The organism is Bacteroides sp. ET225 (assembly GCF_024733745.1).
In the GTDB taxonomy this organism is placed as follows: domain Bacteria; phylum Bacteroidota; class Bacteroidia; order Bacteroidales; family Bacteroidaceae; genus Phocaeicola; species Phocaeicola excrementipullorum.
Genome location: NZ_JANRHN010000031.1, coordinates 1 through 40,575, shown reverse-complemented (window position 1 = coordinate 40,575; position 40,575 = coordinate 1). Strand labels below are relative to the sequence as shown.

The window sequence follows — 40,575 nt, the reverse complement described above, 5'->3', positions numbered from 1 at the left end:
CGGCACATTCTGTTGTTTGTGGGCCGGTGTGGATGTCCGCATGGCGGGGCAGGCCGGAGATGTTCGCCTCTGTCATGTTTAAATTAGTTTAATGCCTTGAAAAAACATGCCTCACAATGCCGGTTTTTCTGTAATTTCGCGCGGGATTTAAATTGTAACAGCAATGGACGTTAAAAGAAGAAGCAGGGCAGAATGGGCGCGCCGTTATGCCAGTTTTGTAGTCATTCTTTTTGTAATCGCTTTGGGGACTTCGTTATCTATCCGTGCAAACCTCGGCTCGTCGCCGATTTCCGCTCCTCCCTATATCTTGTCGCTTATCCCCGGCATGGGGTTTACGATGGGGCAGCTGACCATCTTCATGCATGTGTTCTTTATTCTCCTTCAGCTGCTCTTTCTGCGCGGGAACTTCGAGAAAAGGCAGTATGCTCAGATATTGGTATCTTTTCTTTTCGGCTTTTATACCGATCTGACCATGTGGCTCACCAGTCCCCTGCAGGTTCCGTTTGACATGAATCCGGCGGCAGGCTATCCGCTCCGGTTTGTCGAACTGCTTGCCGGAGGAAGCATACTGGCATTCGGCATCGCCTGCGAGGTGCGCTGCGATTCGCTGATGCTTGCCGGCGAGGGGCTTCCGCTCGCCATCTCTAAATGCTTGAAAAAAGATTTCGGCAAAGTGAAGATCTGTTCAGACACGGGCCTTGTTTGCATCGGCACTGTTTTCATGTTTATTTATTTCGGCGGATGGAACTGGCAAATGGTCGGTGTAGGTACGCTGGTTTCCATGTTTTATGTCGGCTTTATGGTCCGTGTGTTCTCTCCTCATGTATTGTGGCTCGACAGGATATTCATTCCGAAGGCAAGCCGCTTGCCTGCTGCCGGGAGCGTTGCCGGAAGCGTGTGGGGAGAAAGCCGCATCATCACCATTGCCCGCATGTATGGAAGCGGAGGAAATGCTGTTGGCGAGGAGGTTGCCCGCAGGTTGGGATGCCCTTGCTACAGCCGTCAGATCATTGACCAGACCGCACGGCAGATGGGATATACGCCGGAGTTTGTGGAAAAGAACGAACAGAACATTTCTACGGGCAGGCTTTGGGAGCTGATCTTTTCAGATAGCGGCATTCCGGCTTCCATGAATCCGTCTAAGGACGATGCGATTTATGTCAGCCAAAGCCGTACCATACGCGAACTGGCTCATAAAGGCACTTGCGTGATTATAGGCAGGTTGGGCAATTGGATTCTTCGTGACAATCCTCATGTGCTCCGTGTGTTCATCATGTCGGGGACGGATTTTTCCGCTGCCCAAATAGCCGGGAAGTTTCATGTTTCAGATGAAGAGGCAAGAAGGAAGATCGAGCGTGTGAATACCGGACGCGCCAACCATTATTGGCGGTATACCGGAAAGCAATGGGCCGACATAAGCGGCTACGATCTGGTTATCAATACGGAGCGTGTTGGCATTGACGGAGCGGTGGATATGATCATGCGGGCGGCTAAAAGCATGAAGTGAGCGGAACTTCAGTCGGCGTTGAACCGGATTCCGACTCCAAGCATCAGGCTGTTTGGCTCTTTGAACTTATAGAGCTGGTAGCCTACATGGAGGAAGAAGTTTTTCGTGATGTCTGTTTTCAGTGCAAGTATCTGATAGAACGCATCCAGATCCTTTCCTTTGCCGATGAAGTTCCGGCCTATGCCGAGGTTGATGGAAAAAATGGGCATGATGAATTCTGCCCTGGCAGAGAGCCCTGCCGAGAATTGTTCGATGAACGGAGGCCGGTAGAACTTCAGTTCGCTGGGGTCTGAAGGAACTGATTTGTTTGCGATGTGGTTGATGATGTTTGCACTTTCATCATACTGCATGTCGAGCGAAAGTCCGGCACGGAAATATTTGGTGAAGTTGTACAGGGGATTAACGTTTATTCCGGCCACGGCGAAAGATCCCGGCACCAGCATCGGGTTCAGGCCCTCCGGATAGATTCCTTTTCTTTTCGTCGATCCGTAGACAATCAGATCGTAGCTGACATGGGGAGCGGGCTTTTCTTTCGTTTTCCGGCATGTGGCAGGAGAGTCGGTTTGGGCTGGTCCGAAGAACCTGGTGATGCCGATGCTTCCGTTGAGCGTGTTTACGCCCGAATTCGGATAGTTGGTGTTTCCGTTTGAATAGTGTGCGGCTCCGATTCCGGCTTTCAGGCTTGTCCGGGAGTTGATCTGCCAGTTCAGCAGGATGTTTATGGCCATGTAGGCGTTGATTTTTGAGCCGACGACTATGTTCCACGGATTGGTTTGCGCATCGTATTTTTTCCAGCCGAAAGACGCTCCGAAGTTCCATTCATAGTCCAGTGACAGATTGGGAGCCAGCGAAACGATCCTTGAAGTCTGGAACACATAGACGGCCAGCGGATTTCCTATCTCCGCGGTGTTGAAGAACGTGTTGTATCCGACACCTATTCCTTGTACGGCGTGCGGATATTGCTGGCCGAAGTAGGTGTCCGGCCCGAATTTGAAGCCATATTTCAGATGTCCCGACAATGCGTTTCTGTTAGGGTTTCTTTCTCCGTCAAATCCTTTGAAGAACGGATTTGTGGGGAATATATATGCCGGCCTCGCATCAAACTCGATGGAATGGATGATTCTCTCCGGGATGCTGTCGTGGCTCTTTGCGTAAGCCTGGACGGTGAGAAAGGCAAGAAGGGAAACGGCGGAAATCGTTCTGAGGCAGAAAGACAGGAGATGCCGGGAGCTTGCTGGCGAGCGTTGCATTTTGTTATAGGTTTATAGGGTAATATGCCATCTGGACGCAGGGAGAGTGGGGACGCTTTTTCTCTGCAAATCTTTATCAAATTGCGTCCAATGGCGAATGTTTCATTACCAATGGGTATCGTTCCGGATGCTTCAGACTATCAATTTCGAGGTCAATGTCCAGTTCAGGCCATTCGATTGCATTCGGACCGGCCATGCGCACGTTGAGCGCGCTGCTTATGCGGGCGTCGCGTAGCCAGGGAACTCGGTTGTACGACACAAAATAATCTTGTTCTAAAACGGAAAGCATCATTCCTTGTGCGTTAATCATCAAGACGCTTACCGATGTGGGCTGCAAATTGCTGTTTGAAGTCATCTCCATATTTTTCTACTAATTGCGTTATCTTTTTCAGCTCCTTGTTGTTGAAGCCATAATTGCTGGCAAGTTCCATCTCCGGTTCCAGCCAGAATTTTGCTTCACATTCGGCTTTGACAACGTGGATATGCTTTCGCTCTTCTTCATTAGAGTATATTTTGAATGTTATATCCATCTTCTTGTCTGAACTTGGGACTCATACCGAAATGTTTTTGCTTTTTGCGAAGATAAGGAAAAACAAAGAGATAAGCAAGAAAACTTTTCCCAAGAAAGTGTCCGGAACATTTGCGCTTTCGACGGATTTTGCGTTTGTCCAAGTTTTATCAGGCACTTTTCCTATATTTTCCGTACCTTTGCGCCGATAAAAGAAAACGGTATATGTGGTTATTGTTGGCATTCTGCTCGGCGGCATTGCTGGGCTTTTATGATGTATTCAAGAAAAAGTCGCTGGCAGGCAATGCGGTTCTTCCGGTATTGGGACTGAATACGCTTTTCTCAAGCTTGATTTTTCTGCCTTTCATTCTTCTCTCTCATTTCAGTCCCGGCTGGCTGGAAGGCTCTCTGTTTTATGTCCCCGATGCAGGCTGGGAGGTGCATAAGTACATTCTCATAAAATCATTTATTGTCCTTTCGTCGTGGACATTCGGCTATTTCGGCATGAAGCATCTTCCGCTCACTATCGTCGGGCCGATCAATGCCACCCGTCCGGTCATGACGCTGGTGGGTGCCCTGTTGATATTCGGCGAGCAGCTGAATGTGTATCAGTGGATAGGCGTGCTGATGGCCATCGTTTCGTTCTTCATGCTGAGCCGTTCGGGGAAAAAGGAAGGCATCGACTTTGAGCATAACAAGTGGATTTGGTTTGTGGTGCTTGCCGCTCTCCTTGGAGCCGTAAGCGGCCTGTACGACAAATACCTGATGGGACGGTTCAACAACATGGTGGTGCAGGCATGGTATAACATCTACCAGCTTTTCTTGATGGGGGGTGTGCTGATGTTCCTCTGGTGGCCGCGCCGAAAGTCGGGCACTCCTTTCCATTGGGACTGGTGCATCATTCTGATTTCGGTGTTTCTTTCAGCCGCCGACTTCGTTTATTTCTACGCTCTGAGCATGGACGGTTCCATGATTTCCATCGTGTCGATGGTGCGCCGGGGAAGCGTGGTGGTGTCGTTCCTTTTCGGTGCGATGGTGTTCCATGAAAAGAACCTCAAGAGCAAGGCGGTCGATCTGGTGCTTGTGCTTGTCGGCATGTTCTTCCTCTATTTGGGGAGCGTGCTGGGATGATTGGAATTATGTATAATTGTTTTTAAAAGATAATTCGTATTTTTGTTGTGGAACTTAGGGTAGTGACTCTTATTCCGGTAACATAGAATTTTAGAAAGAAACGTTATGCTTATCTTGTGATTGGGAACCTAGGAAATTCGCAATTGTACACAAGGATAGCATAGTGGTTCTCACGCTATAGCGTGGGCTGCTATTACCATATCCGTGTACAAGGTTTTCCTAGGACCTCCAATCAGAATGTGGTAGCATTGCAGTTCCACGCTTGAACCAAACTATATTATATATCCTTTTGATTTTCAGCTTTGAATTATAGGAATTACTGTAATCTGATACCACAAAGTTCCCTGAATGTATAGATACGGTATGTTTTATAGAATGAATAATCGAGCTTTTATGTAAAGGCAAGTTAGTAGTTGGCGAAAAGCGTTATGAACGCTTTGTGGAAGATTTTGTAAACTGCCACTGATACATCAACTGTGAGCGGACGGTCTGCAAGAACTGCCATGAGATGAACCTTCTTATTGTTAAAGGATTGCTGACCGACTATAAGAATCTTGTAAAGCAGTTTTTTTGGTCTGAAATATTCTCATTTGAGGACAGCATGAGGCTCAAAAAGATGTATGACATTTCAAGTCCGTTGCTGCTTTCTTGCAAGAATGGCCTTGATTCCCATTTCCGTGCACCTCTCTCTTTGGACTGTAGTTTTACTGATGGACAGTTGGCCGGTATTACGGCTTGTGCCGAGGCATATCATCTGTTTTGTGTACCATCTCTTAAAATTGAGGATATGGAAGCACTCTTTGCGTGCAAGGATGGCTTCTGTATACGGGTGAACAATGTACGCCATGTGACTGTCATGTTTGATGCCCTTCTTGAAAATCGGTTCATTCAGTACCACTGGCAGTCCGTACTTGAAAAAGGAAAGTTCCTTTTATGCAAAAATGGCAAATACTTTGTCTCTGCTTCCAATCTTTCTACAGCTTTGTCTGCGGCAAGACGCAATCCTGATTCCGTATTCTATGGAATACAGAAAGCAATAAAGGAATTGGAACAGTAAAACTGCTCATGCTTGAAAAAGGTCGTCCATAGTAACTTCGCTATGGACGATGCTTTTATGTTTTCCGCCCACGACACCATAAGTTGTTACAAAAGTGATCACAAGCGATTTCTTGTTTTTTGTCGCCATCCGAAACAGTCCCATCCGCTCCCTCAGCTTCATCTCATAGCTATCGGTGATGCCATATTGGTCCGTGCTGAATTTCATTTCGCATAGGTGGATAATCCTGTCTGCCCGCTCGATTATCATGTCAATCTGAAAACCGGGTATCCCTTTTTCAGTGTCGGCTTTGCTCCGCCATGTGGATATGGAGGTTCCCACTCCTGCTATTCCGAGTGCGCTTTTTATCTGTTTATGATGACCCAGGCACACCAGTTCAAAACTCAGTCCCATCCATGCGGATACACTGCGTGCCCCCATGTTGTTACTCCACCATCTGTCATCCTTGGTGTTGTTGGATTCAATGAACTTGTAATAGAACAGCGTGTAGAAATCCGTAAGCCTGAATATGTTGTTACGGACTTTACTTCCATATTGTGACAGCCGTGTGATGAAGTCACAACGCTCCAGATTCTTCAGTATCTTGCTGAGGAATGCTCCTTCCAGGCCGGTGGCCTTGACTATATCTTCCCTTGTCATCCCCGACTTGTTCTCTGACAACAGCCTGACTACTGATATATAAGTATCGGCATTTGTAAAAAGGGCATTGTAAAGTTCATCGAACTCCATTTTCAACTGTGCTCCCTCGGAGAAGAACAGCCTGTCTATATTCTGCGCAAGGCTGTCTGCCGTATTCAGAAGACTCAGATAGAAAGGCACGCCTCCGAATATCATATAGCATTGCAATATCTGGTACCTGTCCCATTGGCAGTTCCTCTGCCGCAGATATTCTTCCGTCTCGTGAAGGTTGAACGGGGACAGGTGCAGGTTGCAGGTGATCCTCGCATGAAGACCGCCTTGATTCCCCTCTATCTTGTCCGCCATCCATGATGTTGCCGAACCTGTAGCGATAAGCACGATGTCTGTGCGCCTGTTGCACCAGCCGTTCCAGAAATTCTCCAATGCGCTGACAAAGTTTGACCGCTGTGTATCCATCCATGGCATTTCATCGATGAAAACCACCTTTTTTCTGTCAGAAGGCAATGTCTCAAGATAATCTTCAAGTGCATTGAAGGCATCATACCATGTTTCCGCCTTCGGCTGGCGTTTTTTGGATTGCCGCTGGAGTGCACGCATGAAGTTCTGTATCTGGACTGTCGCAGGGGTCTTGTGCTCTCCTACAAATGTAAAATCGTATTTATACTTGAAGAATTTGTCTATAAGATATGTCTTGCCTATACGGCGACGACCACTTATGATGACAAGTTCCGAACGGTCTGAATCCAGACACCTCTGCAATTCTTCACATTCTCTTTTCCGTGAAATCAATTTGTCCTGCATGATGCTTCAATTTTCGGCAAAGGTACTAAATCCGCCTGTGTCAGCCAAACTTTCAAGGCATAAGCTTATACTTTATCCGTTAAAATAATCAAGATAAAGTATAAACTCATACTACTTGCCCGTTTCCGAGATGCTACTTTATCTGGATTTTACTATCAAATAAAGTATAAACTCACGGATCGGTCAAATAAGGAAATTATGACATGACCTTTCTTTCCTATTGGCTATACATCATGTTCAGCTTGCTGAATTGTGTGGCACCCCCTCAAAAGCGGCAGCTTTTTGGGGTATTAGGCTCTTATATCTGATATTAATTGTATTTACTTTATAATCAATGATATAAATGTATTTTACAAAGCGTTAAGAAACAAAATAGTACTAAGAAACTGTTTTGAATTTCTCCAAAAAGTTTTTCTTGGCTTGATGTATTCGTTTTCGTGTGTGCTTTGGGCTATTTTTTGGTCTTTTCCGCTTCTGTTCTTCGTCAGATAGCCCGCTATCTTCCTCATCACACAAACGGAAATGCCTCAAAAACTCATCCCAAATCAGCACACGATAAATTCAAAACAGTTTCTAAATATCCTTCAACACAAAGGTGTAGCTTTGACGCAGAGGAAGGCCCAGCTTTTTCACAATACCAAGGACTTTTTTCACGATCTTCTTATGCAACTTTGCATCCGTGGGGTAAGTGACATTCTTTTCCTGAACTGTAGAATCAATGAAGACCGTATCATGATGATGGTCTTCATCATCCTCGTTATTCACACGGATGCTTTCCTGAAAAATAAGTTCAATCCCCTCTTCACCGATACGCTTGCGGAAATGAACCAGTTCTGAAGAGGCACATGGAGCAGACGGAGTGAACTCCTGCATCCCACAAAAATACTGATAATAAGCGTTTTCACTCCATTGTTCTACCAATGACTCATCTGACAGATTACGAAGGTGTTTCAGAATGAGCAAACCACACATTAAACGGATTGGCTTACCGAGACGACCGTTGTCCTGACAATACAAAGGCTGAAAAGCCGTTTCAAATTTTTCCCAAGCTATTTTGTCAGCCAACTGGTAAAGTGGGTGCGATTGGTTCAGCATGTCAGATAGGTTGCTGAATAAAGAAGGGCTATTATGCGTATTTTTAATCATAAATTCTGCAAGTTTCTTAACCTAAAGATAAGAAAACTTGCAGAATTATCAAATACTTTTATTGATTAAATAACTGAATAACAGTAAATAAAAATATTCTTAAGGGACGACTAAATAAATGTTCATAGTCAAAGAATACCGTTCCTTCTTCTGTCTGAGCCGGCCTTATCTTTGGCATAAGGGGTGAAGCTTACAGTTTTGCTGCATCCATAGGTTTGGTCTTTATAACGTTATAAAGCGAAGATACGTTTTTATCTTCACTCCGCAAAGGTTGTGCCGCCTGTTTTTGCTTTCTTGCCGTTCACTTGCGCATATACCGCTTCATCCCCTCGGTAGAGTAAGTCTGCAATTTCCCTTCATCATCCGTATAGATGAAATATGCATCAAGTTCCGGATGCGCGTTGCAGATGACTTTGGCCGAGTCCAGACCGAGCACCATGAAGGCGGTGGCGTATGCGTCCGCTTTGGCGCAATTGTCGGCGATGACCGTGGATGAAAGAATGTTGTGCTGAACAGGGTAGCCCGTGCGAGGGTCGATGGTATGAGCGTATTTTTTGCCGTCCTTGTAGTAAAAGTTCCGGTAGTTGCCCGAAGTTGCCATGCCTGCATCGGTGATTTCAAGTATGGTCTGCAATTCCTGGTTTACGGCCAGCGAATCATCCACCGGACGGTTGATGCCGATTTTCCACTTTTCCATCTTCGGATTTTCTCCTTTGGTCACTACCTCTCCGCCTATTTCCACCATGAAGTTTCTTATCCCTTTGCTTGCCAGCAGGCGGGCCACGCAGTCTACTCCGTATCCTTTGGCTATCGAACTGCAATCGAGCATGATGCGGGGATCTGTTTTTTCGAATGTTCCGTTATCATTCAGACGTATTTTCTTGTAGCCCACAATTTCGCGGATGCTGTCTATCTTTGCAGAGTCGGGAAAAGCCTGTGTCTTGAATCCGAATCCCCAGGCGTTGACCAAAGGAGCTACGGTGATATCGTACGCTCCCTGCGTTTCTTCCGATATCCCCTTTGCCATCTTATATATATAGGCAAGCATCGAGTCGGCCCGAAGGTCGGTGTTGTTGTTGATGTGTGTGATGACCGACTGCTTGTTGAACGGAGAAAGCGAGTTGTCTACCTTCTTCAGTTCGGCTTCGATTTCGGGCTTCAGATTCTCTTTCGACTGGTAGGTGATTTTATACACCGTTCCGAAGACGAATCCTTCATCCGTCTGATACGGAGCCTGTTTTCTGAGTATGAGTACTGTTCCAATTATCAGTATTGCGAGAAACGGCAGCTGCCATTTAAGATTTCTTTGATTCATGAGCGATTATTGTATGAAAAGATGTTCGACCAATATTTTTGTTCCGATTCCGATAAGCACGATTCCGCCGAATATCTCCACCCGGCAGTGGAAGCGTCGGCCGCAGAATACGCCGATGAGGCATCCGATGATGGAAAGCAAGAAAGATGCAGCACCTATTGCTGCGAGCGGAAGCGTCAAAGAGCCGAGCGAATTGTAGCCGGTGAAGGCAAACGAAATTCCTACGGCCAAGGCGTCGATGCTTGTAGCCACCGCCAGAGCCAGAATGACTTTCAGTCTGGTCGGGTTGAAGCTCCGTTCTTCCTCCTTCTTGAAATGTTCGCGGATCATGCGGATTCCCAGGAAGCACAGAAGACCGAAAGCTATCCAATGGTCGTAGTCTTCGATGAGGTGGCTGAACCGGCTGGCACCCAGCCAGCCAAGGAACGGCATGATGGCCTGAAACAGTCCGAAGAAGAATCCCATTTTCAAAAAAATATTCCAGCGGACGCGCTGGAGAATAATCCCGCTGGTGACCGATACCGTAAAGCAGTCGATAGCCAGACTGACCGCCAGGAGGATAATAGCCAGTAAACCCATATCTGTTTAAAAAGGTAAGTTATATATCAAGTTATACATCAGATTGAAGCTGCTTCCTGCGTTTTTCCCGAAGCCGGGCACATACCATGGTATGGAGTTTTCGTGTCCTTTTACGCTCAGCCGCATCTTGTATCTTACGCTCCATCCCATGCAGAAGCCTTTGTAGATTTTCACTTTCAGTCCGAATACGCCTTCAACCCAGCTTGCGTTGCTTTTCAGTCCGCTGTAAGCATACGGAACCACGTTTACTTCGCCATAATTGGGGTCCGTCATGTCCGGTCCGCTTACGTCGTATGTAAAGGAACTCATGCCGTAGCGGAGTCCGGTATAGATGTATCCGGGCAGATGCGTTTTCTTATGGAATATGTTGTAGTCGGCTCCAATGCGGAAATAGGGCGCGGAAGTCTTGTAGTGCAGATCGTTTCCGTCGTTGATGGCGTCCGCCTTTCCGTATCCGATTTCCACTACAGGCAGGAAGCGGTTTTTCAGGTTAGCCCGCAGCGCGATTTCCGAATTGAGAATGTCGCTTCCCAGCAGGTAGCTTCCCAGTCCGGCGATTTCCCATTCAAGCGACAGTCCCTGGTAGAGAGGAACATGCTCTTCCGCCGCTTTTTTTTCTTCCGCCTTTTTCTGTGCAGGGACAGCCTTGTGCACTTGTTGGCTCCATCCCGAAGCCAGACAAAGCAGCCAGCTACTCGCCAGTATCAGTAACCGTAAAGTATATTTTGAAGTTTTCTTTTTCATTGTTGTCTATATTCGGGTTGGTAATGACGAGTGAGTCGAGCATGCGTGATGTCGATTCGGCGCTTGTCACTTCGTAGAACATCATGGTTCCGCAGTCGAGATTCATGAAGTAGGGAATGTTCCGGTGGTTGATTGTGATCACGTCCCTCGAGCGTCTGTTGTAGGAAAGGATGAAGCGCGTCTGCGTTCCGTAGCTGAGCGGAACGTTCAGTTCGCTCACTTCCGTTTCGCGGTTGATGAGCGTGTCGTTGATGGTGGAGTCGCCCGAATCAATCTGTCCGATCACGGTAAGCGTGTCCGTGTATGATACAGACCTCCCGTACTGGTCGACAAAAGAGAAGTGTGCGAATGCCAGTGCGTTGGGCGGACAGTTTTCCACTTCGCATGCCGGGAAGAAGAAGGCCGACAGGATCATGACACAGAGTATGACTGATAGTTTCTTCATGCCGTTAGATTTCTTTCTCTATTTGGTAGTTGTTTCTTTCTTGAGAGTTGCGCGCCACGAGCTCGCCGATGAATCCCGCCAGAAAGAGCTGGGTTCCCATGATCATGGTTGTCAGCGCCAGATAGAAATAGGGGTTTTCCGTCACCAGCGTATAGGGATTTCCATGATACATGTCATACAGTTTGTTCGCCCCTACTACGATGACGGCTATAAATCCGAGCACGAACATGATGGATCCCAGAAAGCCGAAGATGTGCATCGGCTTTACGCCGAATGTAGACAGAAACCACAGGGTGATCAAGTCGAGGTATCCGTTTACGAAGCGGTTCAGCCCGAACTTCGTCTTTCCGTACTTGCGTGCCTGATGGTGTACCACCTTTTCGCCGATGCGGGTAAAGCCGGCGTTTTTTGCCAGGTAGGGAATGTAGCGGTGCATTTCTCCGTATACTTCTATGTTTTTTACCACCTCTTTTCTGTATGCCTTCAGTCCGCAGTTGAAGTCATGAAGATTATGGATTCCCGATACGGCTCTGGCCGTGGCGTTGAACAGCTTGGTCGGGATTGTCTTCGACAGCGGGTCATAGCGTTTCTGCTTCCATCCGGAAACCAGGTCGTATCCGTCTTTGGTTATCATGCGGTAAAGTTCCGGAATTTCGTCCGGACTGTCTTGCAGGTCAGCGTCCATGGTGATGACCACATCTCCCTCAGCCCTTTCGAATCCGCAGAACAGGGCGGGCGACTTTCCATAGTTCCGGCGGAACTTTATGCCTTTGACATTTCCATGCTGGCGGCTCAAGTCTTCTATTATGCGCCATGAACCATCGGTGCTTCCGTCGTTGACAAAGATCACTTCATACGTGAAGTTGTTGGCTTTCATTACTCTTTCAATCCATGCGTACAGTTCCGGCAGGGATTCTTCCTCGTTATATAGGGGTACAATGATTGATATGTCCATAATCTTACTATTTCTGTTTTCTTTTATATCTCATGGCAAACAGCGCTGTCGGGAGCGACAGGAACAGTCCGCAGAAGAAGTTTTGGGAGAGAAGCTGGAAAGTCATCTCCAGCGGAGAAAGCGATGAAATGACGGTCAGCGCGCCGTCTACCTGTTCGATTGTCGCTTTCAGTTCTTCGGATGCCGTTTCCTTCAGTGCATTCAGCTGCGCGGTATATTCTGTGATGAGGTATCCCCCGTCGATGTAGCGGAAATAGATGTAATGGGCCGCTGCGGTGAGCAGGGAGGCGAAAAGATACATTGACACGGAAAACAGGAATGCTCTTCCGAAAGGCAGGTAGCCTTCGCAATAGACTTCTCTGTAGCGTCGTGTATAAATCAGTCCCAGAAAGGGGACGAAGCATGTCATCACGAAGAACAGCAGCTGGAGTATGGGGACTGAGAAGCCCGCAGGCAAGAATATGAACTTGAAAATCCAGAAAAGCCCCATATAGGTGCCGAAACGCATTGCGTATTCTTGTAATGTTATCGGTCGTTCGGTGGTCATGTACTTATTATTAAATAACGCCTACAAAAGTACGGTTTTTCAGTTTTCCTTGCTATATAAAAACATGAAAAATCGCTCTCTTTCGTAAAAAAACGGCGTTTCCGGCAAGGTTGGAGGCGTCGGAAACCTGAATTTGCAAAGGCCCGATCTCCATCTCCAGCCTAGAGATACATATCTTCAGCCTGGAGATAAAGAATGTTCCGGGCCGTTTTTGTGCTTTTCTTCGCTTTTTTTCATGAAATGTATTGCATGTTCAAAAAATATGTCTACCTTTGCACCCGCAACCAGATAGGGCGTATGCCTGATTCTGACTGCTAAACACGGGTAAGTCCCATACGGCCAGCTCCCTTCGAATCCTCCAGGGCTTGATCGCAGCAAAGGTAGTTGGTTGTAGCGGCGCGATATGGCAAGCTTACCCACCCGCCTCTTTAGCTCAGTTGGCCAGAGCACGTGATTTGTAATCTCGGGGTCGTTGGTTCGAATCCGACAAGAGGCTCAAGTTAACAGACATATGGTTTTTGCCTCTTTAGCTCAGTTGGCCAGAGCACGTGATTTGTAATCTCGGGGTCGTTGGTTCGAATCCGACAAGAGGCTCGAAAGAGGCGGGTTGTCATGATCCGCCTCTTTTGTGCGTTGTCCCTCGCCCGGGGAGAAAATAAAAAAAACCACCGGTGTTGTTGCGGTGGCTTGTGTACATAATGAAGTTTAGTCAAGTTTGAGAATATGCAGATTCTCTCTGTTATTTTCATTAATAACAATTGCGGGGGCCGGATTGTTTAAATAGTTGTTTCCTTTTTTTTAGTTTGTCGTATGTCTTCGTTCGTTTTTCCCGTTTTTTCCGTAATTTTGCAGCCGAATCAAACAACAAATTAATTTTTTAAGAATAAAAGAATGGGTGGTTTTTTCGGTACAGTCTCTAAGGCTGAATGCGTTACCGACTTGTTTTACGGTACGGACTATAATTCACATTTGGGAACCAAGCGGGCCGGTATGGCAACTTATGCTGAAGGCGAAGGGTTCATGCGTTCGATCCATAACCTGGAAAGTTCATATTTCCGCACGAAGTTTGAAGGCGAGCTTCCGGGATTCCGCGGCAAGGCGGGGATAGGGATAATCAGCGACACTGATCCGCAGCCAATTATGATCAATTCTCATCTGGGAAAATTTGCCATCGTAACTGTGGCGAAGATAAACAACATGGAGGAGCTGGTGGCTGAGATGCTTCAGAACAACATGCACTTTTCTGAAATGAGCATGAGCAAGACAAACCAGACTGAGCTTGTGGCTCTGCTGATTGTGCAAGGCAAGGATTTTGTTGACGGCATTGAAAATGTGTTCAAGAAGATAAAGGGATCTTGCTCGATGCTGATCCTCACCGAAGACGGAATTATCGTGGCCCGCGACAAATGGGGACGCACGCCTATTGTAATCGGAAAGAAAGAAGGCGCATACGCTGCTACAAGCGAGTCGAGCAGTTTCCCTAACCTGGATTATGAGATAGACCGGTATGTAGGGCCTGGAGAAATTATCCGCATGCGTGCCGACGGGCTGGAGCAGATGCGCAAGCCGAACGAGCAGATGCAGGTTTGTTCGTTCCTGTGGGTGTATTATGGATTCCCCGTATCGTGCTATGAGGGCCGGAATGTAGAGGAAGTGCGCTTTACCAGCGGCTACAAGATGGGAAAGACCGACACGTCGGAAGTAGACTGTGTGTGCGGAATCCCGGATTCGGGCGTTGGCATGGCTTTGGGATATGCCGAAGGAAAAGGCGTGCCTTACCATCGCGCGATTGCCAAATATACGCCAACCTGGCCGCGCAGCTTTACGCCGAGCAATCAGAGCATGCGCTCGCTGGTGGCAAAGATGAAGCTGATACCGAACCGCTCGATGCTTCAAGGCAAGCGGATGCTGTTTTGCGACGATTCGATTGTGCGGGGCACCCAGTTGCGCGACAATGTGAAGATTCTATATGAGTATGGAGCAAAGGAAGTGCACATGCGCATTGCGTGTCCGCCCCTGATTTACGGCTGTCCTTTTATCGGCTTCACTTCGTCGAAGAGCGACATGGAACTGATAACCCGCCGCATCATCAAAGAGATTGAAGGGGACGAGAATGCGAAACTGGACAAATATGCTACGACGGATTCTCCGGAGTATAATGCGCTGGTTGAGCGTATACGTGCCCGTTTCGGCCTGACTTCCCTGCGGTTCAATACGCTGGAAACTCTGATTGAAGCGATCGGACTGCCGAAATGCAAGGTCTGCACCCATTGTTTTGACGGGTCAAGCTGCTTCTGACAGCAGCGCGGGCTTCTTCCGGAAAAGTGTGTTGCGATAAGGGCAATGCGAATATAAAGAAGCGGCGGCACGGAGAAAATACGGATTCCACTTTTGTGAAAACCGGTTTCTCCGTGCCGTTTTGTTCAGGATTTTTCCTGGCATGTGCCAGACTTGCAGGCTTGAGGGGAGGCTTCAGAATGCTTCTGTCATGTTGAAGTAGAACAAGTTCTGTCTGTTTGTGAAGTCCCTTCCCAGATCGAGGCGCACGTTCATCCGCGGCTGCACCTCTATGCGCAGTCCGAGGCCGGCATTGGGAAGCACTCCTTCAACCTTGCCCGGATTGGGACCCATGAATCCGCATCCTCCCCACGCCACGAATCCGAGGCGGTTTAGCACTTTCTTTATCCAGTTGCTTTTGTCGGTATTGAACATGTGCCGGTATTCCACGATGGCCAGATGGGATGACTTGTCGCGGTATTGTCCCTGGTAATATCCGCGCAAGTCGAAAGGAGTTCCCGTAAGCACATATTTGTTGAGGGGGATGTCTTTGTCTTTACCGAAAGTATGCTTGCTTTGCACGGTCCATGCCAGCACCCTCCGTTTCCCTACATTGAGGTATTGGCGGTAGTCCAGCTCTATGCGGTAGAAGTTGGTGTTGCTTCCGAGGAACTTTTCATACAAAAGCCCTGATACGTTCAGGTAGATTCCTTTGTATGGGTTGGCTGGCACGTCGCGCGTGTCGTACGTGGCGAGAAAGCCGACGCCTGAACTGAAATTCTTGTATCCTTCATCTGTGCCTCCCGCTCTGACGTAGTCGGGCTGGTCAATCATGTGTTTGGCAGGATCGGTGATGTGGTCATAGGTGATGTCTACTTGAGGACCGGCAAAGAAGTTGCTCTCTCCGATTCTGAACAGAAACCAAGGGTTTATCTGTATTCCGCTGTACCTGTACTGGCTGGTTGTGTCGCTTCTTACGTAATTCTTGTTCGTGTCATAGCCGACTCCGTAAAAGTTTTCTTGCGTGTTTTTGTAAGAGAACTGTCCGAAAATGCGGAATTTGTCGTTCTTGAAGAACAGCTGGGGCTTGACAAATACATTCAGCCCTCCGTTGAACATGAATGCCAGTGCTGCCGGTACGACAGAACGGCGCATGGCAGTGTCTTTCGGATTGATGCGGAATGTCATCAGCGCGCTTCCGCCCACCAGAACACCGAAGTCGGGCGTGTAGCTCGGTCCTCCCAAAATGTTATAGTGGAAATTCCTGTTTGCGATTTTTTGTCTGCGCAGTTCTTTGGCTGCCTGTTTTCGTGCATGCCGGATGCTGTCGTTGTATGCAGTTGTCTGTTCCGTCAAGTTCTCTTTTGCGGCTGTAGGCTCTTGGGCAGTAACGCGGAAAACGACGAGTTGCAGGATTGTTATGCACAAAAGTATTTCTTTTCTCATTCGGATCGGTTCGTTTGATTGGAAAAGCGGTTTTCTTAACCTTGGCAAAAATACAAAACTTTATTCATATAACGTTTGTTTAGCGGCAACTGTTTTCGGGCTTTATTATTATAAAGAATCGAAAAAAGAGCAATCTTTTTGGTCATTCGAGGGTTATTGATTATTTTTACCATTGATTTAAAGAGTGATTTTATGACAATTATAGAACGATTTTTGAAGTATGTTTCATTCGATACGCAGTCGGATGAATCTGCCGGCGTGACTCCGAGCACTGAAAAGCAGATGGTGTTTGCAAGATACTTGAAGACAGAACTCGAGGAACTGGGATTGAAGGATATATCTTTGGATGAAAACGGATATTTGTTCGCGACTTTGCCTTCAAATGTTTCCCGTCCGATTCCTGTGATCGGATTTATCGCCCATATGGATACAAGTCCGGACATGAGCGGCGAGAACGTGAAGCCGAGGATAGTGGAAAAGTATGACGGAACAGATATCCTGCTTTCGGCCGATGACCACATCGTGCTTTCGCCGAAAAGTTTTCCGGAACTGCTTGACCATGTGGGCGAAGACCTGATAGTGACCGACGGCCATACATTGCTGGGAGCTGATGACAAAGCCGGCATTGCAGAGATTGTAGGAGCGGTGGACTATTTATTGGAACATCCAGAAATAGAACACGGAGATATCCGCATAGGATTTAACCCGGACGAAGAGATCGGACTGGGAGCGCATAAGTTTGATGTCGAGAAGTTCGGTGCCAAGTGGGCTTACACGATGGACGGAGGAGAAGTGGGCGAACTCGAGTTTGAAAACTTTAACGCAGCTTCTGCAACGGTCAGCGTGAAGGGACTGAATGTGCATCCGGGCTATGCAAAGAATAAAATGATCAATTCTTTGCTTGTTGCCAATGAATTTGTGTCGATGCTTCCGTCTGGTGAAACTCCTGCAAAAACAGAGGGATATGAAGGATTTTTCCATCTGGTAGGAATGGAGGGAGAGGTTGAGCATACTTCTGTCAGCTATATTATCCGCGACCACGACCGTGAAAAGTTTGAAGCGCGGAAGTGTCTGATGCTTGAATGTGCAGGCAAGCTGAACGAGAAATACGGTGAAGGCACTGTTTCCGTCGAATTGAAAGACCAGTATTATAACATGCGCCAGCAGGTAGAGCCTTTGATGCATATTATTGACCTGGCTTTTGCCGCCATGCAGGAAACCGGAGTGGAGCCGAAGGTGAAGGCCATTCGCGGCGGAACAGACGGTGCGCAGCTCTCGTTCAAGGGGCTTCCGTGTCCGAATATCTTTGCCGGAGGACTGAATTTCCACGGACGCTATGAGTTTGTTCCCGTGCAGTCTATTGAAAAAGCCATGAAAGTGGTGGTGAAGATTGCTGAACTGACGGCCAAGAGGTATTGATGGATTTCCGCCAAAAGCGCAGAAGCCCCGGGCTCAGAACAGTCAATATGGATTTGCCTTTTTGTGTGGCATCTGCTTTTTCGAAGGATTCTGTGTCTTTGCGCCTCTGTGCAGGCTTCAGTTTCTTTGCGTGTTTTTCTTTTACGACCTTAATACTTTATGATATATGAAAACGACTCCGTTTACCGAGATTCACATAGCTCTCGGTGCTAAAATGCATGAATTTGCCGGCTATAATATGCCGATTGAGTATCCTGCCGGCATTATTGAAGAACACCTGACCGTATGCAACGGTGTGGGAGTATTTGACGTGTCGCACATGGGCGAATTCTGGGTGAAAGGTCCCCATGCGCTTGAATTTCTGCAAGACGTGACGTCAAACAATGCAGCGGCTCTTGTTCCGGGAAAAGTGCAGTATTCTTGTCTGCCGAACGAAGAAGGGGGCATTGTGGATGACCTTGTTGTGTATGATTACGGCGGCGATAAATACATGATGGTGGTCAATGCAGCGAATATCGACAAGGACTGGAACTGGTGTGTTGCGCACAACCGTGCGGGGGCTGTGCTTGAAAACTCTTCCGATCGTATCGGACAGTTGGCGGTGCAAGGACCGAAAGCGTTGCCGACGCTTCAGAAACTGACATCGCTGGATCTTTCTGAAATTGCCTATTATACATTTAGAGTGGGCGAACTGGCCGGAGTGCCTGAAGTGATCATCTCCAACACGGGATATACTGGAGCGGGAGGCTTCGAACTGTATTTCCGTCCGGAAGATGCCATAAAGATATGGAATGCTGTTTTTGATGCCGGAGCAGAGTTCGGAATCAAGCCGATCGGACTGGGGGCGCGCGATACGCTCCGTATGGAAATGGGATTCTGCCTGTATGGAAACGACATTGACGACACGACTTCGCCTATCGAGGCCGGACTGGGATGGATTACGAAGTTTGTTGACGGCAAGAATTTCACGGCCCGTTCCATTCTTGAGCGGCAGAAGGCCGAAGGCGTTTCGCGCAAGCTGGTAGGTTTTGAGATGATCGATCGCGGCATCCCGCGCCACGGATACAAGCTGACGGATGCAGACGGCAATGAAATCGGTCATGTGACTTCGGGCACAATGTCCCCGATGAGGAAGATCGGAATAGGTTTGGGATACGTGAAGACAGAATACTCAAAACCGTCTTCCGAGATCTTTCTGGACAATCGCGGACGGAAGTTGAAGGCAATGGTTGTCAAGCCGCCGTTCAGGAAATGAGGTTTCAAAATGTAACCTGCTCTTTGCAAAAAGGGCAGGCTATGACTAAAAATAGTGAAATTTTTCCGTAATTGGACTTGCGGATATGTTTTGTAACAATTTTTACACCGAGTGGAATGCTCGTTTAATGAAGAACTTTTTTATCTTTGCGGTGTAAAAAAAGAAAACCATACACTTATACTATAAACTTAAAACATTAAGAATTATGGAATTTATTACAAACGAAAAGCTTACCATCGTTGGTGCTGCCGGTATGATCGGTTCTAACATGGCTCAGACTGCTATCATGATGGGCCTTACTCCTAACATCTGTTTGTACGACCCGTATGCTCCGGGGTTGGAAGGCGTGGCTGAAGAATTGTATCACTGCGGTTTCGAAGGTGTAAACGTAACCTTCACTTCTGACATCAAAGAAGCTCTGACTGGTGCTAAATATATCGTAAACTCAGGAGGCGCTGCCCGTAAAGCCGGCATGACTCGCGAAGATCTGTTGAAAGGCAATGCAGCCATCGCTGAAGAATTCGGAAAGAACGTTAAGCAGTACTGCCCGGATGTTAAGCACATTGTGGTTATCTTCAACCCGGCCGACATCACCGGACTGATCACTTTGCTGTATTCAGGATTGAAACCTTCTCAGGTTACAACTTTGGCTGCTCTTGACTCAACCCGTCTGCGCAGCGAACTGGCCAAGTATTTCGGCGTATCTATGGACGCTGTTGAAAACTGCCGCACATACGGCGGACACGGCGAACAGATGGCTGTATTCGCTTCTACAGCTAAGGTGAACGGCAAGCCGCTGATTGACATCATTGGCACTGACGCACTGCCGAAAGAAACATGGGCTGAAATCCAGCAGAAAGTTACTAAGGGCGGAGCTAACATCATCGCTCTGCGCGGACGTTCTTCATTCCAGAGCCCGGCTTACGTATCTATCGAAATGATCGGTGCAGCTATGGGCGGAAAAGCATTCCGCTGGCCGGCCGGCACTTACATCTCAAACGACAAGTACGACCACATCATGATGGCTTGGGAAACTTCAATCTCTGCTGACGGCTGCCACTGCGCTGCTTTGAACGGAACTCCGGAAGAACAGGCTGCTTTGGACAAGAGCTATGCTCATCTCTGCGAATTGCGTGATGAAGTTATCGCTATGGGCGTTCTTCCTGCAATTTCAGAATGGAACAAGCTGAACCCGAACATCAAGTAATTGAGGATTCTGCGAATCTGACCTCGCGGATTGTCTTTGGACATGCCGGAGGAACTGAATAAGAATAGATGGCTGTGTGCCGGATTATACGCTTTGCTTAGGTTACGGGCATTTGTCGGGCAGCAGCATTTCTAGCCGAAAAGGGCTGGCTTCACAAACGAAGTCAGCCCTGATTTTTTTGTCTGAAAATTTTGTCAGGCTGCGATAATAACCCCAGCTTTCTTGGTCGAATCTCTGTCTTCAGCCTGAAGATGCATATCTTCAGCTTAGAGATGCATATCTTTAGGCTAAAGATACATATCTCCAGGCTGGAGATAAAGGTTTTGTGCCCTTTTCAGGATTTTGTCAGGCGTGTGCGGCACGTTTGTGGCGCCGGTGTCTGCGGTTCTGCATGTTCTTCCTTTGGTGAAGAATATACCGGCGGCGGATCTGGAAGGCACTCAGTCCGCCTACGACGCCCAGTATCAGGATAACGATGCCGCCGTTCAGGTTGTCACCCTTTACGCGCGACCATATTTCCAATACATTTACGGTCTTGTCGCCAAAGTCACGGATCATGGCGCAGCGTTCGATGACCGACAGGTCCGGATACTTCGTGTTGAGGAGTCTTGCATGGCTGGCTTCCGGACCGAAAAAGTAGCTGGCATCTACGTATGCTGCCGTTTCATCGATGCTGGCATCCAGGATGTCCTTTGAGGCGATGGAACTCACGTATCCGGTAGCCTCCATGTTGCGCAGGGCGATGTCGGGCCTGCACAGAAAATTGATGAAATAGCTTGCCGCCTCTCTGTTTCTGGCGTATTTGGGGATTACCCATCCGTCGTACCATACGTTGCTCCCTTCTTCGGGCACTGTATAGCCCAATTCCACGCCTACCTCTGCCGCTTCTTCAATGGCCCATTGCGCGTCGCCGCTCCATGTCATGTTTATCCAGGCCTTGCCTTTCGTCATCATTTCTTTTCCGAAATCGGCTTCCCATCCGGCCACGTTCGGCTTCAGCAGCTTGAGGTATTTCTCTACCGTATCCATGGCAGCGGGTGAATAGTCATTCATCAGATCGGGTACGGTTGTTTTGTGTTCTGCCAGCTGCCTGCGGCAGGCATACAGCATGGCGGTGCCGTATGAATCCCGGTATGAGTCTTTCATCAGAATCTTCCCTGCGTACCGCTTGTCCCACAGGCAGCCCCACGACCTCAGATCTTCCTCCCTGAGGTATTGCTTGTTGTAGAGCAGTCCTGCGGTTCCCCACATGTAGCATACGGCATAACGGCTCGCCGGCTTGTCGCCCGGCACGGTCAGCCTGTCGATTTGCTGGCGGATATACGGGGCTACATTGTGCATGTAGTTGGGCGAGTTCAGGAAAAGCGTGTCGATGGGCAGCAGCAGCTTCTTGCGGAGCATGCGTTCGATGATGTATTCGGAAGGGCACACGACATCGAAATCTTCGTGCCCTCGTTCGATTTTGGTGAGCATGATCTCGTTGACGTCAAATGTCTGGTACACGATTCTTATGTCTTTTCCGGTGTGTTCCTTGTAGTACTTGCAGAAATCGTCCAGAACCCCTTCACCGATGTAGTCTGCCCAGTTATATATTTTCAGGATATGTTCTCTGGAATCATCGGTGTCATTGTAGCAGCTTGATAGTCCCATACATGCCAGGACCAGTCCCGACAGAATCAAACACAGTTTTTTCATTTTGTTTTCGTTCGGCTTTTCAAATCGGATTGTTGTTCTTGTTTTTAGCTTTGTCTGCACGCCGGTTGATGATGATGAGCAGCAGCAGGATGACCACGAATATGATGGCAGACAGCGGACGCAGTTCGGGAGTAAGCCCTCCCTTGCGCGCATCGGCATAAATGTAGGTCGACAAGGTTTCGAGGCCCTGGTTGCCGATGGTGAACACTGTCACGGCAAAATCATCGATCGAGATGGTCAGTGCCAGAAGGAATCCGCTGATCATCCCCGGACGTATTTCGGGAACGATTACTTTCCATAGGGCCTGCATCGGAGTGGCTCCCAGATCGAGTGCGGCTTCATACAGGTTGGGATTCATCTGCTTCAGGCGGGGCATTACGCTCAGCACGACATAAGGAGTGCAGAAGGTGATGTGCGCCAGGACAACGGTTGTGAATCCTTGGGTTATCCCTAGCGACACGAAAAGCAGGAAGAGGGATACGCCGGTTATGATGTCGCCGTTCAGGACGGGTATCGTATTGATGAATCCCATTGCCTTGCGTCCTCGCGCGCGGAGGTTGAAGATGCCGATGGCGGCAATGCTTCCGAGCAGGGTGGAGACCGTTGCGGCGATCAGTGCGATGGCGATTGTGTTGAGAAATGCGTTCATCAGCGAATGATGCTCCCCGGTGTTCATCAGCGACTTGTACAGGTTGAGGGAAAAGCCGGTCCAGTTGCCCAGCACCTTGGCTTCGGTGAAAGAAAACACCACAATTATCAGAATGGGAGCGTACAGCAGAGTCAGCAGCACCCACAGATAAGTCTGCATGAGAATCTTCTTTACCATGGTTCGCCTCCTTTCTTCGAACTGTCATTATCTTCCGTGCTGAACACGGAAGTGGCTGCAATAAGGAAAAGCATGATCAGGGATAAGGCTGCTCCATAGTTCCACAGGCTGTTGTTGATGTTTTCCTGAATCGTGGTTCCGAACAGCTTGATGTTGTTCATTGTCAGCAGTTCCGCGATGGCGAAAGTTGAGATGGTCGGCATGAATACCATCATGATGCCGCTGACAATTCCGGGCATGGATAATGGAAGCACCACTTTCCAGAAAACCTGTACCGAATTGGCGCCTAAATCTTCTGCCGCTTCCATGTAGCTTTTGTCCATTTTCTGCAGCGTATCATAGATGGGATAGATCATGAAAGGGATAAAATTGTAGATCATGCCGAAAATCAAGGCTCCTTCCCCCAGCGGCAGCTGGGCAAAGTCGAAAAGCGCCACGGTTGCCAGCGTGCGTATCAGAATGTTCACCCACATCGGCAGGATGAAGAGCATGATCAGCGTTTTCGAGTAGCTCGAACTGCTCCGGCTCAATATCCATGCGGCAGGGTAGCCGAGGATGATGCACCCCAGCGTGGTGAGGATGGCTATTCCGATGGAGTAGATAAACGTGTTCACCGCTTCGGGATGGGCGAAGAATTTGGTGAAATTTCCCAATGTAAGGTTTCCGGCTTCGTCTGTAAACGCATAGACAACAATCAGCAGCAGCGGAATGATGACAAAGATTACGGAAAAAATCAGGTAGGGTAGTGTCCAGCTTTTTCGTGAAGCAAAAAACAGATGGATTTTTGTCATGGCCTTTTATGCTTTATTTGAAAGTCACGCGAATGTCTTCCGGGCGGATTGAAATGCCCACACGGTCGCCGTCGTCCCAGACATCATTCGTGTCGACGAATACATTTTCGTCCCAGTCCGACAGAACGGTGAGGTGGTAATGGTTGCCCTTGTATAAGATAAACTTCACTTCTCCGGTCAGGATTCCGTCTTCTGCATTGTCCAGCAGTTCAATCTTGTCGAAGTCAACGTTCACGGTCACGTGTTCCCAGTCCTTCGACCGGTCGCTCATGTCTGTGTGCATGCATTCAAATTCGCAGCCCAGAAACTCTACGTGGGTTTCGTCTTTCATTCTTCCTTCGAAGGCATTGCAGATGCGCTCTTTCTTCATGATATGGATGTCGAAGGGCTTGACAATCAGTCCTACTTCCTTACCTGCCTCAAAAGCGTGATAATCCTGAACCGTAAACTCGTATCCGTCGCACAAGACAACCATTTCATAATGCACACCCTTGAATATGCACGACTGCACCACGCCTCGCAGCTGGGCTTTGGTCTTGTCGGATGCCGGGAATATATACAGGTCTTCCGGGCGTATGACAACATCGACGGGCACGTTCTCGCCGAATCCTTCGTCTACGCATTCAAAGTCTTTTCCGCAAAAGCTGACAAGCCTGTCTTTCTTCATTATGCCGTTCAGGATATTGCTCTCGCCGATAAAGTCGGCCACAAACGAATTGACCGGCTCATTGTAGATGTCTGTAGGAGTGCCTGTCTGCTGGATTTTTCCTTCCGACATGACGACGATGGTGTCGCTCAAGGTCAGCGCCTCTTCCTGGTCGTGCGTGACATAGACGAAAGTGATGCCCAATGTCTTGTGCATTTCTTTCAGTTCCATTTGCATGTCCTTGCGCATTTTCAGGTCGAGAGCCGCCAGCGGTTCGTCAAGCAGCAGCACTTCGGGTTCGTTCACGATGGCTCTGGCAATGGCCACCCGCTGCTGTTGCCCCCCCGACAGCGAGTTGACGTCGCGATATTCGTAGTCGGTCATTCCTACCATTTTCAGAGCCGCCATCACTTTCCGCGTCATTTCGGCTTTCGGCATCTTCTTCAGTTTCAGGCCGAATGCAATGTTGTCATACACGTTCAGGTGAGGGAATAAGGCATATTTCTGAAACACGGTATTCACCGGACGCTTGTGCGGCGGTGTTTGCGTTATTTCCTTTCCGTTAATCAGAATCGTTCCTTCCGAGGCTGTCTGGAAGCCGGCTATGAGTCGCAGAAGAGTTGTTTTCCCGCAGCCTGAAGGCCCCAGGATGGTGACGAATTCTCCTTTCCTTATGGACAGGTTGACGTTGTCCAGTGCAGTCTTGTCATCGAAAAACTTCGACACGTTTTTCACTTCGATGATCGGTTTGTTCTCGCTTTGCATCGTATTAAAATCAAATTCGGCGCAAAGTTACATTTTAATTCATTCTAAGATGCAAATCCGCCGGAATTTCTTTCCCGTTTGAGAAAAACGAAACAGAAATGAAACCTGTTTTACATATTTATGCAGAAGCGGCAAGGATACTATTTCATGTTGCCGAAATAGATGTCCAGCAGTTTTCTTGCTGCTGAAAAAGAAGTGACTTTTCCGCTGAGGACTTCCTCCTCCTGCTTTGGCAGTATCCGGGCGATGGTGTCGTCATTGTAGAAGTTGTCGCGCAAATGTTCGTTGATGGTTTCGTACATCCAGAACTTTGACTGTTCGTTTCTCCGGTGCTGGAAATACCCGTTTGCTTTTACAAACGTGATGTATTTGTAAACCATGTCCCATATTTCTTTGATTCCGATGCCGTAAAATCCTGAATAGGTAAGCACTTGCGGGAGCCATCCGGATTCGGGAGCAGGAAAGAGGTGCAGCGCATTGCGGAAGTGCGTTGCGGCCAGCTTGGCTTTTTCTATGTTATTTCCGTCTGCCTTGTTGATTACAATTCCATCTGCCATTTCCATGATTCCCCGCTTGATGCCCTGAAGTTCGTCGCCGGTTCCCGCCAACTGGATGAGCAGGAAGAAGTCCACCATCGAATGCACGGCAGTTTCGCTTTGTCCTACGCCTACGGTTTCTACAAAAATCTTGTCGAATCCTGCTGCTTCGCATAGAAAGATGGTTTCACGGGTCTTTCTGGCAACTCCGCCCAATGAACCGGCCGTTGGACTGGGACGTATGAAAGAATCCGGATGTATGGAGAGTTTTTCCATGCGGGTTTTGTCGCCCAGGATACTTCCTTTAGAGCGTTCGCTGCTTGGGTCGATGGCCAGAACAGCCAGCTTTCCTCCGTACTGTTCCAGCACATGAAGTCCGAAAACATCGATTGATGTGCTTTTCCCGGCGCCGGGTACGCCGCTGATGCCCACCCGTATTGAATTTCCCGTGTAGGGAAGACATTTTTCCAGAACCTCCTGAGCCAGTGTCTGGTGTTCCGGTCTGACGCTTTCCACCAAGGTTACTGCCTGGCTCAACACCGTGATGTCCCCTTTCACGATGCCTTCCACATATTCGTTTGCCGACAACTGGCGGCGTTTCGGCTTCTTTCTCAGTTTCAGATAAGGATTAACAACAGCAGGCTGTTCCACTCCCTGGTTTACAGTTAACCCCTTGTATTCTTCCTTGTTTTCGGGGTGTTCCATAAGATCTTTATTTTTCGTTTGACTTCAATTGTGCTTTCACTCGGATGGTAACCATCGGATGTTGCGGGTCGTTTGTAATCATCAGTATACGTGGCGTGCCTTTCACCCTGGGCAGGTTTGCGGCCAGTACAGTCACTTTCATCTTGGTCGATTCGCCCGGCTTGAGTGTTCTTTTCTTCAGGTTAACTCCCAAGGCAATGCTGAATACTTGCATGTCTTGGATTACCAGATCCGACTTTCCCGTATTGGTGATGATTATATGTTGCGATTTCTTTTGGTTCGGACGAAGGTCCATAAACTCCATTTGTTTGGAAGATACAGATATCACCGGAGGATTGTTTTTCTGCTGTTCGGTCAGTTGGGAGAAGTCCGGGAGCAAGGCCACAGATACCGGTATTTCATTTTCTTCCCCCACTTTATCGCCTGAGTATCTTGACAGATAAACAGAGGCTCGGGTAATTCCCAGTTTGGGCAATTTGTCCGTATTCAGCGTTACTTTGATTTTTCCGGCTTTTCCACGTCCCAGTTTGTCGGGTGTCGCTTCTGCCTCCAGATAAGGAGGGAGATGCATGAGCACCGGTGAATAGGCTTTGTTGGAGGTGTTGGCTACCAGCAGTTCGATAGACGGGCGGTCCCCTTTATGGACTGACTCGAAGTTCAGTTCGTCCTGATTCAGCCGGATAGCTCCGATCAGGTACGGATGAGTGAATGAAAAGTTTTTCGCATCGGCGGTTACTTCTCCGTTGAAATTCAGATAAATCGGTTCGATTGCCGCATTGCAGTATATTCCCAGGTCCTTATAGAAATGCCCGATTGCTTCTGCATCGAAAACGGCAGTAATCTCTCCTTTATCTCCCGGCATGACCGGATCTTCCGTCCATTTGGCTTCCATACAGCCGCATGACACTGTAACGTTGGAAACGACAAGCGGCTTGTCGCCGGTGTTTGTGAATTTGTAGCTGACGGTCACCGGATTGCGCCAAAGCACATAGCCTAAGTCTTTCGATTCGCTGTCGAATGTGATTTTCGGCTGCGCCTGGACGAGCAGGCATATAAAAGATATAACTAGTGATGTATAAATCCGCTTCATTTCTTGTCTTGAATTTAGAAACAAAGATAAAGAGAAAAACTTTTGCAAGCAAACTTCCTTTGTCTATTTAATACTTCTTCGGGATGATTTAGTGAAAACAAGAAACATGCCGGATTTGAACTTTAAGCACAAAGCCGCCCAAGCCCAGTATCTTACGCAATGGAATTTCCATCTTTTTCTGTGGCTTGGCGGCTCTGTGTCCTGTTCTTTTGATGTGAACGTCCTTCTTCGTGCGGGCTATTCGGCAACAAGCTTCATGCCTCCGGTGTGGCCGGCGAATTCGGGAGCATAGGCCGACTGGATGCTTGCCATGCCTGCCTGATAAGTTCCGGCACGGTCCACGTGTACCGTGTATTCAATCATGTAGCTTCCCTTCCGCATCTTGTCGATGAAGAACTCTGTGGAGGCATCCCGGCTCACCTGGTAGTAGCCGATTCCCGTCTTTGCGTTCCAGCGGTAGCCGGAAAGTTGTTCGGACGGCTCGAAGCAGGCGGGACGTTCGTCTTTTATCTGAATGAAGTCCATGTCACGGTCGGCCTTGATGTTCAGGCGGACAGTCAGCTTGTCGCCCACGTTCAGAACAGCGTGCTTGTCGATCCGTTTGCCGTCTTTCAGCACTTCGCGGCTGATGGACAAGCCGTTTCCTTTGGCATCTGCCAGTCTGTCCATTTCTTCCAGGTATTGGGCATAAACGGCTCCCCAGCCGATTCCGCTGCCGGTTTTGCTTATTTCTGCACGTTTTATATCAGTATCTGTTCCCGTGTAGGTGCGGCGTGCATAGCCCAGCGCATCGTCCGGAGTTTCCATCTCCATTCTGCCGGCCTTGACGGTCATTTTGCCTGATGTATTCAGCTGGTGTCCTCCGGAGCAAAGCAGTGCATAGATTGCGTCTGCCGTTTCCAGCGAGTTGCTCCACGCCTGAACCTGTTTCTGTTTCAGCAGCCATTGCTGCATTTCTGCATGCATTGCCGCATCAGGCTCCACTCTGGCGATGGCTTCCATTGCTGCCACCTGGGTCGGTATCTTATAGCTGTTCCATGAGTACAAAGCTTTTGCCGTGTCAAAATAGCGTCCCATTTCGGGTGTGTACAGCGAATATTCCTTGATGGAGCGGACCAAGGTCATGGCTTCGCTAGCATTGCCTGTACCCTGCATGATGACGGCAATCATTGCTTTTTCACCGATGGAGTATTCAGCGGAGCGGTTCTTTAGTTTCTCCAGCATATATGCGTTGACTGCCTTGTCGGCTTTTGATGCTGCAAACTTGTCCAAAGCACATATATAAAGATACTTTACGGCCAGATTGCTCGGAAGAACGTTCAGCTCATGCATTTCCTCCTGCCGTTTCATGCTTCTGTATTCTTCCTGCATCTGAGCGGTCAGCCAGTTCCAGGCTTTCAGGTACATGCTGTTTATCCGTACATCAGTCACAGCGTTCATCGCTTTCAGCCGTGCCATGAGTTCTGCCACCTGTGTCGTGACAATCCGGCTTCCGGCCATTCCGTCAAACCATGACCAGCTTCCGTCTGTGTGCTGCATCTTGCCCAGACGGTCCACGCTTGTCTGTAACTGGTTCTTCATCCGGTTCAAGTCGAACAGTACGGCGATGCGGCGTTTCTGTTCGCTTTCGTCGGTTGCTTCTGTCAGCCAGGGCGTTTCATTGAGCAGCATGTTCTTCAGATCCTGGTTCTGTTCCAGTTTGCTCAGCCACGTATCCTTGTCGGTGCTTTGAGATGCCCATGCGCTGAACACCTGTCTGATTTCCGGATTCTTGTCGAGAATCAGTTGCGCAAGCGCATTGCCGTAATAAGCTCCAGCCCATGCAAAAGCATTCTCACTGTCGGGGTTGGAAAGAACCGGAAGCGCCTGCACTGCATACCAGACCGGATTGGCCGTCAGTTCAAAGCTCAACCGGCGGCCGGTTGCTGTTTTGCTCTGCTTGTTGAAAAGGTCATCCAGCTCCAGTGTCTTGCTTTCATTGTCTTTCAACTGGAACGGCAAGGTTTCCGTCACCCACTGTTTGTCGGTCAGTATAGGCAAGTAATGCTGTTCGCCGTCGCTGTATTCTCCGGCATCGGCCACCATGCGGCATATCAGCACATCGTATGTGTCCGGCATTTCATATTCAAAGCTCACTGAGCCGTTCTGGTTAGCCGCCACTTCAAACGGCTGTTCGGATTCGTATACCGTTTTGCCGTCAACCGGATTCACCAGTTGCATGCGTACGATTCCTGCAACGACATTGCCCGAAATGTTGTCCAGCGAAGCTGCTATGACGGCACGGTCGCCTGCACGCACAAAGCGCGGCATGTTGGGCTGGATCATGAACGGCTTGCTGGTTCTGGCCTTTGCCGTAATCAGTCCGTAGTCCATGCTTTGCGTGTGTGCCATTCCCATCAGCTTCCATTCGGTCACTGCGTCAGGCATGGTAAACACCATCCGCACGGCACCGGCTGAATCGGTGCGCAAGTCGGAGTAGAAGAAAGCTGTTTCGGCGAAGTTGTCTCTCAGAGGCACGTATTCCTCATCTGATTCGAGCGAGGACAGCGATGCCACATCAGCTATAGCCATAGAAAAGACTCCATTGTTTGTTTCAAAACCATTTTCCTGTGCAACTGTAGCTTGCTCAACTTCGTCTGCCGCCGCCTTATACAACGCTTTGGAAGAAGCCAGGCTGCGTGCCATCAGCACTTTTCCGCCGCCACGGACGTAAATGTTTCTCTGCCGGAGCGAAGGTACAAACAGACGGCTGTATCCGTTCGGAAAATCAAAGTCATACACATTCGAATGGCTGTGGTCGTAGAACGGGCTGTACAGAGAGAAATACGTATTCATGGTGTGCATGCCCGGCCATACGGAAGGAGTGTAACGCCGGAAGTTCAGTCTGAAGCTCCATTGATTATCCAGCAGACGGTCGAGAGAGGCGTCATACAGCGTTGCCATGAAGCGTGCGTCGGCAGGCTTTCCGTTTCTGTCGAGGATGCTCAGCGTCCATTCTTCCTGTCCGCCCGGCACAAGATTGTCGCGGAAGCTTTCCCATTTCAGCGAAAGTTCTTTCTGCGGTTCCGGCCGGGTGATGGAAACCTGCTTGGTATAGAAAATGCCTTTTCTCATGAATGCAAAGCTCACCGTAATGCCGTCGCCATACGCTTCCTTATACGGGTAGACGAATTTGCGGATCTCATTGTCCAGTGTCAGCCGCTCGCTATGGATGCGTTTGGCTCCGCAATAGACGGAGTAGAACACGTACACATCCTGTTCGCTTGAACCCACGTATAAAGTGACCGGATGTTCTTCACTGAATTCCGTACCTTCCTGATAGAACCATTCCGTCGTTTCATAAGGCGGACGGACATCGTTTCTGGAGAAGAGAGCAAAATCCTGTTCTGCCTTGCATGTTCTGCCCTGCCTGTCATCGGCCGAAATCTCTATCCGGTATTTTCCGGATGCGCAGTCCAGCAAGGCTTCGGGGATAAAGGCGGTTTGTGAAGGCTGTTCTCCTTGCGCGGCCAGCGAGCCTTTCTTGCCGTCCTTGTCCAGCGTATAAATCCGGTAGCTGACCTTTGTGTCTACCGGCTGGCCGTTCAGGTTGCGCGCGAGGAACTGGATCTTGTCCCGCTTTTCACGCATCACCTTTGCGCTCAGTCCGTCGATTTGCAGACCCATCGACAACTTGCTGACGGGCAAAGACAGACTTCCCGACTGGGTTTCGCCGTCTATGTTCACCACATCCGCACCTACCTTATATATATAATAGCTGTTCCAGTCGCCGGTGCTGGTTTCCGGTTTTTCGAGGACTGCTTCTATCCGGAACTTTCCGTCGGCATCCGTCTGGGTTTCACCGCTTCCGATCACCTGGGATGAACCTCCTCCGATCCGCCAGAACCATGCCTGCGAGCGGGTTACGGTGTAGCTTACCTTTCCGTTTCGTACCGGAGCTCCCGAAAAGTTCTTTGCGGCGGCCTCCAGCGACAAGGTATCCCCCGCTGTATAGGACTCCTTGTAAGGCGTGAACACTACGTCAAACGTAGGACGCTTGTATTCGTCCACTCGTATATACCGGTTCCCGTTTTCCGCTTCCAGACGGAAATTGCCCGGAAGCACTGACTGAGGCAATGCAAACTCGGCATGGAATCCTCCGAAGTCGTCCGTGACCAGTTCACGTTTGGACAGTTCCTGACCGTTCGCGTCACGCAAGGTCAAGGTGAATTTCCATCTGCTGCGGACTTTCGTATCGTCACCCTGCTGCTTATAGGCCACTCCAGACACGTAAACGGTTTGTCCTGGGCGGTATAGGGCACGGTCTGTATAAAGTTCCGTGCGGTATGCTTCCTTCTCGTCTGAAGGAACAGCCAGTCCTCGGCCTCTTGATACATACGAAACCTGCATGAAGTCGCCGTCTGTTGTCCGGGCATTCATCCAAAGGCTCCGTTCTTTCAGTTCGGGAACCACGGCACGTCCGCTTCCGTCCGTCTTGAACGTGCGATAAAGTGTGTAATTGCCCGGAGTGGGGATGGAATAGAACACGATTTCCGCTCCCGGCACCGGATGGCCCGTCTTGCGGTCCACCACATCATATTCCGTCTGTTTGCCTTCCAGCGGAAACGAAAGTATCTGCAGGGGAGAAAGATGCACCAGTTCGTATGCCGCTTTGTCCTTGTGCCCGTCGGGGACAGACTTGAGCATGTAGATGCCCGGTTCCGGCATCCGGTAGACGAATGTACTTGCCGTATCCTTATAGTCGGGAGTGTCGGGCAGGGCAAAATGTTTGCTTCCTGCCAGTTTCCCGTATTTCTTTACCATGTCCGCCCGTTCCATTCCGCCCGCAAAGATTGATGACGATGCTTTCAGATTCAGCCGGTATACCTCCAGTGTCATCCCCTTCAGGTTTTTCGACCTCACTTCAAACACGGCATCTTCTCCGGGATAAGCCCATTCCGTATGCAGGTTCAGCGAAGGGTTCAGGATCCGTTGCCGGTAGTCTTTCAGGTCGGCGGCAAATTCCGACCGGGGATACAGTTCCAGTCCTTTATCGATAACCTGCATCGCCTCTGTAAATTGCTGGTTCCGGTGATACAATTCTGTCAGATGCACATATACGGCTGCACAGGAAGACACGCCGGCATACTCTTTCATCCAGTTTCGGAGCAAAGCCACTTCCTCCGTCTGAGAGAGCCTGACGGGCGGAACCATCTCGCCTCCCTGCCGGTAAGAAAGCAGGCAAAGGCGGGTCAGCAGTTCGGCTGAGCGGTTGCCTGTCCGGATATAATAGTCAATCAGCGAGTTGTAGAAATCCATTACGGCACGGTGCGCTTCCTTGCTGCGGGTCACATCCACGTATCCCCACGAAAACCTGTAGGCTGCCTGACGCACAAGCAGATCCAGCATCGTGTCACCGAAATATTTCTCGCTCAGTTTTCCGCTTTCAACCATGGGACGGTAGTCTTTGGCCGTCACCCTGGCCAGCACATCCGGATACTTCAGCGATTCGCGGAAATACCACAGCGCACTGTCCACGTCGGCTGTCTGCTCTTCCAGTTGGTACACCCCCATGATATGGTGCAGCACGGCGCGGGCCACCGTATCCTTTTCTTCGGCCGTCCAGCGGCGAAGAGCTTCCAGTTCACCGTTCAGGCTGTCGGCCGACAAGCAGACTTTCGCTTCCGTCCGCACAAGAAATGCCTTCATCATCTGAGGCGCATTTCTTTCGGCTGCCGCTTTCGCATAAATCTTGTCCAACTGATTTATTGCCGATTTCGGCAAATCCTTTTTCTCCAGATTCTCCACTTCCTTCCACATCTGGTCGTAGCTTTGCGCCCGGACCTGCAGGGCAAAGATGCCCAAAAGGAAAAGTAGTCCGCTTATTAAACTTGTCTTCTTCATAAGTCTTGGTTTATAATTTCGACATTAAATTCTTGCATTTTTTCGTGCCTTGCCGGGCCTTGTAAAATGACCCGTTATCTTGATTAAAATTATTCGTCATCTTCATCAAAATGTCCCGTCATCCTGAGTAAAATGTTCCGTTATCTTTTTGAGCCGGCCGATCTCGCCTGCAATGCATCAGAGGGCATATTCCGGGTGATGGACGCTTTGACTTTATCTCTTTACTGGAAAAACAGTTTTAATAAAAAAGTGTTTATAAATTAAACGAATATTTCTGAGATAACTGCACCTTTTTATGTGAAATAATTGAAAATGGATGGCGGACCGCGGATTGTTGGAGGGGTGATTGGGGAAGAGGGCTTGATTAAGAGCCTGACAACATATTACTTTATTGGAAAATTTAAACGACAGGCTCTAAGAATGGAATAAGTGGTACTTTAAATAATACTAAAGGAAATGTGTTCGTGTGAGTCTTTATGTTCTGTGTTTGTTTGATTGTTATTTTCTTAATCCTTTTTGAACGGCTGATTCAGACTCTGTATGCTCAAAATTGCAAAAAAGCTTTCGCATTGTATTGAATAGATTCATAACGGGAATGATATTCTTGAAATGGCTTGTTTTTGAGTGAGATTTAGTTATCTTTGTGATTATAATGATAAGCACTACCTTTAACCGTTATATTTGGTTGCTGAACACCTTGATGCAGGCCGGACGGATTACCTTTGAGGAAATAAGCAACAAATGGCAGCGTTCATCGTTGAGTGATGGAAAACCTTTGCCATTGCGTACTTTCCACGACCATCGCAAGGCTGTGGAGGACTTGTTTCAAGTCAATATTCTGTGTGACACATTCAATGGATATAAGTATTACATCGAAGACCTTTCCGCTTTTCGTGAAGACAAGACGCGGCAATGGCTGGTTAACTCTTTCAGCACGGTCAATATGATAACCGAAGGAAAGCAGATAAAAGACCGGATTTTGTTGGAGGAAATTCCCGAAGGCTCAGCATATCTTCAGACTTTTGTTGAGGCAATGAAACAGAATCTGGTTCTGTCGATAACTTACCGACCTTTCTACAAAGACGAAAGCTGTGTTTATCGGGTGCATCCATATTGCCTGAAAGTATACAGGCAAAGGTGGTATGTGTTGGGTCATTGCGAGGAGTTGAAAGGCGTCCGTCATTTTTCGTTCGACCGTATTCTGGACATTCATACGGAAGAACTCCATTTTGATTATCCAGAAGGTTTCTCACCAGAGGTTTATTACAAAGATAGTGTCGGTATCTGGGTGAATGAAAACGTCAAGCCCGAGAGGGTGGTCATCCGTGCTTATGGAACACAAGGCAGTTATCTGCGCACATTGCCTTTGCATCATTCTCAAAAGGAAATCCGTATTACGGATAAGTATTGCGATTTTGAATACAAACTATGCGTGACTAAGAATCTCATAGATGAACTGTTAGGCAAAGGAACCTCCATACAGGTCCTTGAACCTGAAAGCTTGAGAAAAGAGATGAGGAAGTGTTTATACAATATGTTTAACTTATATAAATAGTAGAATTATGGAAAAACAAGCTTCTTTTCGTGGAAATGGAGTAAGTAAAGATTTTATAAACAGATTTAAGTCTAGTGATTTTTATAGAGAAATTTATTTGAAGCACAAAGATGAAATTATCATCGGAATAAGAAATGGGTATATTAATCTTTATTATAATTGTGACAATATAGCCAAGATAGAATGTAAACCGTACTCGCTAAAAGGAACATTGTCTTCTTATTATACTGAAGGCGTTAGTGGGAAAGAAGTAAGTTTGACAGCACCTGAACTTGTTAGGCTTTATGAGCAAGTAAAGAAACAAAGCAACGTACGTAATACGCAAGAAAAAAAGGCTCAATCACGTTTAGTTATTGGTAATAATAATAACCCTGCTTCTAGGTGGTTCTGCATAGATGTTGAATATACAAAACCTGCACAAAAGGCACGTTTTGATATCATTGCCATTTCTAAAGAAAGACCTCATAAAGTTGCATTAATAGAGGTTAAGTATGGAGCAGATTCGTTGGGAAGAAAATGTGGTGTACGCGAACATATAAAAGATTTCTATAGCTTTTTTGTTGAAAATTCTTTTGATAAGCTCAAGTCTGAATTGATATCTATCATACAATGTCTTCAAGAATTGGATGTTGGACTGCCCTTAGAACTTCAGCATTTAAAAGAAGAGGATATTTCCTCCGTTCCGGAATTTTATATAGTTGTCTTAAATAATAAATCAGAGTCAAGGGGTTCAACTCCTAAACAAACGGTAAGTGGATATCTATTTCAAGATGGTAGATGGGGAAGTAAAAAACAATCTTCATTAATAACGAAGGAAGGTGACTATTTTGCAATAATAAATCATGATAAATCTTTTCCCTTGACTTTTCTGTTTTCCGAGTCTACATTACCAAATTTGGGTATTGTAGATATATTGGATGATGACTCTTATACAAAAGAAGTTATTTCTTTATAACTATGCGGACTTTCCGCATACCGTAGCTATACCTTTGCATCAGATTACAGAAACATCACGAATTATGGGCAAGAAACAAAATCAGAAAAGAAAAACACAATTGAATGCCAAAACAAGAATGGAATCATTCAGGTTCCAGGTTATGTGGGAAAAGAACAGGCGAATGCCGGAATTGCCGGACGAAAGTCTGAATACGGAACTTGATGTACTTTGTGAAAAAGGACTGGTTGACGAAATGCTCGTCTTGCGGGATATAGTGGAGGGTGTGCGGAAAGAATTAGGGTATCAGACGGAAATGGGCAAGGGTTCGCTGGAGGGAACTGTTGTACCTTTCTTATTGGGTATAACTACGACCGAACCGGACCTTGCACAACCGAACAATGTACTTTCAGATGCTGAGCATCTCCGTCTTCCTTTAGAAGTCGTCCTCTATTACGACAATGAAATTAGAAATCGTGTAGTGGATTGGGTAAAACTCCGTTATGAAACGGTCAAGACGCAGTTGGGCCAGCCCATTCTGAAACGTTCCAATATGGTTGTTGAATTTAAAAGGGTAATGAAGTCTTGAAAAAGGCTTCTTTATCTCATTAATTTCCGGCTTATGAGAATAACCATTTACCGCGGTGCACATCAAATAGGAGGATGTATCACCGAAATCAGAAGCGATAACACAAAAATACTTATCGACCTTGGTGCCAACTTGCCCGATAGCGAAGAAAAAGAATTAAGTGAAGCTGATGTAACAGAGCTGACACAAGATGTGGATGCCATTTTCTATACCCATTATCACGGTGATCATGTGGGCTTGTTCTATTTTGTGCCCGAGAATGTTCCGCAATATATCGGCAGAGGAGCACAAGAAGTGATGATGTGTAAATATAGTGCACTAAGTAAGCATCAGGACTGTAGCAAGGAGATTAGTGCTATTAAGAGTTTTCATACTTATAAATCCAATGTCCCGATTGATATAAAAGGGAAGATTCGGGTAACCCCCTATTATGTTTCTCATTCAGCCTTCGATGCGTATATGTTTAAAATCGAAGTGGAAGGTAAAACCATTTTTCATACAGGAGATTTCCGTAAGCATGGTTATTTGGGAAGTGGACTTCCCAAAATGTTACGGGCCTTTATAAAGAATGTGGATTTTCTTATTATTGAAGGAACCATGTTGGGGAGAAGAGAGGAAAATACGATTACGGAAAATGACATCAAACATAATACAATCTCTTTGCTCAAAAAACATAAGTATGTTTTTGCTCTTTGCTCATCTACGGATATGGATCGTCTAGTATCTTTTTATCAAGCATGTAAAGAAACAGGTAGAATATTCTTGTGTGACCCGTATCAGAAGTCGGTTCTTGATGTGTTTACACGGTGTATGGAAAAAGATTTGTTTCATTTCAATAATGTTTTTGAGATTTATAAGCAATGCATTTCAAGTCCGAAAATTGTAGCCAAATTGAGCAATGAAGGATTCTTGATGCCTGTACGTGTTGGTCAGATGGAGCTTATAAAGGAGATGCTGGAGCAATACAATGATGAGCCTGCCTACCTTGTCTATTCTCTTTGGCAGGGTTATTACAATGGTACGGAAAAACAAATCAATCCGAAAATAATAGAGCTTCGCAAGCTATTTCCCAATCGCATATTGGACGGGGTTTATGATGGGTTTCACACCAGCGGACATGCTGATGTGGAAACATTGGAAGAAGTATGCCGTATTATTCGTCCCAAGCTAGGCATTATTCCGATTCATAAAGAAGCTTTGGCTACATATAAATCGCTTGGAATAGCAAAGAAGTTCAATATCGTTGAATCTTCTACGCGGATAAGCAATGTAGATATATCAATTTTATAAAATGAAAGATTAGTGTTTGAATTTATAATACAAGGACTTAAAGTCGTAGCCCTATCCGATACGCATGGAAAACATCGCAGTTTGTCCATTCCTTCTTGTGATGTGCTGATTCATGCCGGAGATGCTTGTGATTTTGGAAACAAAGAGCAGTTGGAAGATTTTTTCGAATGGTATGGTACACGGTCTGCCCGATACAAGATTTTCGTATCAGGAAACCATGATACGAATTTCGAAACTGCAAATTCTGTATTGGAAAGCATGATACCGGAAAATGTCATTTATTTGGAGAATAGCCTGATTGATATTGAAGGAGTAACGTTTGCTTCTCTCTCGGTAAGAGATAAATTGCAATGTTTCATCGAAAATGAATTAATAAATGTGTTTATAACTCATGGAGCACCATTTGGCATACAAGATGAGAACGGTAAAGGATGCAAGAACCTGGCAAGACAAATCCAATTGCTTGCACCGCAATATGCCTTGTTTGGACATTTCCACAAAGGGGACAAGTATCCTTTGCTGATAGAGAAAACAGTTTATGTAAATGTTTCGTTATAAAAATATTACTGAATATTATGGTTGTATTTGAGTTAAACAGAATCGTATTGGAAACCTTGCGTTATCCATCACGCAAGACATGGATATCTGAATTGGGCTTATTTTCCACCTTCGAAAAAGCTTATGAAATGTTGCAGGAGATTGTCGCCGAAGCAAAAGAGGATGAAGAGGAATGTGAAAAGGAGGGAGAACCCGATGATACCTTAGGGTATGTCATTAATAAGATACTATTGGATGCTCCGTATGGATGTACCGTTGCTTTCCGTACTTACACACATGATGGTGAGTTTAATGATGAAAATGCTTGGACGGATGAAAAAGGAAAAGTTCTTCCTTTTTACGGTCGCCCGGAAGAAAAAATCCGCTTCAAAATGGGAGATATTGTGGAAGTGTATATGGGCAAATATGATGCAGAATTGAGTATCATTGATGCATGTCCTTGGACACCTCAGAAAATAGAAAAAAGAAACAAAGAACTGGAACAGAAATACGGTAAGGGGCATACGCTTATTTTAGATTCCAGTGATGACCGCTATCTGACCCATTCGTTAGGACTTGGCAATACTCATTGGCATCCGGCATGTGCCGATGTGTTTGCCCCTACTAAGAAAGTTCCGGCAACGCTAAGGCGTAAGTTGCAAGCCAAGCTGTTGGAAGAAAACTTCACGTTTGGGTATCGTCACCAAATCTCCGAACTGCCCTTTATCAAAGACCCGAAAGTATTAGATGAATTGCTGAATGGTTGGGACAAGTTTGTAGATGAAAAATATTATCAAGGAATGGAATGCTTAGTTGATTACGAAAAAGCAGATAACATCAAAGCGCAGTTGAACTTTTCCGAAGAGCAAGCCCAAAGGTTCGACCGTTTTTATGAAACATGCGTACGGTTGGTGAATGAGAAACGTAGGAAAGCATAATCCAATAAGCTGGTAGTAAATTTTAGAATGACTTATTACATAACCAAATCATAAAATATGAAAGAAATAGACTATTACAATCTGATGAAAGGTTTCGAATCGGAAGAAATCGAGCCTATGGTAGGAATCTTTTGGTATCTGCCCGAAGAACACCACTTGTTTGAAGTTCATGCTTCTTCTTTGTCCCAGTCAAAAATGGTGAACGGGCATACCACTTACAGTAAACTTCACAAAACCATCTGGCAGGCAAAGAAATGCAGAGACAGAGCAAAAGGAAAAGAAACATCCGTTTATTATCAGGACTATACCCGAATCCCAAGAGGCAGAATTTTCTATGACAATGGGAAATTCATTGTAAAAGTCGGCTCGTGGTATAAGCAATACGAGGAGGAATTGCGGGAACTTATAGCGGATGCTTTCAATCTTCCCGACGACTTCATTTTCGAGATTGGTAAGCATTGGGAATTAGGGCATGGATGGGACGAAAGTCAGTTGGATGACTTCTTCCATGAGGGCGATTTGCGTGCTGACGATTTGAGTATTGATGACAGAAAGGCTCTGATTCATGAGTTGATTTCTACAGCGTCAAAGTTAAAGATTGCCGATTCTGAATTGGCTTGCCTGTTGGATGATAAAAATATCAAAGTAATTAAAGCCCATTCCGATAGCATGGAAAGATTATGGGAACAGGTATATAAGGAGGCATCGTCTTATATAGGATTAGCATCCAATTGCGTTTTTAGTTTCTATTATACTAATGGGAAAGAGCTTCGCATGGATGATATGAATTCTATACATGAATTTATGACCCAGTTCCCTAAAACATGCAAATTCAAATGGGGATTTGGCTGTGTGCCTGATTCTTTACCTTTTAATATCACTTTGGTTCTGAGTGGTTGGAAATAACAAAAATATATGAAATTCATCTGTAACTTTTTGCTGCTATTAAACTTCCTTGCCTACGTATTGGCAGATATCGTAGCATGGGAGTATGGAACAAAAGCCGGACTTTGGTTTCTTCTTCCGTTAGTACTTTTTCCTACCGTTACTTCGTTGGCTAACAAAGTAGCCATATCGCGAGCCGATAAGTTCTTTTTGTCTGAATGGCAAGTTTTTGTAAAGAAAATAAAATGGGGGAACGGTGTTGTTTTACTCACTATGACAATTATATACAAGCTATTTCTGGAACAGGAGAATTGAACAAACAATCCATAAAAAAGAGGTCAATAACAGATATACAACCATGAACACCATTTACGAATTAATCCACATAGAAGTAGAAAACCAACGTTATCCATTGCGTAAAATCAAAGAAAACAGTATAGGTTTATTCACGACTTTGGAGAAGGCGCAGAAAGGTATGATGCGACACATTGCAGATGAAATGAAAGAAAATGAACATACAAGAAAGTTATTCGAAGAGGATGGAGAAAAATGGAAAATCTATTCTTACACTTTTGGGTATGAGATTGCCGAAAGGGAGGTAAACGAACTTTATGGGCAATGGTGTTCCCGTTCTGTCCGTACTTATAAAAGCAATGGAGAACTGAATGATGAATGTTTGATT

33 protein-coding genes, 2 tRNA genes and 2 pseudogenes are annotated in these 40,575 nt (G+C 47.0%); 18 read left to right on the top strand and 19 right to left on the bottom strand.

Features of this window, described 5'->3' with window-relative positions; all coding sequences use genetic code 11:
* The first annotated feature begins 163 nt into the window (after positions 1-163).
* Positions 164-1,507 (top strand): cytidylate kinase family protein, encoded by a 1,344-nt coding sequence (locus tag NW212_RS12160; protein ID WP_258338907.1) that lies wholly within the window; start codon positions 164-166, stop codon positions 1,505-1,507.
* Between the two features lie 8 nt (positions 1,508-1,515).
* Here NW212_RS12160 and NW212_RS12155 read toward each other — a convergent pair whose 3' ends face one another.
* From NW212_RS12155 to NW212_RS12145, 3 genes are all read right to left on the bottom strand, one after another.
* Entirely contained in the window at positions 1,516-2,757 is a 1,242-nt protein-coding gene (locus tag NW212_RS12155) for an acyloxyacyl hydrolase (RefSeq protein ID WP_258338906.1), read from the bottom strand.
* 76 nt (positions 2,758-2,833) lie between these two features.
* Positions 2,834-3,118: a DUF2442 domain-containing protein gene (locus tag NW212_RS12150; RefSeq protein WP_258338905.1), complete on the bottom strand. Its 285-nt coding sequence runs from the start codon at positions 3,116-3,118 to the stop codon at positions 2,834-2,836.
* Positions 3,060-3,287, bottom strand: a complete 228-nt coding sequence (locus NW212_RS12145) for a DUF4160 domain-containing protein (RefSeq protein ID WP_258338904.1) — start codon at positions 3,285-3,287, stop codon at positions 3,060-3,062. The genes NW212_RS12150 and NW212_RS12145 overlap by 59 nt, the downstream gene beginning before the upstream one ends.
* A gap of 203 nt (positions 3,288-3,490) precedes the next feature.
* Here NW212_RS12145 and NW212_RS12140 point away from each other — a divergent pair, with 203 nt between their 5' ends.
* Positions 3,491-4,396, top strand: coding sequence for a DMT family transporter (locus NW212_RS12140; protein WP_258338903.1), 906 nt, complete (start codon positions 3,491-3,493; stop codon positions 4,394-4,396).
* 508 nt (positions 4,397-4,904) lie between these two features.
* Positions 4,905-5,453: a hypothetical protein gene (locus tag NW212_RS12135; protein ID WP_258338902.1), complete on the top strand. Its 549-nt coding sequence runs from the start codon at positions 4,905-4,907 to the stop codon at positions 5,451-5,453.
* A gap of 6 nt (positions 5,454-5,459) precedes the next feature.
* Here the strand turns inward: NW212_RS12135 and NW212_RS12130 are convergent, their stop codons facing one another.
* From NW212_RS12130 to NW212_RS12095, 8 genes and pseudogenes are all read right to left on the bottom strand, one after another.
* On the bottom strand, positions 5,460-6,893 hold the full coding sequence (locus tag NW212_RS12130) for an ATP-binding protein (RefSeq protein ID WP_258338901.1): 1,434 nt from the start codon (positions 6,891-6,893) through the stop codon (positions 5,460-5,462).
* Between the two features lie 576 nt (positions 6,894-7,469).
* Positions 7,470-8,039 (bottom strand): annotated as a pseudogene (locus NW212_RS12125) (transposase); the annotation flags it as partial.
* Positions 8,040-8,340: 301 nt separating this feature from the next.
* The gene (locus NW212_RS12120; RefSeq protein WP_258338900.1) at positions 8,341-9,354 is read right to left on the bottom strand and encodes an FAD:protein FMN transferase; all 1,014 of its coding nucleotides are present in this window, start codon (positions 9,352-9,354) and stop codon (positions 8,341-8,343) included.
* 6 nt (positions 9,355-9,360) lie between these two features.
* Complete coding sequence (locus NW212_RS12115; protein WP_258338899.1) at positions 9,361-9,933, bottom strand: manganese efflux pump MntP family protein; 573 nt, start codon at positions 9,931-9,933, stop codon at positions 9,361-9,363.
* 6 nt (positions 9,934-9,939) lie between these two features.
* Positions 9,940-10,677 carry a DUF6048 family protein gene (locus NW212_RS12110; protein ID WP_258338898.1) on the bottom strand — a complete coding sequence of 246 codons (738 nt, stop codon included), beginning with the start codon at positions 10,675-10,677 and terminating at the stop codon, positions 9,940-9,942.
* Positions 10,625-11,122: a DUF6452 family protein gene (locus NW212_RS12105; protein WP_258338897.1), complete on the bottom strand. Its 498-nt coding sequence runs from the start codon at positions 11,120-11,122 to the stop codon at positions 10,625-10,627. Before NW212_RS12105 ends, NW212_RS12110 begins: the two co-directional genes overlap by 53 nt.
* A 4-nt stretch (positions 11,123-11,126) precedes the next feature.
* Positions 11,127-12,077: a glycosyltransferase family 2 protein gene (locus NW212_RS12100; protein ID WP_258338896.1), complete on the bottom strand. Its 951-nt coding sequence runs from the start codon at positions 12,075-12,077 to the stop codon at positions 11,127-11,129.
* Positions 12,078-12,084: 7 nt separating this feature from the next.
* Positions 12,085-12,624 (bottom strand): DUF4199 domain-containing protein, encoded by a 540-nt coding sequence (locus tag NW212_RS12095; protein ID WP_258338895.1) that lies wholly within the window; start codon positions 12,622-12,624, stop codon positions 12,085-12,087.
* Between the two features lie 422 nt (positions 12,625-13,046).
* Here NW212_RS12095 and NW212_RS12090 point away from each other — a divergent pair.
* The 3 genes from NW212_RS12090 to NW212_RS12080 all read left to right on the top strand — a co-directional run bounded on the left by NW212_RS12090 (position 13,047) and on the right by NW212_RS12080 (position 14,922).
* Positions 13,047-13,120, top strand: a tRNA-Thr gene (locus NW212_RS12090).
* Between the two features lie 24 nt (positions 13,121-13,144).
* Positions 13,145-13,218 (top strand) — tRNA-Thr (locus NW212_RS12085).
* A gap of 297 nt (positions 13,219-13,515) precedes the next feature.
* Positions 13,516-14,922, top strand: coding sequence for an amidophosphoribosyltransferase (locus NW212_RS12080; RefSeq protein WP_258338894.1), 1,407 nt, complete (start codon positions 13,516-13,518; stop codon positions 14,920-14,922).
* Positions 14,923-15,096: 174 nt separating this feature from the next.
* Here NW212_RS12080 and NW212_RS12075 read toward each other — a convergent pair whose 3' ends face one another.
* Positions 15,097-16,347, bottom strand: coding sequence for an outer membrane protein assembly factor (locus NW212_RS12075; protein ID WP_258338893.1), 1,251 nt, complete (start codon positions 16,345-16,347; stop codon positions 15,097-15,099).
* A 192-nt stretch (positions 16,348-16,539) separates the two neighbouring features.
* On the opposite strand from NW212_RS12075, the gene pepT reads away from it, so the two are divergent.
* The 3 genes from pepT to NW212_RS12060 all read left to right on the top strand — a co-directional run bounded on the left by pepT (position 16,540) and on the right by NW212_RS12060 (position 20,228).
* On the top strand, positions 16,540-17,766 hold the full coding sequence (pepT, locus tag NW212_RS12070) for a peptidase T (protein WP_258338892.1): 1,227 nt from the start codon (positions 16,540-16,542) through the stop codon (positions 17,764-17,766).
* Positions 17,767-17,932: 166 nt separating this feature from the next.
* Positions 17,933-19,021 (top strand): glycine cleavage system aminomethyltransferase GcvT, encoded by a 1,089-nt coding sequence (gene gcvT / locus NW212_RS12065; protein WP_258338891.1) that lies wholly within the window; start codon positions 17,933-17,935, stop codon positions 19,019-19,021.
* Between the two features lie 205 nt (positions 19,022-19,226).
* On the top strand, positions 19,227-20,228 hold the full coding sequence (locus NW212_RS12060; protein WP_258338890.1) for a malate dehydrogenase: 1,002 nt from the start codon (positions 19,227-19,229) through the stop codon (positions 20,226-20,228).
* Between the two features lie 345 nt (positions 20,229-20,573).
* Here NW212_RS12060 and NW212_RS12055 read toward each other — a convergent pair whose 3' ends face one another.
* The 7 genes from NW212_RS12055 to NW212_RS12025 all read right to left on the bottom strand — a co-directional run bounded on the left by NW212_RS12055 (position 20,574) and on the right by NW212_RS12025 (position 33,165).
* Positions 20,574-21,923 (bottom strand): ABC transporter substrate-binding protein, encoded by a 1,350-nt coding sequence (locus tag NW212_RS12055; protein ID WP_258338889.1) that lies wholly within the window; start codon positions 21,921-21,923, stop codon positions 20,574-20,576.
* Positions 21,924-21,942: 19 nt separating this feature from the next.
* Positions 21,943-22,749: an ABC transporter permease gene (locus NW212_RS12050; protein WP_258338888.1), complete on the bottom strand. Its 807-nt coding sequence runs from the start codon at positions 22,747-22,749 to the stop codon at positions 21,943-21,945.
* Positions 22,743-23,540: an ABC transporter permease gene (locus NW212_RS12045; RefSeq protein WP_258338887.1), complete on the bottom strand. Its 798-nt coding sequence runs from the start codon at positions 23,538-23,540 to the stop codon at positions 22,743-22,745. Before NW212_RS12045 ends, NW212_RS12050 begins: the two co-directional genes overlap by 7 nt.
* A gap of 13 nt (positions 23,541-23,553) precedes the next feature.
* Positions 23,554-24,951: a polyamine ABC transporter ATP-binding protein gene (gene potA, locus NW212_RS12040; RefSeq protein WP_258338886.1), complete on the bottom strand. Its 1,398-nt coding sequence runs from the start codon at positions 24,949-24,951 to the stop codon at positions 23,554-23,556.
* A gap of 140 nt (positions 24,952-25,091) precedes the next feature.
* On the bottom strand, positions 25,092-26,192 hold the full coding sequence (meaB, locus tag NW212_RS12035) for a methylmalonyl Co-A mutase-associated GTPase MeaB (protein ID WP_258338885.1): 1,101 nt from the start codon (positions 26,190-26,192) through the stop codon (positions 25,092-25,094).
* Positions 26,193-26,199: 7 nt separating this feature from the next.
* On the bottom strand, positions 26,200-27,282 hold the full coding sequence (locus NW212_RS12030; RefSeq protein ID WP_258338884.1) for a DUF1573 domain-containing protein: 1,083 nt from the start codon (positions 27,280-27,282) through the stop codon (positions 26,200-26,202).
* A gap of 237 nt (positions 27,283-27,519) precedes the next feature.
* The gene (locus NW212_RS12025; RefSeq protein ID WP_258338883.1) at positions 27,520-33,165 is read right to left on the bottom strand and encodes an MG2 domain-containing protein; all 5,646 of its coding nucleotides are present in this window, start codon (positions 33,163-33,165) and stop codon (positions 27,520-27,522) included.
* Positions 33,166-33,817: 652 nt separating this feature from the next.
* Between NW212_RS12025 and NW212_RS12020 the strand changes: the two genes are divergently transcribed.
* The 9 genes and pseudogenes from NW212_RS12020 to NW212_RS11980 form a co-directional block, all read left to right on the top strand.
* Positions 33,818-34,720: a YafY family protein gene (locus tag NW212_RS12020; RefSeq protein WP_258338908.1), complete on the top strand. Its 903-nt coding sequence runs from the start codon at positions 33,818-33,820 to the stop codon at positions 34,718-34,720.
* A gap of 7 nt (positions 34,721-34,727) precedes the next feature.
* Positions 34,728-35,675, top strand: coding sequence for a hypothetical protein (locus NW212_RS12015; RefSeq protein ID WP_258338882.1), 948 nt, complete (start codon positions 34,728-34,730; stop codon positions 35,673-35,675).
* 118 nt (positions 35,676-35,793) lie between these two features.
* On the top strand, positions 35,794-36,243 hold the full coding sequence (locus NW212_RS12010; RefSeq protein WP_258338881.1) for a hypothetical protein: 450 nt from the start codon (positions 35,794-35,796) through the stop codon (positions 36,241-36,243).
* Between the two features lie 33 nt (positions 36,244-36,276).
* On the top strand, positions 36,277-37,533 hold the full coding sequence (locus tag NW212_RS12005; RefSeq protein WP_258338880.1) for an MBL fold metallo-hydrolase: 1,257 nt from the start codon (positions 36,277-36,279) through the stop codon (positions 37,531-37,533).
* 12 nt (positions 37,534-37,545) lie between these two features.
* The gene (locus NW212_RS12000; RefSeq protein ID WP_258338879.1) at positions 37,546-38,091 is read left to right on the top strand and encodes a metallophosphoesterase; all 546 of its coding nucleotides are present in this window, start codon (positions 37,546-37,548) and stop codon (positions 38,089-38,091) included.
* Between the two features lie 17 nt (positions 38,092-38,108).
* The gene (locus NW212_RS11995; protein ID WP_258338878.1) at positions 38,109-39,008 is read left to right on the top strand and encodes a hypothetical protein; all 900 of its coding nucleotides are present in this window, start codon (positions 38,109-38,111) and stop codon (positions 39,006-39,008) included.
* Positions 39,009-39,065: 57 nt separating this feature from the next.
* Positions 39,066-39,914: a hypothetical protein gene (locus NW212_RS11990; RefSeq protein WP_258338877.1), complete on the top strand. Its 849-nt coding sequence runs from the start codon at positions 39,066-39,068 to the stop codon at positions 39,912-39,914.
* Between the two features lie 9 nt (positions 39,915-39,923).
* Positions 39,924-40,208: a hypothetical protein gene (locus tag NW212_RS11985; RefSeq protein ID WP_258338876.1), complete on the top strand. Its 285-nt coding sequence runs from the start codon at positions 39,924-39,926 to the stop codon at positions 40,206-40,208.
* 43 nt (positions 40,209-40,251) lie between these two features.
* Positions 40,252-40,575: pseudogene (locus tag NW212_RS11980) on the top strand (hypothetical protein); the annotation flags it as partial.

What these genes read in the sequence shown, in the direction of transcription:
- NW212_RS11990 (WP_258338877.1), top strand. Translation starts at nt 39,066, where the DNA reads ATGAAAGAAATAGACTATTACAATCTGATGAAAGGTTTCGAATCGGAA.
- NW212_RS12135 (WP_258338902.1), top strand. Translation starts at nt 4,905, where the DNA reads ATGAACCTTCTTATTGTTAAAGGATTGCTGACCGACTATAAGAATCTT.
- NW212_RS12115 (WP_258338899.1), bottom strand. Translation starts at nt 9,933, where the DNA reads ATGGGTTTACTGGCTATTATCCTCCTGGCGGTCAGTCTGGCTATCGAC.
- meaB (WP_258338885.1), bottom strand. Translation starts at nt 26,192, where the DNA reads ATGGAACACCCCGAAAACAAGGAAGAATACAAGGGGTTAACTGTAAAC.
- NW212_RS12025 (WP_258338883.1), bottom strand. Translation starts at nt 33,165, where the DNA reads ATGAAGAAGACAAGTTTAATAAGCGGACTACTTTTCCTTTTGGGCATC.
- NW212_RS12140 (WP_258338903.1), top strand. Translation starts at nt 3,491, where the DNA reads ATGTGGTTATTGTTGGCATTCTGCTCGGCGGCATTGCTGGGCTTTTAT.
- NW212_RS12045 (WP_258338887.1), bottom strand. Translation starts at nt 23,540, where the DNA reads ATGACAAAAATCCATCTGTTTTTTGCTTCACGAAAAAGCTGGACACTA.
- pepT (WP_258338892.1), top strand. Translation starts at nt 16,540, where the DNA reads ATGACAATTATAGAACGATTTTTGAAGTATGTTTCATTCGATACGCAG.
- NW212_RS12150 (WP_258338905.1), bottom strand. Translation starts at nt 3,118, where the DNA reads ATGGAGATGACTTCAAACAGCAATTTGCAGCCCACATCGGTAAGCGTC.
- NW212_RS12030 (WP_258338884.1), bottom strand. Translation starts at nt 27,282, where the DNA reads ATGAAGCGGATTTATACATCACTAGTTATATCTTTTATATGCCTGCTC.
- NW212_RS12100 (WP_258338896.1), bottom strand. Translation starts at nt 12,077, where the DNA reads ATGGACATATCAATCATTGTACCCCTATATAACGAGGAAGAATCCCTG.
- NW212_RS12145 (WP_258338904.1), bottom strand. Translation starts at nt 3,287, where the DNA reads ATGGATATAACATTCAAAATATACTCTAATGAAGAAGAGCGAAAGCAT.
- NW212_RS12015 (WP_258338882.1), top strand. Translation starts at nt 34,728, where the DNA reads ATGGAAAAACAAGCTTCTTTTCGTGGAAATGGAGTAAGTAAAGATTTT.
- NW212_RS11985 (WP_258338876.1), top strand. Translation starts at nt 39,924, where the DNA reads ATGAAATTCATCTGTAACTTTTTGCTGCTATTAAACTTCCTTGCCTAC.
- NW212_RS12050 (WP_258338888.1), bottom strand. Translation starts at nt 22,749, where the DNA reads ATGGTAAAGAAGATTCTCATGCAGACTTATCTGTGGGTGCTGCTGACT.
- NW212_RS12110 (WP_258338898.1), bottom strand. Translation starts at nt 10,677, where the DNA reads ATGAAAAAGAAAACTTCAAAATATACTTTACGGTTACTGATACTGGCG.
- NW212_RS12155 (WP_258338906.1), bottom strand. Translation starts at nt 2,757, where the DNA reads ATGCAACGCTCGCCAGCAAGCTCCCGGCATCTCCTGTCTTTCTGCCTC.
- NW212_RS12005 (WP_258338880.1), top strand. Translation starts at nt 36,277, where the DNA reads ATGAGAATAACCATTTACCGCGGTGCACATCAAATAGGAGGATGTATC.
- gcvT (WP_258338891.1), top strand. Translation starts at nt 17,933, where the DNA reads ATGAAAACGACTCCGTTTACCGAGATTCACATAGCTCTCGGTGCTAAA.
- potA (WP_258338886.1), bottom strand. Translation starts at nt 24,951, where the DNA reads ATGCAAAGCGAGAACAAACCGATCATCGAAGTGAAAAACGTGTCGAAG.
- NW212_RS12160 (WP_258338907.1), top strand. Translation starts at nt 164, where the DNA reads ATGGACGTTAAAAGAAGAAGCAGGGCAGAATGGGCGCGCCGTTATGCC.
- NW212_RS11995 (WP_258338878.1), top strand. Translation starts at nt 38,109, where the DNA reads ATGGTTGTATTTGAGTTAAACAGAATCGTATTGGAAACCTTGCGTTAT.
- NW212_RS12130 (WP_258338901.1), bottom strand. Translation starts at nt 6,893, where the DNA reads ATGCAGGACAAATTGATTTCACGGAAAAGAGAATGTGAAGAATTGCAG.
- NW212_RS12075 (WP_258338893.1), bottom strand. Translation starts at nt 16,347, where the DNA reads ATGAGAAAAGAAATACTTTTGTGCATAACAATCCTGCAACTCGTCGTT.
- NW212_RS12055 (WP_258338889.1), bottom strand. Translation starts at nt 21,923, where the DNA reads ATGAAAAAACTGTGTTTGATTCTGTCGGGACTGGTCCTGGCATGTATG.
- NW212_RS12060 (WP_258338890.1), top strand. Translation starts at nt 19,227, where the DNA reads ATGGAATTTATTACAAACGAAAAGCTTACCATCGTTGGTGCTGCCGGT.
- NW212_RS12010 (WP_258338881.1), top strand. Translation starts at nt 35,794, where the DNA reads ATGGAATCATTCAGGTTCCAGGTTATGTGGGAAAAGAACAGGCGAATG.
- NW212_RS12105 (WP_258338897.1), bottom strand. Translation starts at nt 11,122, where the DNA reads ATGAAGAAACTATCAGTCATACTCTGTGTCATGATCCTGTCGGCCTTC.
- NW212_RS12020 (WP_258338908.1), top strand. Translation starts at nt 33,818, where the DNA reads ATGATAAGCACTACCTTTAACCGTTATATTTGGTTGCTGAACACCTTG.
- NW212_RS12120 (WP_258338900.1), bottom strand. Translation starts at nt 9,354, where the DNA reads ATGAATCAAAGAAATCTTAAATGGCAGCTGCCGTTTCTCGCAATACTG.
- NW212_RS12080 (WP_258338894.1), top strand. Translation starts at nt 13,516, where the DNA reads ATGGGTGGTTTTTTCGGTACAGTCTCTAAGGCTGAATGCGTTACCGAC.
- NW212_RS12095 (WP_258338895.1), bottom strand. Translation starts at nt 12,624, where the DNA reads ATGACCACCGAACGACCGATAACATTACAAGAATACGCAATGCGTTTC.